The organism is Alteraurantiacibacter palmitatis, assembly GCF_037154115.1.
Taxonomy (GTDB): Bacteria; Pseudomonadota; Alphaproteobacteria; order Sphingomonadales; family Sphingomonadaceae; genus Alteraurantiacibacter; species Alteraurantiacibacter palmitatis.
In genome coordinates, this window is the sequence record NZ_JBANRO010000007.1 from 112,892 (window position 1) to 168,147 (window position 55,256).

Annotated in this window: 55 protein-coding genes and 1 tRNA gene (2 of these 56 running past the window's edge); 32 read left to right on the forward strand and 24 right to left on the reverse strand. The window is 64.3% G+C overall.

Annotated elements, in window-relative coordinates; genetic code table 11:
• Together WFP44_RS10070 and WFP44_RS10075 are read left to right on the forward strand one after the other, a co-directional pair.
• Nucleotides 1–744: the 3' portion of a CaiB/BaiF CoA transferase family protein gene (locus WFP44_RS10070; RefSeq protein WP_336926433.1), read on the forward strand. Its footprint begins 369 nt before the window's first position; the window shows 744 of its 1,113 coding nt (coding positions 370–1,113); the start codon falls outside the window, past its left edge; the stop codon is at nt 742–744.
• A gap of 75 nt (nt 745–819) precedes the next feature.
• On the forward strand, nt 820–1,365 hold the full coding sequence (locus WFP44_RS10075) for a cytochrome b (protein WP_336926434.1): 546 nt from the start codon (nt 820–822) through the stop codon (nt 1,363–1,365).
• A 3-nt stretch (nt 1,366–1,368) separates the two neighbouring features.
• Here WFP44_RS10075 and WFP44_RS10080 read toward each other — a convergent pair whose 3' ends face one another.
• From WFP44_RS10080 to WFP44_RS10110, 7 genes are all read right to left on the reverse strand, one after another.
• Nucleotides 1,369–2,211, reverse strand: coding sequence for a class III extradiol dioxygenase subunit beta (locus tag WFP44_RS10080; RefSeq protein ID WP_336926435.1), 843 nt, complete (start codon nt 2,209–2,211; stop codon nt 1,369–1,371).
• 4 nt (nt 2,212–2,215) lie between these two features.
• Complete coding sequence (gene ligA / locus WFP44_RS10085) at nt 2,216–2,620, reverse strand: protocatechuate 4,5-dioxygenase subunit alpha (protein WP_336926436.1); 405 nt, start codon at nt 2,618–2,620, stop codon at nt 2,216–2,218.
• A gap of 128 nt (nt 2,621–2,748) precedes the next feature.
• Entirely contained in the window at nt 2,749–3,126 is a 378-nt protein-coding gene (locus WFP44_RS10090; RefSeq protein ID WP_336926437.1) for a PilZ domain-containing protein, read from the reverse strand.
• 74 nt (nt 3,127–3,200) lie between these two features.
• Nucleotides 3,201–4,280, reverse strand: a complete 1,080-nt coding sequence (locus WFP44_RS10095) for a DUF8021 domain-containing protein (protein WP_336926438.1) — start codon at nt 4,278–4,280, stop codon at nt 3,201–3,203.
• 86 nt (nt 4,281–4,366) lie between these two features.
• Nucleotides 4,367–4,999: a glutathione S-transferase family protein gene (locus WFP44_RS10100; protein WP_336926439.1), complete on the reverse strand. Its 633-nt coding sequence runs from the start codon at nt 4,997–4,999 to the stop codon at nt 4,367–4,369.
• A 33-nt stretch (nt 5,000–5,032) separates the two neighbouring features.
• A complete protein-coding gene (gene acs / locus WFP44_RS10105) occupies nt 5,033–6,997 on the reverse strand; it encodes an acetate--CoA ligase (RefSeq protein WP_336926440.1) in 1,965 nt (654 codons plus the stop codon).
• Between the two features lie 49 nt (nt 6,998–7,046).
• The gene (locus WFP44_RS10110) at nt 7,047–7,490 is read right to left on the reverse strand and encodes a MarR family winged helix-turn-helix transcriptional regulator (protein ID WP_336926441.1); all 444 of its coding nucleotides are present in this window, start codon (nt 7,488–7,490) and stop codon (nt 7,047–7,049) included.
• A 95-nt stretch (nt 7,491–7,585) separates the two neighbouring features.
• Between WFP44_RS10110 and WFP44_RS10115 the strand changes: the two genes are divergently transcribed.
• Genes WFP44_RS10115 through WFP44_RS10125 form a run of 3 tightly spaced genes read left to right on the forward strand, consistent with a single transcriptional unit; the run spans nt 7,586 to nt 11,156 of the window.
• Complete coding sequence (locus WFP44_RS10115) at nt 7,586–8,446, forward strand: p-hydroxycinnamoyl CoA hydratase/lyase (RefSeq protein ID WP_336926442.1); 861 nt, start codon at nt 7,586–7,588, stop codon at nt 8,444–8,446.
• Between the two features lie 59 nt (nt 8,447–8,505).
• Nucleotides 8,506–10,629, forward strand: coding sequence for an acetate--CoA ligase family protein (locus tag WFP44_RS10120; protein ID WP_336926443.1), 2,124 nt, complete (start codon nt 8,506–8,508; stop codon nt 10,627–10,629).
• A 53-nt stretch (nt 10,630–10,682) separates the two neighbouring features.
• Nucleotides 10,683–11,156: a hypothetical protein gene (locus tag WFP44_RS10125; RefSeq protein WP_336926444.1), complete on the forward strand. Its 474-nt coding sequence runs from the start codon at nt 10,683–10,685 to the stop codon at nt 11,154–11,156.
• Between the two features lie 2 nt (nt 11,157–11,158).
• Here WFP44_RS10125 and WFP44_RS10130 read toward each other — a convergent pair whose 3' ends face one another.
• A complete protein-coding gene (locus WFP44_RS10130) occupies nt 11,159–11,995 on the reverse strand; it encodes a hypothetical protein (RefSeq protein WP_336926445.1) in 837 nt (278 codons plus the stop codon).
• Between the two features lie 167 nt (nt 11,996–12,162).
• Between WFP44_RS10130 and WFP44_RS10135 the strand changes: the two genes are divergently transcribed.
• Nucleotides 12,163–12,366 (forward strand): hypothetical protein, encoded by a 204-nt coding sequence (locus WFP44_RS10135; RefSeq protein ID WP_336926446.1) that lies wholly within the window; start codon nt 12,163–12,165, stop codon nt 12,364–12,366.
• A gap of 9 nt (nt 12,367–12,375) precedes the next feature.
• Here WFP44_RS10135 and WFP44_RS10140 read toward each other — a convergent pair whose 3' ends face one another.
• From WFP44_RS10140 to tsaD, 5 genes are all read right to left on the reverse strand, one after another.
• The gene (locus WFP44_RS10140) at nt 12,376–13,551 is read right to left on the reverse strand and encodes an acyl-CoA dehydrogenase (RefSeq protein WP_336926551.1); all 1,176 of its coding nucleotides are present in this window, start codon (nt 13,549–13,551) and stop codon (nt 12,376–12,378) included.
• A gap of 106 nt (nt 13,552–13,657) precedes the next feature.
• On the reverse strand, nt 13,658–14,167 hold the full coding sequence (locus WFP44_RS10145; protein WP_336926447.1) for a hypothetical protein: 510 nt from the start codon (nt 14,165–14,167) through the stop codon (nt 13,658–13,660).
• Between the two features lie 29 nt (nt 14,168–14,196).
• The gene (locus WFP44_RS10150) at nt 14,197–15,654 is read right to left on the reverse strand and encodes a lipopolysaccharide biosynthesis protein (RefSeq protein WP_336926552.1); all 1,458 of its coding nucleotides are present in this window, start codon (nt 15,652–15,654) and stop codon (nt 14,197–14,199) included.
• 59 nt (nt 15,655–15,713) lie between these two features.
• Nucleotides 15,714–16,724 (reverse strand): NAD(P)H-dependent glycerol-3-phosphate dehydrogenase, encoded by a 1,011-nt coding sequence (locus WFP44_RS10155; RefSeq protein WP_336926448.1) that lies wholly within the window; start codon nt 16,722–16,724, stop codon nt 15,714–15,716.
• The gene (gene tsaD / locus WFP44_RS10160) at nt 16,721–17,758 is read right to left on the reverse strand and encodes a tRNA (adenosine(37)-N6)-threonylcarbamoyltransferase complex transferase subunit TsaD (RefSeq protein ID WP_336926449.1); all 1,038 of its coding nucleotides are present in this window, start codon (nt 17,756–17,758) and stop codon (nt 16,721–16,723) included. Before tsaD ends, WFP44_RS10155 begins: the two co-directional genes overlap by 4 nt.
• Before the next feature lie 50 nt (nt 17,759–17,808).
• Here tsaD and hemC point away from each other — a divergent pair, with 50 nt between their 5' ends.
• Genes hemC through WFP44_RS10175 form a run of 3 tightly spaced genes read left to right on the forward strand, consistent with a single transcriptional unit; the run spans nt 17,809 to nt 20,371 of the window.
• On the forward strand, nt 17,809–18,738 hold the full coding sequence (hemC, locus tag WFP44_RS10165; protein WP_336926450.1) for a hydroxymethylbilane synthase: 930 nt from the start codon (nt 17,809–17,811) through the stop codon (nt 18,736–18,738).
• Nucleotides 18,735–19,421 (forward strand): uroporphyrinogen-III synthase, encoded by a 687-nt coding sequence (locus tag WFP44_RS10170; RefSeq protein ID WP_336926451.1) that lies wholly within the window; start codon nt 18,735–18,737, stop codon nt 19,419–19,421. The genes hemC and WFP44_RS10170 overlap by 4 nt, the downstream gene beginning before the upstream one ends.
• 8 nt (nt 19,422–19,429) lie before the next feature.
• The gene (locus tag WFP44_RS10175; protein ID WP_336926452.1) at nt 19,430–20,371 is read left to right on the forward strand and encodes a hypothetical protein; all 942 of its coding nucleotides are present in this window, start codon (nt 19,430–19,432) and stop codon (nt 20,369–20,371) included.
• Between the two features lie 3 nt (nt 20,372–20,374).
• Here WFP44_RS10175 and WFP44_RS10180 read toward each other — a convergent pair whose 3' ends face one another.
• A complete protein-coding gene (locus tag WFP44_RS10180) occupies nt 20,375–21,589 on the reverse strand; it encodes an FAD-dependent monooxygenase (RefSeq protein WP_336926453.1) in 1,215 nt (404 codons plus the stop codon).
• 79 nt (nt 21,590–21,668) lie between these two features.
• Here WFP44_RS10180 and WFP44_RS10185 point away from each other — a divergent pair, with 79 nt between their 5' ends.
• Nucleotides 21,669–23,744, forward strand: coding sequence for a protein-disulfide reductase DsbD family protein (locus tag WFP44_RS10185; RefSeq protein ID WP_336926454.1), 2,076 nt, complete (start codon nt 21,669–21,671; stop codon nt 23,742–23,744).
• Between the two features lie 6 nt (nt 23,745–23,750).
• Here WFP44_RS10185 and WFP44_RS10190 read toward each other — a convergent pair whose 3' ends face one another.
• The 4 genes from WFP44_RS10190 to uvrB form a co-directional block, all read right to left on the reverse strand.
• A complete protein-coding gene (locus WFP44_RS10190) occupies nt 23,751–24,245 on the reverse strand; it encodes a hypothetical protein (protein ID WP_336926455.1) in 495 nt (164 codons plus the stop codon).
• Nucleotides 24,246–24,328: 83 nt separating this feature from the next.
• Nucleotides 24,329–24,646 carry a HigA family addiction module antitoxin gene (locus WFP44_RS10195; protein WP_336926456.1) on the reverse strand — a complete coding sequence of 106 codons (318 nt, stop codon included), beginning with the start codon at nt 24,644–24,646 and terminating at the stop codon, nt 24,329–24,331.
• Complete coding sequence (locus tag WFP44_RS10200; protein ID WP_336926457.1) at nt 24,621–24,902, reverse strand: type II toxin-antitoxin system RelE/ParE family toxin; 282 nt, start codon at nt 24,900–24,902, stop codon at nt 24,621–24,623. Before WFP44_RS10200 ends, WFP44_RS10195 begins: the two co-directional genes overlap by 26 nt.
• Nucleotides 24,903–25,030: 128 nt before the next feature.
• Nucleotides 25,031–27,217, reverse strand: coding sequence for an excinuclease ABC subunit UvrB (gene uvrB, locus WFP44_RS10205; RefSeq protein ID WP_336926458.1), 2,187 nt, complete (start codon nt 27,215–27,217; stop codon nt 25,031–25,033).
• Between the two features lie 119 nt (nt 27,218–27,336).
• Here uvrB and WFP44_RS10210 point away from each other — a divergent pair, with 119 nt between their 5' ends.
• From WFP44_RS10210 to WFP44_RS10240, 7 genes are all read left to right on the forward strand, one after another.
• The gene (locus tag WFP44_RS10210) at nt 27,337–27,867 is read left to right on the forward strand and encodes a DUF3617 domain-containing protein (RefSeq protein WP_336926459.1); all 531 of its coding nucleotides are present in this window, start codon (nt 27,337–27,339) and stop codon (nt 27,865–27,867) included.
• A 130-nt stretch (nt 27,868–27,997) separates the two neighbouring features.
• Nucleotides 27,998–28,855: an esterase/lipase family protein gene (locus WFP44_RS10215; protein ID WP_336926460.1), complete on the forward strand. Its 858-nt coding sequence runs from the start codon at nt 27,998–28,000 to the stop codon at nt 28,853–28,855.
• Between the two features lie 94 nt (nt 28,856–28,949).
• Nucleotides 28,950–30,380, forward strand: coding sequence for a circularly permuted type 2 ATP-grasp protein (locus tag WFP44_RS10220; protein ID WP_336926461.1), 1,431 nt, complete (start codon nt 28,950–28,952; stop codon nt 30,378–30,380).
• A 31-nt stretch (nt 30,381–30,411) separates the two neighbouring features.
• Nucleotides 30,412–31,356: an alpha-E domain-containing protein gene (locus WFP44_RS10225; RefSeq protein ID WP_336926553.1), complete on the forward strand. Its 945-nt coding sequence runs from the start codon at nt 30,412–30,414 to the stop codon at nt 31,354–31,356.
• A 21-nt stretch (nt 31,357–31,377) separates the two neighbouring features.
• On the forward strand, nt 31,378–32,190 hold the full coding sequence (locus WFP44_RS10230; protein WP_336926462.1) for a transglutaminase family protein: 813 nt from the start codon (nt 31,378–31,380) through the stop codon (nt 32,188–32,190).
• An 84-nt stretch (nt 32,191–32,274) separates the two neighbouring features.
• Nucleotides 32,275–33,027 carry a proteasome-type protease gene (locus tag WFP44_RS10235; protein ID WP_336926463.1) on the forward strand — a complete coding sequence of 251 codons (753 nt, stop codon included), beginning with the start codon at nt 32,275–32,277 and terminating at the stop codon, nt 33,025–33,027.
• Between the two features lie 240 nt (nt 33,028–33,267).
• Complete coding sequence (locus WFP44_RS10240; RefSeq protein ID WP_336926464.1) at nt 33,268–33,942, forward strand: response regulator transcription factor; 675 nt, start codon at nt 33,268–33,270, stop codon at nt 33,940–33,942.
• A 2-nt stretch (nt 33,943–33,944) separates the two neighbouring features.
• Here the strand turns inward: WFP44_RS10240 and WFP44_RS10245 are convergent, their stop codons facing one another.
• Nucleotides 33,945–34,646, reverse strand: a complete 702-nt coding sequence (locus WFP44_RS10245; RefSeq protein ID WP_336926465.1) for an extensin family protein — start codon at nt 34,644–34,646, stop codon at nt 33,945–33,947.
• Nucleotides 34,647–34,874: 228 nt separating this feature from the next.
• Here WFP44_RS10245 and WFP44_RS10250 point away from each other — a divergent pair, with 228 nt between their 5' ends.
• From WFP44_RS10250 to WFP44_RS10260, 3 genes are all read left to right on the forward strand, one after another.
• Nucleotides 34,875–36,035, forward strand: coding sequence for a phosphoserine transaminase (locus WFP44_RS10250; protein WP_336926466.1), 1,161 nt, complete (start codon nt 34,875–34,877; stop codon nt 36,033–36,035).
• Between the two features lie 99 nt (nt 36,036–36,134).
• Nucleotides 36,135–37,721 carry a phosphoglycerate dehydrogenase gene (gene serA / locus WFP44_RS10255; protein ID WP_336926467.1) on the forward strand — a complete coding sequence of 529 codons (1,587 nt, stop codon included), beginning with the start codon at nt 36,135–36,137 and terminating at the stop codon, nt 37,719–37,721.
• 65 nt (nt 37,722–37,786) lie between these two features.
• Entirely contained in the window at nt 37,787–38,899 is a 1,113-nt protein-coding gene (locus WFP44_RS10260; RefSeq protein ID WP_377923103.1) for an ATP phosphoribosyltransferase regulatory subunit, read from the forward strand.
• On the opposite strand, the gene trhO is transcribed toward WFP44_RS10260, so the two are convergent.
• Nucleotides 38,896–39,663 (reverse strand): oxygen-dependent tRNA uridine(34) hydroxylase TrhO, encoded by a 768-nt coding sequence (trhO, locus tag WFP44_RS10265; RefSeq protein WP_377923104.1) that lies wholly within the window; start codon nt 39,661–39,663, stop codon nt 38,896–38,898. The genes WFP44_RS10260 and trhO overlap by 4 nt on opposite strands.
• A gap of 30 nt (nt 39,664–39,693) precedes the next feature.
• Nucleotides 39,694–40,548 carry an alpha/beta hydrolase gene (locus WFP44_RS10270; RefSeq protein ID WP_336926468.1) on the reverse strand — a complete coding sequence of 285 codons (855 nt, stop codon included), beginning with the start codon at nt 40,546–40,548 and terminating at the stop codon, nt 39,694–39,696.
• A 161-nt stretch (nt 40,549–40,709) separates the two neighbouring features.
• Between WFP44_RS10270 and WFP44_RS10275 the strand changes: the two genes are divergently transcribed.
• The 4 genes from WFP44_RS10275 (at nt 40,710) to WFP44_RS10290 (ending at nt 44,084) form a co-directional block, all read left to right on the forward strand.
• Nucleotides 40,710–41,999, forward strand: a complete 1,290-nt coding sequence (locus tag WFP44_RS10275) for an adenylosuccinate synthase (RefSeq protein ID WP_336926469.1) — start codon at nt 40,710–40,712, stop codon at nt 41,997–41,999.
• Between the two features lie 107 nt (nt 42,000–42,106).
• Nucleotides 42,107–42,844: a class I SAM-dependent methyltransferase gene (locus tag WFP44_RS10280; RefSeq protein WP_336926470.1), complete on the forward strand. Its 738-nt coding sequence runs from the start codon at nt 42,107–42,109 to the stop codon at nt 42,842–42,844.
• Nucleotides 42,845–42,907: 63 nt separating this feature from the next.
• On the forward strand, nt 42,908–43,918 hold the full coding sequence (locus WFP44_RS10285; RefSeq protein WP_336926471.1) for a MarR family transcriptional regulator: 1,011 nt from the start codon (nt 42,908–42,910) through the stop codon (nt 43,916–43,918).
• Between the two features lie 90 nt (nt 43,919–44,008).
• A tRNA-Val gene (locus tag WFP44_RS10290) sits at nt 44,009–44,084 on the forward strand.
• A gap of 158 nt (nt 44,085–44,242) precedes the next feature.
• Here WFP44_RS10290 and WFP44_RS10295 read toward each other — a convergent pair.
• Complete coding sequence (locus WFP44_RS10295) at nt 44,243–44,671, reverse strand: MarR family winged helix-turn-helix transcriptional regulator (RefSeq protein WP_336926472.1); 429 nt, start codon at nt 44,669–44,671, stop codon at nt 44,243–44,245.
• 96 nt (nt 44,672–44,767) lie between these two features.
• Between WFP44_RS10295 and WFP44_RS10300 the strand changes: the two genes are divergently transcribed.
• The 6 genes from WFP44_RS10300 (at nt 44,768) to WFP44_RS10325 (ending at nt 50,940) form a co-directional block, all read left to right on the forward strand.
• Nucleotides 44,768–45,280 (forward strand): hypothetical protein, encoded by a 513-nt coding sequence (locus tag WFP44_RS10300; RefSeq protein WP_336926473.1) that lies wholly within the window; start codon nt 44,768–44,770, stop codon nt 45,278–45,280.
• A gap of 219 nt (nt 45,281–45,499) precedes the next feature.
• The gene (locus WFP44_RS10305; RefSeq protein ID WP_336926474.1) at nt 45,500–46,012 is read left to right on the forward strand and encodes a hypothetical protein; all 513 of its coding nucleotides are present in this window, start codon (nt 45,500–45,502) and stop codon (nt 46,010–46,012) included.
• 196 nt (nt 46,013–46,208) lie between these two features.
• Nucleotides 46,209–47,429 (forward strand): FAD-dependent oxidoreductase, encoded by a 1,221-nt coding sequence (locus WFP44_RS10310; RefSeq protein ID WP_336926475.1) that lies wholly within the window; start codon nt 46,209–46,211, stop codon nt 47,427–47,429.
• Nucleotides 47,426–47,869, forward strand: a complete 444-nt coding sequence (locus WFP44_RS10315; protein ID WP_336926476.1) for a c-type cytochrome — start codon at nt 47,426–47,428, stop codon at nt 47,867–47,869. Before WFP44_RS10310 ends, WFP44_RS10315 begins: the two co-directional genes overlap by 4 nt.
• A 519-nt stretch (nt 47,870–48,388) precedes the next feature.
• Complete coding sequence (locus WFP44_RS10320) at nt 48,389–50,008, forward strand: ATP-binding response regulator (protein ID WP_336926477.1); 1,620 nt, start codon at nt 48,389–48,391, stop codon at nt 50,006–50,008.
• On the forward strand, nt 50,005–50,940 hold the full coding sequence (locus WFP44_RS10325) for a response regulator (RefSeq protein WP_336926478.1): 936 nt from the start codon (nt 50,005–50,007) through the stop codon (nt 50,938–50,940). The genes WFP44_RS10320 and WFP44_RS10325 overlap by 4 nt, the downstream gene beginning before the upstream one ends.
• Nucleotides 50,941–51,010: 70 nt before the next feature.
• Here WFP44_RS10325 and WFP44_RS10330 read toward each other — a convergent pair whose 3' ends face one another.
• The gene (locus WFP44_RS10330) at nt 51,011–51,346 is read right to left on the reverse strand and encodes a UrcA family protein (RefSeq protein ID WP_336926479.1); all 336 of its coding nucleotides are present in this window, start codon (nt 51,344–51,346) and stop codon (nt 51,011–51,013) included.
• A 119-nt stretch (nt 51,347–51,465) separates the two neighbouring features.
• On the opposite strand from WFP44_RS10330, the gene WFP44_RS10335 reads away from it, so the two are divergent.
• On the forward strand, nt 51,466–51,693 hold the full coding sequence (locus WFP44_RS10335) for a hypothetical protein (protein WP_336926480.1): 228 nt from the start codon (nt 51,466–51,468) through the stop codon (nt 51,691–51,693).
• A 192-nt stretch (nt 51,694–51,885) separates the two neighbouring features.
• On the opposite strand, the gene WFP44_RS10340 is transcribed toward WFP44_RS10335, so the two are convergent.
• Nucleotides 51,886–52,386: a Rid family hydrolase gene (locus WFP44_RS10340; protein WP_336926481.1), complete on the reverse strand. Its 501-nt coding sequence runs from the start codon at nt 52,384–52,386 to the stop codon at nt 51,886–51,888.
• 356 nt (nt 52,387–52,742) lie between these two features.
• Here WFP44_RS10340 and WFP44_RS10345 point away from each other — a divergent pair, with 356 nt between their 5' ends.
• Nucleotides 52,743–55,256: the 5' portion of a TonB-dependent receptor plug domain-containing protein gene (locus WFP44_RS10345; RefSeq protein WP_336926482.1), read on the forward strand. It continues 144 nt past the right edge of the window; only the first 2,514 of its 2,658 coding nucleotides appear in the window; its start codon is at nt 52,743–52,745; its stop codon lies beyond the right edge, outside the window.

Below are 55,256 nucleotides of genomic sequence, written 5' to 3' on the forward strand. Positions count from 1 at the left end.
GTCGTCTATTGCTCGATCACCGGATTCGGGCAGGACGGCCCCTATGCCGCGCGGCCCGGTTACGATTTCATCGTGCAGGGGATGAGCGGGATCATGGACCTGACCGGCGCGCCCGATGGCCCGCCGATGAAGATCGGTGTCGCCTATGCCGATATATTGACCGGACTTTACGCGGTGATCGGCATTCAGGCCGCGCTGCATATGCGGCAGCAGACGGGGCAGGGGCAGATGGTCGACATGGCGCTGCTCGATGTGATGGTGGGCACGCTGGCCAATCAGGCGATGAATTATCTGGCAAGCGGGCACTGTCCCACGCGGCTGGGCAATGCGCATCCCAATATCGTGCCCTACGAGGCGTTCGCCTGCGCCGATGGCTGGGCGATCATCGCGGTGGGTAATGACAGCCAGTTTGCGCGGCTGGCCGATCTGCTCGACCTGAACCCGCCTGAGAATTGGGCAACCAATGCAGGCCGCGTGGCCGACCGGGCGGCAGTGTCAGCTGCTGTTGCCGGCCGCACACAGGATTGGGAGCGCGACGCCCTGCTCGCCGCGCTGGAGGGGGAGGGCATCCCCGCCGGGCCGATCAACACGGTGGAGCAGGCGCTGGCCGATCCGCAGATTGCGGCGCGCGGCATGGTGCTGAGCATGGCGGAAGGCATTCGCGGCCTGCGCACCCCCATCCGCTTTTCCGATGCCGATCTGGCGGCACCGCGCCCGTCGCCCATGCTGGGCGAGGAAGGATAGGGCGGCACGTCTTGACGCCCGTCAATGCATGGCTGCCCCTGCCGTAGGAGAAGGGCACGGAAAGGCGGCTTCTCCATGACTCATCGAGCGGCAGTTTCGCGTTACAGCACGGTGTCCATCGCTCTGCACTGGTTGATGCTGGCGCTGTTCATCGGCGTTTATGCGGCCATCGAACTGCGCGAATTCTATCCCCGCGGGAGCGATGCGGGTGAGGCGATGAAGGCATGGCATTTCACGCTGGGCCTCTCGGTCTTTGCGCTGGTTTGGCTGCGGATCGTGGCGCGGCTGCTTATGCCCACGCCGGCTCCGCTGAATGAACCGGCATGGCGCAGTCTGGCGGCAAAGGGTGTGCATCTGGCGCTGTATGCGCTGATGATAGGGATGCCGCTGGCGGGCTGGGTGATCCTGAGCGCGGAGGGTAACGCGATCCCCTTTTGGGGCTTCAGCCTGCCGGCTATTGCCCCGGTTGACCGCAATCTGGCGCACAATGTGGAAGAACTGCACGAACTGGGCGGCACGCTGGGATACTGGCTGATCGGCCTGCACGCCGCCGCATCGCTGTTCCACCATTATGTGCTGAAGGACGGGCTGATGCGGCGGATGATGCCCGGCCCGGTCTGACGCCTAGCTGCGCGTTTCGTACACCACATGGCCCACCGCCGTATTGCTGGCAGGCACACGGTAGAAGCGGTGCTTTTCCTCCACGCCGTAACCCAGCGCGGCGCGCATGATCAGCCACATGATCAGTTCGATCCCCTCAGTGCCCGCCTCGCGCAGATATTCAAGGCGCGTCATCGGCACCAGTTCCTCCGGCTCATGCGCCAGCAGATCGATAAAGCGCTGGTCGAACTCGGCATTGATGAGGCCCGCGCGCGTGCCCTGCAACTGGTGGCTCATTCCGCCTGTGCCCCAGACCTGCACCTTCAGGTCTTCCGGAAAGGTCTTGACCGCGTTGCGGATCGCCTCGCCCAGCTTCCAGCAGCGTTCGCCCGACGGAGTGGGAAACTGGGTAACATTGACGGCCAGCGGGATGACCTTGCACGGCCATTCTTCGGGCTGGCCGAACACGAGGCTGAGCGGCACGGTCAGGCCGTGATCGACATCCATCTCGTTGATCAGCGTGATGTCGAATTCGTCGATCACCAATTGTTCGGCAATATGCGCGGCCAGATCCAGATGGTTGTGCACCACGGGCACGGGGCGGCGGCCCCAGCCTTCATCGGCGGGCAGGAACTCCTCCGCAAAGCCGATGGCGAAAGTGGGCACGATGTCGAGCATCAGGGCCGATGCGTGATCGTTGTAGCACAGGATCACCACGTCGGGCGTGTTGTCCTTCACCCATTCCTTGACGAATTCGTAGCCTTCGAAAACCGGCTTCCAGTATTCGTCGCCCGTGCGGCCATTGTCGATTGCGGCGCCGATGGCGGGGACGTGGCTGGTGGCGATGCCGGCGGTGATGCGGGCCATGGTATCAGTTTCCTTCGCGCTTGGAACGCAGGCCTTCGGGCGAACGGCCGCCTTCCAGCATCATCCTGGCGTAATCCTCCGCGCTCATTCCGCTCATCGAGGAGACAGCTTTCTGCGCGCTCCACCCGTCGGTGCTGGCAATCTTGACGAGGAAATACATATTGCCGCCCAGCTCAATGAGGCGGGTGAGGTCGCGCGCCAGCACGGCCTGCTTCTGCTCCTCGGTCATCTTGAACCGGTCGAGATAGGCGCGCTCGTCCGCGCGGAAGGCGGTGCGGTTGTCCTCCTGCATCAGGCTCATGCAGAATTTGTGCAGGTGATAGGCCTGGCGGCTGCGGCGGGCGTTGAAAACCAGCGTGCCGGGAATGTCTTCCAATTCGTCGAGCGAATAAAGGCGGGTGCGCGGCATTGGTGTGGCCCTTTTCGGTTGGCCCTAGCGGATGGACAGGCAGCGCGCCCTATCAGCGCGATTTGCGCGCGACCATACACCACACCTTGCGATTTTTGCACCACCTCTTGCGCGAAACGCGGCGATGGTCAGGTGTTCCTGTAATTGAGATACCAGCTTCGCGCACCTTCGTAGAGCTCTTCCTCGAAACTGCGCACCTTGCCGCTGTCCACCTGCTGGCGGGTCTGAAGCAATACGGCTTCCGGCAGCAATTCGTCGAATTCGATCCCCGCCTCGCTGCCGCGGTGCCAGACGACGCGGCCGAACGCTTCGAATCCCATCCAGCTGAGCACGGCATCGCGGCTGACTTCGAATGGCTGGCGCGCCGCGACGTGCGCGCCCGATTGCGACAGATCCGCAAGGCAAACCGTATATTGCCCCGCCAGCGTGATCAGCTGCGCGGGCACGCCAAGCCGCAACCGCGCATCGCGCCGGCGGCCGATCGGGACAGCAGGTTTGCGGGCCATTTCCATGGCGCAAACCATGCCCCGAAAGATGCTGAAAGCGCTCCAGCGCGCACCTAGGGATGGTTACCTAAGCCTCAGCGCACATCCATCACTTCCTCGCTGCGGCATTGTTCATAGGTGCTCCAGCCCGAACAGATGCCATAGGGGCCGCGGATGAAGATTGCCTCGATCCGGGTGATGAGGCCGCCTTCAACCTTGAACAATTCGCCCAGTTGCCATGTCCAGTTGATCGGCCGGTGATCGAAAAAGGCGAAGGCGAAAACGACACCGCGTTCCTGATCGACCGCCACCACGCGCCGGTCGCGCACGCTGGTGACGGTGCCGACAAGGCTGGTCTCGAACTGGCCCCGGCAGGTCTGCACGCTGCCGAAAGCCGGACGGTCGGGCAAAGCGGCGCGCTCGGCATCGGAGGCCGCGGCAATCATGCCGTTTTCCAGCCGCAGGCAATCCTCGCTGAAGGGGTAGAAATCGCGCGTGGTGTTGCGCTCCACCGCTTCGAAATAGGCGTTGGCATATTCGACAAGCTCGGCGCGCGAATGGCGCTCGCCTTCGGGCACGGCTCGCAAATATCCAGGCCAGGGCGATCCGATGGCTTCCACCGCGGCTCCGGTGGCGGGGAAGGGGTCGCTCGACGGGCCGCTTGCCGCGCCCAGCGGCCGGTCGGGCCGGGCGACGACCTGTTCGGCTTCGGAAATCCGTCCCTCGCGGTCGATCCGCAGGCGCAGCGAAATGCCCACGGCTTCCGGATCGCGCATTGCGCCGGTGGCCGATGTGCCCGCCTGCTCCTTCACGGTGACAAGCGCGGCAACCTGACCCGTCACCACATCGGGCACGATCAGCCGATAACCCTGCGGCGAAACCGTTGTGGCCCACAGCCCTTCATTGCCCAGCGGCAATTGCACGCCGTTTTCGGTGAAGCGGACATTGCGGGCAAACAGATCGTCCGCCACCACCCCGTCGCTCATCGCTTGCAGATAGCGTTCGACATAGCTTTCCAGACAAGCCCGGTCGCAGCTGCGCGGCTCCATCTCCAGCGGAACGCCGGCGACCGCGTGCACCGATTGCGCAGCTGATTGCGCGGCGGTGGGCGCGGCCATGCCGGCCATGGACAAGGCGGTGGCCGCCGCAAGACCTGCGCGGATTGCGTGCTTCATAACTCTCTCCCCCGTTATGGTGTGGGGGGAGAGTGTATCGGCAATGCGCGTGCAGGAAAGCGGCAAATTGTAACAGGCCCGGCGCGCTATTCCGCCACTGATCTCTTGTAGCCGGGCCGCGCCTGCAACCGCTGCCAATAGGCGGCAACGTGCAGCGGCAGGGTGATCTCGCACCGGGTAAACTCGGCCAGAAGGAAGGCGTAGCCGATGGAGATATCCGCGATGGTAAAGCGTTCCCCGGTCACAAAGCTGCGCCCGTCCGCCAGATGGTTGTCGAGAAAGGCGAGCCGCTTTTCCAGTTGCGAAAGCTGGTCGGCAATCGTCGCATTGGTCTGTTCGCCGGTGAACACGCGGGTGCGGAAAATGGTGCCGATGGGTGTTGCCAGATCGGCCTCGCCAAAATGCAGGAATTGCAGATGCGCGGCGTAATGCGCCGGATCGGGGCGCGGGCCGACGGCAAGCGCGGTTGCCGCCTCGTTCCCCGCCACCAGCCGCCGCCCGGTGATGTAAAGCAAGATGGCGATGCTTTCGAACATGGTGATGGGCGTTTCCGCATCATCATCGGTGATCGTGGGCACAGCGCCCAGCGGGTTCACCGCCAGGAAATCGTCAGGCACCGGGATGCCGAAGGTTTCGAGGTGGTACGGCTCCTGCATCTCTTCCATCAGCCAGACGATGCGCTGGCTGCGCGAATTGGGCACGTGGTAGATGGTGATCATGGCGCTGGCTCTCCCTCCTTTGCCGCAATGGAATCAGGTCTTTGCGTGGGGGCTGTTTCGCAGCAGATCGTCCACCACCGATGGATCGGCCAGCGTGCTGGTATCGCCCAGATTGCCCACATCGTTTTCCGCGATTTTGCGCAGGATGCGGCGCATGATCTTGCCGCTCCGCGTCTTGGGCAGGGCGGGGGCGAACTGCACCACATCCGGGGTTGCGATGGGGCCGATCTCCTTGCGCACCCAGGCGATCAGCTCACGGCGCAGATCGTCGGTATCCTCCACTCCGTCCATCGTGGTGACATAGGCGTAGATGCCCTGTCCCTTGATGTCGTGCGGCATTCCCACCACCGCAGCTTCAGCCACCTTGTCATGCTCCACCAGCGCGCTTTCGATTTCCGCGGTGCCCATGCGGTGGCCGGAGACATTGATCACATCGTCGATGCGCCCGGTGATCCAGTAATAGCCGTCCGCGTCCCGGCGGCAGCCATCGCCGGTGAAATACTTGCCCGGATACTGGGTGAAATAGGTCTGGATGAAACGCGCGTGATCGCCGTAGACGGTGCGCATCTGCCCCGGCCAGCTGTCGGTGAGGACCAGAGCGCCTTCGTTTGCGCCTTCCAGCACATGGCCGTTGGCCGGATCTACCAATTGCGGCTGCACCCCGAACAGCGGGAAGCTGGCGCTGCCGGGTTTGAGCGCGTGTGCGCCGGGCAGGGGCGTGATCATGTGCCCGCCGGTCTCGGTCTGCCACCATGTGTCGGCAATCGGGCAGCGGCCATCGCCCACGACATTGTAATACCATTCCCAGGCTTCGGGATTGATCGGTTCGCCCACACTGCCCAGCAGGCGCAAGGATTTGCGGCTGGTGCGCGCCACCCATTCATCCCCTTCGCGCATCAGCGCGCGCAGGGCCGTGGGGGCGGCGTAGAAGATCTCCACGCCGTATTTGTCCACCACCTGCCAGAAGCGGCTGAAATCAGGGTAATTGGGCACGCCTTCGAACATCAGCGTGATCCCGCCGTTCATCAGCGGGCCGTAAACGACATAGGAATGGCCCGTGACCCAGCCGATATCCGCCGCGCACCAGTAGACCGGGCGCGATCCGTCGGGATTGGGCTGGTAATCGAAGGTGTATTGGTGCGTCATGCTGGCCCACACGCCATAACCGCCTGTGGTGTGCAGCACGCCCTTGGGCTTGCCGGTCGAGCCGCTGGTGTAGAGGATGAAGAGCGGGTCTTCCGCGTTCATTTCCTCGGCCGGGCAATCCGTGCTGTGGGCGGCAACGGCGGTTGCCCAATCCACATCGCGCCCTTCGATGAACGGCACATCGGCGCCTGTGTGGCGCAGCAGGATGACGGTATCGACGCGCACCTTGGCGCAAGCGGCATCGACATTGGCTTTCAGCGGCACCTTCTTGCCGCCGCGCAGCCCTTCATCGGCGGTAATCACCACGGTGCTGGCGCAATCCGCGATGCGTCCGGCCAGCGCATCGGGCGAGAAGCCGGCAAAGACGATCGAATGCACCGCGCCAATACGCGCGCAGGCGAGCATGGCAACGGCAGCTTCGGGCACCATCGGCAGATAAATCGTCACCCGGTCGCCGCGCTTCACGCCGTGGCTTTTCAGGAGGTTGGCAAAGCGGCAGGTCGCCTCATGCAACTCGCGGTAAGTCAGAGAGCGGGCGGGTGTATCGGGATGGTCCGGTTCCCACAGGATCGCCACCTCGTCGCCCAGCGTGTCCAGATGGCGGTCAAGGCAATTGGCCGACAGGTTCAGCGTGCCGTCGGCAAACCAGTTGATGCGGAAATCGTCCGCCGCAAAGCTGGTATCCTTGATCTGTGTGGGCACGCGCATCCAGTCCAGCCGGTGCATTTCCTTCGCCCAGAAGCCAGCGGGATCGTTGACCGATTGCGCATACATCTGCGCATAGCGTTCCGCGTTGATCAGTGCGCGCGCCGCCCATTCGGCGGGCACCGGATGGCTCTTGTGTTCGTGCATTGCGTGGCTCCGGTTGGACTTGGGCCGAACTGGTAGGAAATTGCGCGGCCTAGCGCCAGAGGGCATCCAGCGCGGGCAACAGATGGTCGCGGTGCTGCGCGGGGATGCGGGCCAGCAAAGAAGCCTCGAATGCCTCGATAACGCCGCGTGCCTGTTCCATGGTCGCGCGGCCCGCATCGGTCAGCACCAGACCTTGCGATTTGCCGTCCAAGGGGTTGCGCGCGATCAGGCCGGCATCCTCCAGCCGTTTCAGCAGCGGCACCATATTGGCGCGCTGAATATCCAGCTGCCGCCCAATCGCGCTGGCCGTGACATCGGGATTGGCGTCCACCAGCAGCAGAATGGTGGCGTCCACCTGCTTCAACCCAAGCAAAGCCAGCCGCGCGGCGAGGTCTGCCGCGGTGGCATTGGCGGCGCGGCGCAGGGCATAGCCGGGATAGCGGGTGAGAGGATCGCGCATCGTGGGTGGAGCATAGCGATTGTTGTTGCTCATAACAATCCCCGCCGCTAAATGCGCGGTCAGCCCCATGCGAAGCGGCGCCTGAGTCGAGGATTCGGTCGCGGTTTCGCCAGCAAGGAGAGAATGTCATGGCGCAGCCTTCACAACCCGATCCCCGCCCGCAGGAAGAAACCGTCCGCTACGAAATCATCGACAATGTCGCGTGGGTCTATTTCAACCGCCCCGACAAGCGCAATTGCCAGAGCCCCAAGCTCAACCGGCAGATGAAGATCGTTCTGGAAGAGCTGGAATTCCGCGACGATGTGCTGGTCCTCGTGCTGACCGGTGAAGGCACCGCCTGGTCGGCGGGCATGGACTTGCTCGAATATTTCCGCATGACCGAAGCCGAAGGGCTGGGCGCGATCCGCCGCTCGCAGCGCGAGGCCTACAGCTGGTGGGAACGCCTGCGCTGGTATGAAAAGCCGACCATCGGCATGATCAACGGCTGGTGCTTTGGCGGTGCCTATGGCCCGCTGTTCGCCTGCGACATTGCGATTGCTTCTGACGATGCGCAGTTCGGCCTGTCCGAAATCAACTGGGGCATCCTGCCCGGCGGCGGCGCGTCCAAGGTGGCGGCGGAACTGATGCCGCTGCGCAAGGCGATGTATCACGCCATGATGGGCGAAAACCTCACCGGCAAGCAGGCCGAAGCGCAGGGTCTGGTGACCGAAAGCGTGCCTGCCGACCAACTGAAAGCCCGCGTGCAGGAAATCGCCGACAAGCTGAAGGCCAAGGACACGCACGCCGTGCGCGCCACCAAGTGGGCCATGCGCCGCGTGGTCGACATGAGCTATGAAGATGCGGAAGATTACCTGATCCGCGCGCAGGAAGCGCTGCACAGCTTTGGCGGCGTCGCCGCGCGCAAGGAAGCGACCCGTCAGTTCCTTGACGAGAAGAGCTTCAAGCCGGGCCTTGGCACGTTCGACAAGAGCAAGCTGAAGAACGACTGATGCTTATCCCCCTCCCGCTTGCGGGAGGGGGCATTTGACCGAGACAGGAGAGAGTTTCGATGACCACCCGCCGCTTTACCAACGAACAGATCGACCGCCTGCTGCGCCCCAAATCGGTGGCGGTGATCGGCGCGTCGGACCGGCATGGCGCGCTGGGGGCAACGCTGCTCAACAACCTGGTTCAGTATGAATTTGCGGGCGACATCTACCCGGTGAACCCCAAGCGCGACGAACTGCTGGGCCTGAAAGTCTATCATACCGTGGCCGACCTGCCGCATGGCGTCGATTGCGCGGTGCTGGCGATCCCGCGCCCCTTCGTGCTCGATACGGTGCGCCAATTGGCAGAGCGTGGCTGCGGCGCGGCGGTGATCTATTCGGCCGGCTTCTCCGAAGCGGGCGAGGAAGGGATGCGCGACCAGCTGGAACTGGGCCGCATCGCCGCCGAATACGGCATGGTGATCGAAGGGCCGAACTGCCTTGGCTGCACCAATTACGTCGCGCGCGTGCCGCTGACTTTCGTCGAAACCAACATGAAATCGCCCCCGAAGGGCACGCGCGCTGTCGGCATTGCCAGCCAGTCGGGCGCGCTCGCCGCCGTGCTTGCCACCGCGCTGCATCCGCGCGGCCTTTATGTCTCGACCTCGGTCTCCACCGGCAACGAAGCGGCGGCCGGCGTCGAAGATTTCGTCGAATGGCTGGTGGATGACCCGGACACCCACGTCATCGCCATGTATGTGGAAAGCCTGCGCCGTCCGCGCGCCTTCATCGCCGCTGCGCGCCGCGCCCGTGCGGCGGGCAAGCCCATCGTGATGCTGCACCCCGGCAAAAGCTCCAAGGCGCAAGAAAGCGCCGCCACGCATACCGGCGCGATGGCGGGCGATTACGCACTGATGAAGGCCAAGCTGGGCCGCGAAGGCGTGATCTTTGCCGACACGCTGGAAGAGCTGGCCGACATCACCGAGATCGCACTGCGCTGCAAGAGCCTGCCCGGCGCGGCGATGGCGGTGCTGGGCGAAAGCGGCGCGCTGCGCGGCCTCGCCTTCGACATTGCCGAGGATATCGGTCTTGATCTGGTGCATCTGGACGATGATAACTCGCCCGAACTGCGCGCGATCCTGCCCGATTTCGTGCCCGTGTCGAATCCCACCGACATTACCGCGGTGGGCCTGTCGGAACCTGAAATCTACACCAAGGTGCTGACCGCCCTGCTGGCGGATGACCGCATCGGATCGGTGGTGGCCTCCATCATCCAGTCCGATCCGATCACCAGCAAGATCAAGTTCCCCGCCATCATCAAGGTGCTGGAGGGCGGCACCTTTGCCAAGCCGCTGGTCTTTGCCGGGGTGGATGAAGGCGCAAATGTGCCGGAAGAATATATCGAGGGCCTGCGCAAGGTGGGCATTCCCTGGTTCCCCAGCACCGAACGCGCCTATCGCGCGATTGCGCGGCTGGCCGACCTTTCCAAGCGTGACCTTTCCGACCAGTCGCTTGCCCCGCTTGCCGTCGATGGCCTTGATGCCGTCAGCGGCGTGGTGCCCGAATACAAGGCGAAGGAATTGCTGCGCCCGCTGGGCATCAGCTTCCCCGAAAGCCGCTTTGCCGCCACCGCGGATGATGCGGTCGCTGCTGCCGAAGCCATCGGATATCCGGTGGTGATGAAGGGGCAGGCCGCCGCGCTGGGGCACAAGAGCGATGCGGGCGCGGTGCTGCTGAACCTCAAGAATGCGGACGAAGTGCGCGCCGCGTTTGACCGTATGTTCACCAATGTCGCGGCCTATGATGCATCCATCGCGCTCGATGGCGTGCTGGTGGAAAAGATGGGCCGCATGGGCACCGAGATGATCGTGGGTGCCAAGTCCGATCCCGAATGGGGGCCGGTGGTGCTGGCGGGCTTTGGCGGGGTGACGGCCGAAATCCTCAAGGACGTGAAGCTGTTCACCCCCGATATGGGCAAGGAACAGGTGGTCGCGGGCCTGCTGGGCCTGAAGCAGGCGGCGATTCTGAAGGGCTGGCGCGGCGCGCCTGCGCTGGATGTGGACGCGCTGGCTGACCTGATCGTCCAGATGGGCCGGGTGATGGCCGGCAATCCGCGCATCCGCGAAATCGACCTCAACCCCGTGATCATCCATCCCAAGGGTGAAGGCGTGGTCGCGCTCGACGCGCTGATGCTGGTTGAGGGCTGAGCCGGGCTTGACCCCGGCTGCCATGTCCGCTTTCCTTGGCACAAGGAGGGCGGATGATGCGCAAGCAGAATATTCTGGCAATGCTGGCGGCGGCCCCGCTGGCCGCGTGCGGCAGCGGGGAAGCGGCTGAAGCGCAGCCGGAGGCGGCCGTGGTAGAGGCGCTGCCGCTGCCGCTGGGTTTCTATATCAGCGATGGGGAAAGCTGCGGCTCGGCATCCAACGCCACGCTGATCCTGCTGCACCGGACAGGCATTAACTCCTCGCGCGAGCCGTGCGAATTCAGCCGGATAGAGCAAGTGGCGCCCAGCACATTCCAGGTTGCGCAAAGCTGTTCGGACAATGGTGAGGCCTGGGGGGGCGAGACCACGATTTACGAAGTCGTGGCCCAGGTTGAGGTGACGGGCGAGCATTCGTTTCGGATGACGTATGATGCGGACAGCAAGCCGGTTGACTGGACCCATTGCCCGCAATCCAGCCTGCCCGATCCGTGGCGGGACAACGACATTAGCGATTTGATCGGCGGCTGATCCTAGCCCCGCCGCCGCGTGCTGTAATCGATGCGGATGCGCACCCAGCTGCCCACCAGCGAATCGTCGCCCCGACGCGGTGGGCGCACCTGGAATTGCCACGCCATTGCCAGCACGGCGCGCATCATGTTGGAACCGGCGGGATATTCCTCCAGCCCCACGCAATCCTCCACCCGCCAGCCGGGTGCGGTGCGGCACGCGATCAGGGCCATTCCGGGCTGGGCGGTGGAGAGGTATCCGGCCATTTCCTGATCGGTCGGCTCCTTGTACCAGCGCGCGGCGTAGAGCGGCGAGCCATCGGGCGCGGTGCCCACCACCGCGCTGTCATTGGCGGTTGACCGTGCGGGCGCGGCGGGGCCGGAGGCTTCCTCGCGCAGGCGCACGCCGATCGTGGAGCCGCTGGGCGCGTCCGGGCGGCGGCGTTCTTCCTGCGGCGTGGGCACCGGTTGGGTAAGCGGTGTGGGGGTTGACTGGGGGCGCGGCAGGGGCAGGGCCGAGGGGAGCGGCGGGGCAGCCTGTTCCACCGGCGCGGCGGGAAGCGGCACAGGCGGCGCGGCCTGCGGTGCCTCCTCTGCCGCCGGCTGCTCCTCGGCAGGGGTGTCGGCGTCCTCCGCGCGGTCGAATTGCACGCTGACCAATGCCTCCTCCGCCGATCCCGGCCCGATGATGCCCGTGCCCAGTGACAGCAGCATCAGCAGCAGCAGCGCTTCGAGCAGCAGCGCAAGGGCAAGGCCCATGCCCTTGGCACCAAGCCGCTGGCGCAGTTCCCTGAGGCTGGCGGGGAGAGTGACGGAACCGGGGAAGATGGCAATCAACCTTTGCGCATATGCTGCCTGCACCCCATCGCCTTGCCCGGCCTGCGATGCAAGGGCTGCGTTTCTTGATTCGTCGCAAAGACATCAGCGGCGGCCGCTGCGACAGATGCGCACGTGTCACGAAACTGTAATGCCCTCTGCCCAAGACCTGCGGCGCAGGGGCAAGCGTTGGAGGGGCGACTCAGCACATCATGGTGCATCTGGCGAACAGCGAACCGGACTGGGTGACCTTTGCGCGCGACCTTGGCGACGATGTGTCGACCGAGGAATGGGTTCTGCTGGCCGAACTGTCGGGCGTGCTTGGCGCATGGCCCGCCCGCAGCGCGGTGGCGCGGCGGGCACTGGATGAAGCGGCGCGGCAATTGCAGCGGATGGCGGTGCAACAGGCGGACTGACCGGCAGGGTCAGAACGCCGAAATCCCGGTGATCGCGCGGCCCAGGATCAGCGCGTGGACATCGTGCGTGCCTTCATAGGTGTTGACCGTTTCGAGGTTCAGCATATGGCGCATCACCTGATATTCCTCGGAAATGCCGTTGCCGCCGTGCATATCGCGCGCCGCCCGTGCCACATCCAGCGCCTTGCCCACATTGTTGCGCTTGACGATGGAAATCATGTCGGGCGCGAAGCGGCCTTCGTCCATCAGCCGGCCCACGCGCAAGCTGGCTTGCAGGCCCAGCGCAATTTCGGTGAGCATATCGGCCAGCTTTTTCTGGAACAGCTGGTTGGCGGCCAGCGGGCGGCCAAACTGCTTGCGGTCAAGGCCGTATTGCCGCGCGGCAGCGAGGCAGAATTCGGCCGCGCCCATCGCGCCCCACGAAATGCCGTAACGCGCGCGGTTGAGGCAGCCGAACGGCCCCTTCATCCCCTCCACGCCCGGCAGCAGCGCGCCGGCGGGCAGGCGCACATCGTCCATCATGATCATGCCGGTGGTGCTGGCGCGAAGGGACAGCTTGCCCGCGATCTTGGGTGCCTCCAGCCCGGCCATGCCCTTTTCCAGCACGAAGCCGCGCACCTTGCCGCCATGCGCTTCGGACTTGGCCCAGACCACGAAGACATCGGCAAAGGGGGAATTGGAAATCCAGGTCTTGGCGCCTGAAATGCGGTAACCGTCCCCATCGGCCTTCGCCACGGTGCGCATTCCGGCGGGGTCGGACCCGGCATCGGGTTCGGTCAGGCCGAAGCAGCCGATCAATTGCCCGCTGGCAAGGCCCGGCAGATATTTCTGCCGCTGCTCTTCCGAGCCATAGGCATGGATCGGATACATCACGAGGCTGGACTGCACGCTCGCCATGCTGCGATAGCCCGAATCCACCCGCTCGATCTCGCGCGCGACGAGGCCATAGGCGACATAGCTGGCGCCCGCGCCGCCATATTCGGGCGGGATGGTCACGCCCAGCAGGCCCGCTTCGCCCATTTGCGGGAACAGCTCGCGCGCGTCGGCTTCGTGCGCGAAATCCGCGATCACACGCGGTTGCAGCACATCTTGCGCAAAGCCGTGCGCGGCATCGCGGATCATCCGCTCCTCGTCGGTCAACTGATCGTCGAGATTGAGCGGATCGGCCCAGTCAAAAGGCACCATCTGGGTCATTGGGGGGCGGCCATCAAACAAGTCTCCTTTGAAACCGCCTTAGCTGCCTTGCCTGATGAAGCCAATGCCTGCTTTCGGGAGCCTGCTTATGGCGTCCTTACCGGTTGCCGAATTGCGCGGCAAAGCCCGCGCTGTCACCTGCGGCCAACAGGCGCGCCTGGGCGACCCACTGGTCGCGCCTTATGCGTCCGGCAAAGCGGCCCATCTGCGCGTCCACCCGGTCAATCGCGGCATCGTCCCATGCGGCAATCTGGGCGAAAGTGGTCACGCCCATGCCGTTCAGCTGCGCGGCGATCTTGGGGCCAAGGCCCTTGATCAGGGTCAGGTCATCCGCGGCTGCGCTCGCGGCAACTGGCGCGCCATCCTCGGCAGAGGCCACCGCCGCATCGGGCGCGGCTTCGGGAACGGGCGGGGGAATCGTCTCCTTCACCACCGCGGGCGGAGCGTCGATCAGCGCCTGGTTGCGCTTCGCCTGCTCCTCGCCTGCGTCGCCGTCGCGCTGGATGCGCGCCTTGCGGTTGGCGGCGATCACGAACCACATCACCAGCAGCAGCACGAACAGCGCCGCCACCAGAAGCGCTGCATTCGCCTGAATCATTTCCGCCATGTCAGACCCCTCAAACCTGTGTCCGCAGCTTATGCAGGCTTGTCGTCATCCTGCAAGCGGCGGCGGAACAGCACGCGGTCTTCCGGGCCAAAGCCGCGCGTCCAGATGACCCAGCCATAGGCCGCCAGAATGGCCGGGATGCCAAAGGCCAGTTCCATCCATTCGGGCAGCAGGATCGCAATCTGCCCCACCACCACCGCTGCGGCGCAGGCCCACAGCAGCGGCCATCGCCAATTGTTGATCGGATGGCCCAGAATGCGCCCCAGCATTGTGGCCTTGACCAGCGAAGCCACGCCGAGCGCCAGCATGAGCGCCCCCGCTGCTGCGGCGGCGCGGTAGTAATCGGCGCTTTCGGGCTGTGCGAAATCCACCCGGCCGATGATGACCATCAACACCACGGTGAGCAGGCCTTGCAGCACGATGGTGCCGATCGACACCCACAGATTGCGCAGGCGGGCGACATAGACCAGCGCGGCTTCGGCCACCACGGCAGTTGCCGCCACCACTTCGGCCATCAGCAGGAAGGCCAGCGCGCCCGTGCCCGGCACGAATTCCCCACCCTTGCCGAACAGGCCCATCAGCGCCTCGCCCGGAATGCCCAGCGCCAGCGCGATGCCCGCCTGCGCCGCCACGATCCAGAACCCCACCTGGCACACCTGCCGCGCGATGGCGGCATAGTCCTTCTCCTTCAGGCGCGCGGTGATGACCGGGCCAAGGATCGGCTCGAAACTGGTTTTCAGCTTCTGCGGCAGGCTGGCCACCTGCTGCGCCATGTAATAGATGCCCACCGCCACCGGCCCGGCAAACAGGCCCAGGATGAAGATGTCGAGCCGCCGCGTGCCCCATTCGATTGCATCGGCCACGGCCAGCGGGATGGCGCGCGCGGTCATCCGCCACAGCCGCACCGGATGTGGTGACCATTGGCGCGGCAGGCCATAGCTGCGGATATAAGACCACAGCGCGGTGGCAAGGCCGGCATAGATCGAGGCGAGGTAGGCCATGGCCAGCCCCGATTCGCGCAAGGGGCCGACATAAAAGAACACGCCCGCCAGGAGAGAGATCGTCCACGGCTCCACCACGGCGCGCGCACGCACGGTGGTGGCGATGTCGTAGCGATAGGCTTGCGCCGCCAGCACGATCTCGGTCAGGGCATAGCCGGGTATGGCCAGCACGATCCACACGTCGAGATCGGAATAGATGCCCGAAGGGAACAGCGGCGCGGGCACGAAATAAAGCGCCGCCGCCGCCACACCTGACAAGACCAGTGCCACCAGCATGGCATCGGCAATCAGGCCCGCCGGGTCGGCTTCCTTGCCATCGGCAAGCCGCTGCGCCAGCCCGCGCTTTTCCCCGATCGAACAGACGAGCGCGAGCAATTCCACGATGACGAGAGCGGAGGCAAAGCGTCCCACCGCCGCCGCGCCATACAGCTGGCCTGCGATGAACAGGAACGGCAGCCGCGCCAGCAGGCGAAGCAGGAACCCCATGAAATTGGTGCGCCCGCCTTTGGCGAGCCTGGCGATATCGCCGGTTTCCACGCTGCTGCTCAACTTGGCAGGCTTTCAGTGGCAGACAATTCGGCCTTGAGCGGGCGGGTGAGCATATCCTGTGCCACTTGCGCGGCATTGGCCCCCTCCAGCAAGGCGCAGACGGCCTCGACAATAGGCATGGAGACGCCATGCCGCGCCGCCAGATCGCGCAGAACCGGCGCGGTGTGCGCGCCTTCGGCCACGGTGCGCCGCTCAGCCATCAGATCGCCTGCGCTCTGCCCTTCGCCCAGCGCCTTGCCCAGGCTGAAATTGCGGCTGGAGGTGGAGGAGCACGTGAGCACCAGATCGCCAAGGCCGCACAATCCCGCCAGCGTCGCAGCCCGTGCGCCCATGGCCTCGCCAAAGCGGAGCATTTCGGCATAGCCGCGGCTGATCAGGGCTGCGCGCGCATTCTGGCCCAGCTTCAATCCATCCACCACACCGCAGGCAATGGCGAGGACGTTCTTGACCGAACCGCCCACTTCCGCGCCGGCCAGATCATCGGAGAAATAGGGGCGGAAGGCAGGGCGGGCGAGTGCGGGTGCCAGCCTTTCCCATTGCGCCTCGCCTCCGCCGCAGGCCAGCGTCACCGCGGTGGGAAGGCCAGCGGCCACTTCGTGCGCGAATGTGGGGCCGGACAGAACGGCAATGTCGCTGGCGGGCGCGACGGCGTGCGCCACGTCATGCATCATGCGGCCTGTCCCCGCCTCGATCCCCTTCGAACACAGCACCAGATCGCGCGGGCAGGCGGGCAGGCGCGCCAATACGCTGCCCAGATGCTGTGCCGGGGTGACGATCAGCAGGATGTCGCACGCGGCCAGATCGGCCAGATTGCCGGTGGCGCGGATCGCAGGGGAAAGTGCGGCAGAAGGAAGATAAAGGGCGTTGCGGTGATCGCGGTTGATCGCTTCGGCAAGGCCATCCTCCAGCGCCCACAGCAAGACGGGCGTGCCGTCTGCGGCCAGCATCTGCGCCAGAGCGGTGCCCCATGCGCCAGCGCCAACCACGCCGGTTGTCAAACCCGTCATGCCTTTACCCCCGCGCCGCGTGCCGGTTCTGCTGTGGGGTCGAGCGGCCAGCGCGGGCGCGCTGCCACATCCAGTGGATCGGCCGGGAAACCGGCGGCCATGCGTTCCACCCCGGCCCACGCGATCATCGCGGCATTATCGGTGCACAGCGCCAGCGGCGGGGCAATAAAGGGCAGGCCGTGGTTCGCCGCAAGGCCTTCCAGCGCGGCACGGATCGTCTGATTCGCCGCCACACCGCCTGCAACGACCAGCGCGCTGACCGGCCCCATGCCTTTCAGCGCAAGCGAGGTGCGGTCGATAATGCAATCAACCGCCGCCGCCTGAAAACTGGCGGCGATATCGGCCGGCTCATGCGCGCCGCTCTCCGCCGCGCGCAGCACCGCGCTTTTGAGGCCGGCAAAGCTGAAATGCACCTCGCCGCTGCCGACAAGCGGGCGGGGCAGGGGAACGGCGCGCGGATTGCCCGCCAGCGCCAGCCTTTCCACCGCCGGGCCGCCGGGATAGCCCAGCCCGAGAATCTTGGCGGTCTTGTCGAACGCCTCGCCCAGTGCATCGTCGATCGTGGTCGCAAGGCGACGGTACCGACCGGGGCCGTCGACCCGCAAAATCTGGCAATGCCCGCCCGATACCAGCAGCAGGGCATAGGGGAATTGCAGCGAGGGATCGGCCAGCCGCGGGCTGAGCGCATGGCCTTCCAGATGGTTGATCGCCAGCAGCGGCAGATCGCCCGCCATGGCCAGCGCCTTGGCCGTGACAAGACCCACCATCACCCCGCCGATGAGCCCCGGCCCGGCGGTGGCGGCAATGGCGTCGAGATCGCTGAGCGTCCTGTTCGCCTCTTTCAGCACGCGTTCGATCAGCGGCACCAGCCGCATCGCATGGGCACGGGCGGCGATTTCGGGCACCACGCCGCCATAGGGCGCGTGTTCCGCCTCCTGGCTGGCAATGGCCTGCGCCAGAATGCGCCGATCCGAATCCACCAGCGCGGCCGCCGTTTCATCGCACGAGCTTTCTATGCCAAGTATCAGCGCCATCCTGCGGCTTCCACTGAACGCAAATGCCATCTAGGGCAAGCGCCACGCTTATGACCATACAACCAATACTCAAGCTGGGAACCCGCGCTTCGCCGCTTGCCATGGCGCAGGCGCACGAAACACGCGCCCGCCTGTGCGCCGCCCATGGCTGGGACGAGGACGCCGTGCAGTTGTTTCCCGTGACCGCCAGCGGGGACAAGGTGCTCGACCGGCCCCTTGCGGAAATCGGCGGCAAGGCGCTGTGGACCAAGGAACTGGACCAGTGGCTGGGCGAAGGCGTGATCGACGCAAGCGTCCATTCGCTCAAGGACGTGGAGACGATCCGCCCGGACGCTTTCACGCTGGGCGCAATTCTGCCGCGCGCGGACAAGCGCGACCGGCTGGTGGGCGCGGTCAGCATTGCCGACCTGCCACTCGGCGCGGTGGTGGGCACCAGCGCCCCGCGCCGCGCGGCGCAATTGCTGAACCAGCGGCCCGATTGCCGCGTGGTGATGTTCCGCGGCAATGTCGCCACGCGGCTGGGCAAGCTGGCTGCGGGGGAGGCGGATGCGACTTTCCTTGCTGCTGCCGGGCTGGAGCGGTTGGGGCAGGGCGCTGTCGGCCATGCGCTCGACCCGCGTGAATGGCTGCCCGCGCCTTCGCAAGGGGCGATTGCGGTGGAATGCCGGGCGCAAGATGCCCGCACAAGCGACCTTCTCGCCGCCATCGACCACGCGCCCAGCCGGGCCGAGGTGGAGGCCGAGCGCGCGCTGCTGGCGGCGCTGGGCGGCGGGTGCCAGTCAGCCATTGCCGTGCTGTGCGAAATTGCGGGGAATGAGATGACCTTGCGCGCGGCCTTGTTCAGCCCGGATGGTGCCGAACGGGTGGAGCGCGAGATCCGTTTTGCCGCAGGTGATCTGGGCGCGGTGGAGGGGCTGGCGCGCGACCTGTTGTCCAGCTCCAGCCCGGCCATCCGCGCGCTTTTCGAGGGCCAGAAGTGACCCAGTCCACCATTATCACCATCCGTCCGGAGCCGCATGGCAGCCAGATGTGCGCGCTGGCGCAGAAGCAGGGTCTGGCCGTGCAGGCCTTCCCCTTGTCCGAGGTGCGTCCGCTGCCCTGGGAAGGCCCTGATCCCGCCAGTTTCGATGCCATTCTGGCAGGCAGTGCCAACGCCTTTCGCCATGCCGGCGAGGGATTGGCCCGGTATCGCGGCAAGCCTGTCTTTGCGGTCGGGCCGGCCACGGGCAGAGCTGCCTTCGAGGCGGGCTTTACCGTTGGTATGGCGGGCACGGGCGGGCTGCAACAATTGCTCCCGCTGATCCCCGAACGCCCCATCCGCCTGCTGCGGCTGGCGGGCGCACGCCATGTCCCGATCGATCCGCCCGAAGGGATCAGTGTGACGGTGCGCGAGGTTTACGAGGTTGTGCATTTGCCGTTACCAGATGAAATGGCGGCCTTGCTGAAAGCGGGCGGCGCGCTGGTTCTGCTGCATTCGGCCGGCGCGGCGGAACACTTTGCCGCCGAATGTGACCGGCTGGGCATTGACCGGGCGGACGTGCGGCTGGCGGCGCTGGGGCCGCGCATTGCCGCGGCCGCGGGTGATGGGTGGGGCCAAGTCCAGTCGGCGCCCAAACCCGCCAACGGCGCATTGTTGGCCTTGGCGCAAAAGATGTGCCAATAGGATCGCCAATGGACGAGAACGTGTCGCCCCCACTGGATCACCGCGCCGCGCCCGGCCGGGCCGGCCTGCCCATCTGGCCGATTCTGGCCGCCGTGTTCCTGGCATTCCTGCTGGGCGCAAGCGCCATGTTCTACCTATCGCGCCAGAACGGCTGGATCGGGCAAAGCCTGTTTTCGGTCCGGCAGGAAAGCCCGCCGCCTGCCACCTTGCCGATGGCTGCGCTCAGCCGCCGCGGTCTGGTGCCCCTGCCTCCCGCTGCCGCCACGCCGGTTTCCGCCGAAGTGCGCGCCACGGTGGAGCGAGTCGAACAGGTGGAGGTGCAGACCGGCGGCATCGACCAGCGCGTCGCCGCGCTGGAACAGCGTCTCACCCGGCTTGATCTGCAATCACAGGCAGCGGCCGGCAATGCCGCGCGTGCGGAAAGTATGCTGATCGCCTTTGCCGCGCGGCGCGCGATCGACCGGGGGCAAAGGCTGGGCTTTCTGGAAGATCAGCTTCGCCTGCGTTTTGGGGAGGCCCGTCCCAATGCGGTGCAGACCGTGATCGATGCATCGCGCGACCCCGTTACGCTCGATCAGTTGCTGGTGCAGCTTGACGGGTTGAGCGCCAGCCTGGTGCAGACCCCACCCAGCGCGGGCCTGTTAACCCGCCTGCGCTACCAGCTGTCGCAGCTTTTCTCGGTGCGGACCGATGACACGCCGTCGCCCGTGGCCGAACAGCGGCTGGCGCGCGCGCGCACCAATCTGGAAAACGGCCGCATCGAACGGGCGATTGCCGAAGTGCGCGCCATGCCCAATGCCGAGACCGCGCAGGATTGGCTCGACCGGGCGGAGCGATACGCCGCGGCGCAACGGGCGCTGGAAGCGCTGGAAGCGGCGGCGGTGTATGAATCGCGCTCCTTGCGCGACGGCGACGGGCAGCGGGTGGAGCAGCCGGGGCTGGCCGAATAAGGCCTAGCCCTTCAGCAATTCGGGTATATCCCCGCTCACCCCGCGCGCTTCGTCCATGAAGAAGCGCTTCAAGGGCGGGGTGCGTTGCACCAGTCCCATGCCCAGCCGCCGGATCGCACTGGGCAGGCGGCCAGGAATGCCGAACAGGCGGTTCAGACCATCGGTTGCGGACATCACCATCAGCGAATCGAGCGCCCGCCAATCCTCGTACCGCTTGAGCAATTGCGCATCGGCCGGGTCGAGGCCCAGCCGCGCGCCTTCTACCAGCACTTCCACCAGTGCCCCTACATCGCGCAGGCCCAGATTGAGGCCTTGCCCGGCAATCGGATGCATACCGTGCGCCGCATCGCCCACCAGCGCGAGGCGCGGTGCGGTGATGCGCGCGGTGTGCTGGAAAGACAGCGGATAGGAACTGACCGCCCCCACCAGATCGATATCGCCCAGCACGCCGTGCATACGCTTGGCCACTTCGCCGCGCAGCATGGCGCGGTTCATGGCCAGAACGCCGGTCGCATCCCGCTCCGCGACAGTCCAGACCAGCGCGCTGCGGTGGCGGCCCTGTTCGTCATCCAGCAGGGGAAGCAGCGCGAAAGGGCCGGCGGGGTAGAAGATTTCCCACGCCACATTGCCGTGCGGCTTTTCATGCGTCAGCCCGGCAATGATCGCGCGGTGCGAATAATCCCAATGCGCCATGGCGATGCCCGCTTCCTCGCGCGTGGGGGACAGCCGCCCTTCGGCGCCGACCATCAGCGCAGCGGAAAGCTCCTGCCCGTTGGCGAGGGTGGCTGTAGCGGCGTATTCGCCGCGCTGGCGGCGCAGCACATCGGCCTTCTGGTGCCAGGTAATAAGCGGTTCCGCCTTCGCCGCCTCGAACAGCGCCAGGCGCAATTGCCGGTTGGCGAACATCCGCCCCAGCGAGCCTTCCTCCGGCTCCGGACGGAAATCGATGCGGCCCGGCTTCATCCCGTCAGTCACCGCGATGGATTCAATGGGGCAGCCGAAAGGCTCTAATGCATCGGCAAGGCCAATATTGCTAAACAGGTTCCAGCTTGCGGTGGAAATGGCGGAGGCGCGCCCGTCAAACCCTTCCGCCGTCAGTTCTGCCGGGTCGGCCCGGTCAACCACATGGCTGGAAAAGCCCTTGCGGGCTGCGGCAAGGGCCAGGGTCATTCCCACCAGCCCGCCGCCAAGGATCAGGAGATCGCGCTTGTCGCTCATGACCGATAGCCCTAGATCGTGCGCCATGCACCGCGCAAGTGTTCCCAAAGGCCAGTGGTCCCTTTTCCGGGATGTGCCGATGCTTTTCGCGGCGCTGCTTGCGCTGATGCTGGCGGCAGTTCCGCTTGGCGCACAGCCTGTGCGCGAAAACAACATTGCCGCCGATCTGGTTGCCGAAAGCGTGCCTGTTGCCGGGCAGACGATGACTGTGGCGCTGCATTTCCGGCCCAAGGAAGGCTGGCACGGCTATTGGTCGAACCCCGGCGATGCGGGGCTGGGGATGCAGCTCGACTGGCGCCTGCCGCCCGGCTGGCAAGCGGGAGAACCGCAATATCCGGTGCCGTCGAAACTGGTGCTGGCGGGGCTGATGAACCATGTGTTCAAGGGCGAATATGCGGTGTTGGTTCCCATCACCGTGCCCGCCGATGCGCAAGTTGCCGGCGTGCCGCCGATCAGCCTGGCGGCACAATGGCTGGCCTGCACCGATCAGATCTGTGTGCCCGAACAGGCGGAACTGGCGCTGCGGGTGCAGCAGATTGGCAGCGGCCCGAACCCGTTCGATGCATGGCGTGCCGCCTTGCCCCCGCCGCTCGACACGACCGCGCGCTTTGCCATTGCTGGAAATGCCCTGCGCATTGCCATTCCGCTGCCCGCGAGCATGGATCTGGCCAGCCCCCATGTGTTCTTGGCGCAGGACAGGATCGCGGCGGGCAAGCGCACCGCCTATGCCGCGCCGCAGGCCTTCTACCGTCTGGGCGATCTGGTGGTGGCCGAAGTGCCGCTGGCCGATCTGGTGCTGCCGGCCTCCTCTCCCCCCTTCGCCCCGCTGGGGCAGGTGAGCGGGATTCTGGCCTTTGGCGAGGCGGGTAACGGCATTGGCTTTACCGCCGTGCCGGGCGATGTGCCCACGGGCGGGGAGCCGATTGCGGGTGGCGGCGCTGCGGTCAGCAATGCCCCGTTGTGGACGCTGATCCTTGCCGCGCTGGCGGGCGGGCTGCTGCTCAACCTGATGCCGTGCGTCTTTCCGATCCTGAGCCTCAAGGCGATGACTCTGGCGCGCGCGGGTGAAAGCGAGCGGCAGGCGCGGGCCGAAGGGCTCGCCTATACGGCGGGCGTGGTGCTGGCCTGCATGGCGATTGGCGCGCTGCTGCTGGTGCTGCGCGCTGCGGGGCAGGAAGTGGGCTGGGCGTTCCAGTTGCAGGAACCGGGTGTGGTCGTCGCGCTGCTGGTGCTGGCGGTGCTGATCACCGCCAATTTTGCGGGCGTGTTCGAAGTGCCGAGCTTCTCCTTTGCTGGCACGGGCGGACTGGGCAAGGGCGCAGGGTCTTCCTTTGCCACCGGGCTTTTGGCCGCATTCGTCGCCACGCCGTGCACAGGGCCGTTCATGGCCGCTGCATTGGGAGCGGCGCTGCTGCTGCCACCTGCCTCTGCAATGCTGCTATTTGCGATGCTGGGGCTGGGGCTGGCGCTGCCGTTCCTGGCGTTGGGTTTTGTGCCCGCCTTGCGCAGCCGTTTGCCAAGGCCGGGGCCGTGGATGAACACCTTCCGCCGCGTGATGGCGATCCCGATGGGGCTGACCGCGCTGGCGCTGCTCTGGCTGCTCACCCGGCTGGGCGGACGCGAATTTGCGGCTGTAGCGCTGGTGGTCACGCTGGGCGTGTTGATCGCGCTGGCGGTGACGGGGCGTTTGCAGCAGCGCGGGAAGCTGGCCTGGCCCGCCTTTGCCCTGATCGCTGCGCCCTTTGTGCTGTTCGGTGCCTTTGCGCTCCCTTCAAGCTATTCGGCCGTGCAGCCGGGCGGAGGCGCGTCGCTGCTTGATCCGGTCGATTACAGCGAGGCCAATCTGGCTGCGGCACGCGCCAGCGGGCAGCCGGTATTCGTCTGGTTCACCGCCGATTGGTGCGTCACCTGCAAGGTGAATGAAAGCGTAGCGATCGAGCGGGAAAGCACCAAGGCGGCGTTCGCAAAGGCTGGCGTGATCGCCATGCGCGGCGACTGGACGCTGCGCAACGAGGAGATCACGCGCTTCTTGACCGCGCAAGGCGCGGCGGGCGTGCCGCTGTATATGTGGTATCCCGCGGGCGGGGCGGGCGAGCAATTGCCGCAGGTGCTGACCCCGGCGATGTTGGAGGAGCTGGCGGCGTCTGCCAGCTAAAGACGTTTAGCGGCCAGCTTTCTCTGCCACTTCGCTGCCCGGCGCTTCCATATGGCCGTTCTCACGGCACCAGCCCACAAATTCGCCGGGAACACGGCTGCCTTCTATCTTGAGCATTCCCCCTCCGGGCAAGGTTGCCTGCAATTCGCGCGGGCCGGTAAAGACATCCCACATCGGATCGTTGGCGGCCAGCACGCCTTCCCACCGCCATTCGCCATCGGTCAGCCGCGCATCCACGAAAAAGCGGCTGCGCATCCCGTTGCCGATTACCGGGAACAGCGCGGTCTGCCGGGGCAGGGCAGGGGCATGGCGCACGATCAGCATTTGCGGCGGTGCACCGGCATCACCCAGCAGGCAGGCCAAGGTGAGGAGCGCCGCTTCGCCGGGCTTCCCAAATTCGATGGCCCGCCCGTTCTCCGCCACGCGCCACGCAGCGTCGGTTGTGTCGGGCGATTGGCGCATGACCTGCACCGGCGCATCGCCGCTTTCAGCCAATTCCACCCGCGCCACAGGCTCCCCCCGCTCACACGCGGCGAGGAGGAGGGGGAGGAGGAGTGAGGTTGCGAGGAGGCGCAAGCGGGGTTTCAGGCGGCGCGAGGGACGATCCTGTCCAGATCGCTGCTCATCTTCCGTTTGGCTTCGCGGATTTCGTGATCGTCCTGCAGCCCGAGAAAAAACCCCTCGGACATCCGGAAATACCGGGCAAGGCGCAGATCGGTTTCCGCATCAATGCGGTCTGTGCCGTCCAGAACGGCCTGAAGGCGGGATGGATCGACTGCAATTGCCTTCGCAAGATCAGCGCAGCTCAGCTTCAACGGTTCCATGAACTCGGACATCAGCAAATCCCCTGCATGAGGATTGTGCAGCCATTCGTCATCAGTGGTAATCGACGATTTCGACATCGTATGCGCTTCCGTTCTCGAAACGAAAACATATACGCCATTGCATGGTAATGGAAAGCGAATGCTGCCCTTTCAGGTCGCCGTGCAATTGATGCAGGCGGTTGGATGGCGGATTGACCAGATCGTCCAGCGATTTTGCCCGATTCAAAAGCGCCAGCTTGGCCAAGGCGCGCTGCTGGATATCGGCGGGCAGCTTGCGGCTGCGCCTGCCGTTCCAGATCAGTTCGGTTTCCTTGTCGGCAAAAGAATGGATCATGAGGCACTCCGCGGACGGATCTGTCCTTAAAGAAAACTGGGAGTGCCTCCCCCTTCCCCAGAACCATTCTTTAACATCTCGAAACTGTCAAGGTGGAGATACGATTTACTCCCCAAACCGGGGATAAATCACTTCCCCCACTTCTTCTGCACCTTCCCATACCGCGTCTTGCGCGTCCCCGGCCGCCCTTCATTGCTGCGCCCCACCAGCGGCGCTTTCTTCTGCTCGTCCGGCAGGCCCAGTTCCTCGTTTTCCAGCCGCCGGATTTCGTCGCGCAGGCGGCCGGCTTCCTCGAATTCGAGGTCTGCGGCGGCGGCGCGCATCTTCTTTTCCAGTTCCTCGATATAGGCGCGCAGATTGTGGCCGACCATGTGGTTGGCGCCTTCCGCGTCGATCTCCACCAGCACCCCGTCCTGCGCCGCGGTGTGCGCCACGATATCGGCAATGGCGCGCTTGATCGTCTGCGGGGTAATGCCGTGTTCCTCGTTATAGGCGCGCTGCTTCTCCCGCCTGCGGTCGGTTTCGGCGATGGCGCGTTCCATGCTGCCGGTCATCCGGTCGGCATAGAGGATCACGCGCCCATCCACATTGCGCGCCGCGCGGCCGATCGTCTGGATCAGCGAGGTTTCGGAACGCAGGAAGCCTTCCTTGTCGGCATCCAGAATGCAGACAAGGCCGCATTCGGGAATATCCAGCCCTTCGCGCAGCAGGTTGATGCCGATCAGCACATCATACACGCCCATGCGCAGATCGCGGATCAGTTCGATGCGTTCCAGCGTTTCGACGTCCGAGTGCATATAGCGCACGCGCACGCCCTGTTCGTGCATGAATTCGGTCAGATCCTCCGCCATGCGCTTGGTCAGCGTGGTGACAAGCGTGCGATATCCCTTGGCGGCGGTGGCCTTGGCTTCGGCAATGCAATCCTGCACCTGGTCTTCCACCGGGCGGATTTCCACCGGCGGATCGATCAGGCCGGTAGGGCGGATCACCTGTTCGGCAAAAGTGCCGCCGGTCTGCTCCATCTCCCAGTTGCCGGGCGTGGCAGACACGGCAAAGGTCTGCGGGCGCATCGCGTCCCATTCGTTGAAGCGCAGCGGGCGGTTGTCGATGCAGCTGGGCAGGCGAAAGCCGTATTCCGCCAGTGTCAGCTTGCGCCGGTGGTCCCCGCGCGCCATCGCGCCGATCTGCGGGATCGTCTGGTGGCTTTCATCGACGAACAGCAGCGCGTTTTCGGGCAGATATTCGAACAGGGTAGGCGGCGGTTCGCCCGGCATACGGCCCGTCAGGAAGCGCGAGTAGTTCTCGATCCCGTTGCAGCTGCCCGTGGCGGCGATCATCTCAAGGTCGAAATGGGTGCGCTGTTCCAGCCGCTGCGCTTCCAGCAGGCGGCCTTCGGCGTTGAGTTCCTTCAGGCGCTCCTCCAGTTCGAACCGGATCGCTTCTGTAGCCTGCTTCATCGTGGGGCCGGGGGTGACATAGTGGCTGTTGGCGTAAATGCGCACCTTGCCCAGCGACGCGCCCTTCTTGCCCGTCAGCGGGTCGAACTCGGATATCTCCTCGATTTCATCCCCGAAGAAACTGATGCGCCAGGCGGTGTCTTCCAGATGGCTGGGAAAGACTTCCAGACTGTCGCCGCGCACGCGGAAATTGCCGCGCGCAAAGGCCGCATCGTTGCGCTTGTATTGCAGCGCCACCAGCTTGCGGATGATTTCGCGCTGGTCGTGGCTTTCGCCAGCCTTGAGGTCAAAGATCATGGCGGAATAGGTTTCCACCGATCCGATCCCGTAAAGGCAGGATACCGAGGCAACGATGATCACATCGTCGCGTTCCAGCAGCGCGCGCGTGGCCGAATGGCGCATCCGGTCGATCGCCTCGTTCACGCTCGATTCCTTCTCGATATAGGTATCGGAGCGCGGGACATAGGCTTCGGGCTGGTAGTAATCGTAATAGGATACGAAATACTCGACCGCGTTTTCGGGAAAGAAGCTCTTGAATTCGCCGTATAATTGCGCCGCCAGAATCTTGTTGGGGGCAAGGATCAGCGCGGGGCGCTGCAACTCGGCAATCACCGATGCCATGGTGAAAGTCTTGCCGCTGCCGGTGACGCCGAGGAGCACCTGTGTCTTTTCGCCTGCCTTCGCGCCTTCCACCAGTTCGGCAATCGCGGTGGGCTGATCGCCCGATGGCTCATAATCGGACACAAGCTTGAACGGCTGGCCGCCCATGCTTTTTTCCGGGCGCGCGGGCTTGTGCGGGGTGAATGTGCCGGAAGTATCGGGTTCTTCCAGTCCGCGACGGATAACGAGTTCGGCCATATGCGAACATATGGGGAATACCCGGCGCGGACGCAATCGTGCTTACGCCGGCGGGTGGTGCGCATTGGCAGGGCGGGCCGGGGCTGATAGGGTGCGGCCCTGCCATATGGGGGGAAGTCATGCGTTTCATCAGCCTGTTGCCCGTTGCCGCCGTGCTCCTGCTTGCCGCTTGCGGGGACAGCGCCGAGGATTCGCCTGCGGGCGTGGAGGGGGCTGCCGAAGCGATGGCCGATGGCCCCACGCCGCAGCCGGGCCAGTATTCCACCACTACCGAGATCCTCGAACTGACCATTCCGGGCCTTGCCCCGGAAATGCGCGACATGATCCGGTCCGCCATGGCCGAAGGCGCGCGGGAGGGGTCAAGCTATTGCCTGACCGCCGAAGATGCCGCCAATTCGCGCGAGGAAATGATCCGCAACATGACCGAGAGCGATTGCACCGTGCAGCGCTTTGACATGGCGGGCGGCACAATCGATGCGTCCTTGTCCTGCCCGGCGGGCGGGGAGGGGTTGACCGGCGATGTCACGCTCAACGGCACCATGACCGAGACGGGCGCGGACATGACCATGTCGTTCAAGTCGCAGGTGCCTGATCTCGGCGAAGCGACGATCCGGATGCGCATGGTGTCAAGCCGCGTGGGCGATTGCTGAAGGCGGCTGGCCGGATGGCCTAAGCCCCTGTCCGCCTGTTGAAATGGCAGGCGCCTGACCCAGATGTGAGCGGAACCCGACACAAAGCTGCGTGCGGTTACCGCAGGCATGGTTCACCTTTGCGCAAGCCATGTGGCGAAGACGTGACCGCGTCACGCAGCGGGTGATTGTTCGCGACAGTTCTGTTACAGGGCAGGCCATGTTTGTCACGAAGCTGAAATATGGGGCAATGACGGCGCCGGGCCGTCGTGTCGGTTTGGGCGAGGCGCTGCTGCGGCGCATCCGTCTGCTGCGCAGCCAGCCGCCGGACAATGCCGCGCGGCCATCGCAGGCGCTGTTCCTGGCCGAAGCGCTGGCTTTTGCCGAGCCGGTTTTGCGCCGGTTCCGTCCCGCACTGGTCGTGCCCAAGGCGCGCGAACGGCAGATCGTGATCCTGATCCCCGGCTTTGCCACGCATCCCATGCGTATGCGCTACATGGCGGAAAAGCTGGAGGAAGCGGGCCATAAGGTGAAACGCTGGGGCCTTGGTTTCAATTTCGGCCCCACGGAAGAAAACTTTGCCTTCCTCTCGCAGCGCGTGCGCGATGTTCATGCCCGCTATGGGCGCAAGGTGGTGCTGGTGGGGTGGAGCCTGGGCGGCATCTTCGCGCGCGAAATGGCCAAGCTGCATCCGGAGTGCGTGTCCAAGGTCATCACCATGGGATCACCGTTCAGCCACACGCCCTATTCGAACAATGTCTGGCGGCTCTACCAGCTCATCACCGGCCATTCGGTGGAGCGTCCGCCGATCGCGGCTGATCTGGCGGCCAAGCCGCCGGTGGAAACGGTGGCATTGTGGAGCGCGCGTGACGGCGTGGTTTCGGTACGCAGCGCGCGCGGGCTGGCGGGCGAGCGTGACCGCGAACGCGCGCTCAAATGCAGCCATATGGGTTTCTCCAATTCCGCCGAAGCCATCCTTGCCGTGGCGCAGGAATTGGAAAGGCGTTGATTTCCCGGCGCTTTGCGTCTCAAGATCACCTCTCGCAAACGGCGCTTGGCGGCGCGGTTCTTTCGTGCAATGTTGCACTGCGACATAGGTGGATATGAGCACAGCCGAACCTTCCCGTTATGATGAAATGCTTGCGCCCGACGGGTCCGTCCGCGCGGCCTACAGGGACTATGAGCAGTGGCTGGAGCGGCAGGATCCGGCTGTTCTGCGCCGCAAAGGGGGCGAAGCGGAAAGCTTCTTTCGCCGCACCGGGATCACCTTCAATGTCTATGGCGAGGCGGATGCCGAGGAGCGGCTGATCCCGTTCGACATGGTGCCGCGCATCATCACCGGGCAGGAATGGCGCCGCCTGTCGCGCGGGATCGAACAGCGCGTGCGCGCGCTCAATGCCTTCATCCACGATCTGTATCACCGGCAGGAAATTATCCGTTCGGGCCGCTTGCCGGTGCGGCTGCTGCGGGAAAACAGCGCGTGGCTGCCGCAGATGGTGGGCTTCACGCCGCCGGGCGGGGTCTATACGCATATCGTGGGGATCGATCTGGTGCGCACCGGGCCGGATCAGTTCATGGTGCTGGAAGACAATGCCCGCACGCCCAGCGGCGTGTCCTATATGCTGGAAAACCGGGAAACCATGATGTCCATGTTCCCGGAACTGTTCACGCAGGTGAAGGTGCGTCCCGTATCGGGCTATCCGCGCAGTCTGGCGGCCAGTCTTGCCGCCTGCGCGCCGGATGGGGCAGGGCCGAAGCCGACAATTGCCGTGCTGACGCCGGGCATTTTCAATTCGGCCTATTTCGAGCACGCCTTTCTGGCGGATCAGATGGGCGCGGAACTGGTGGAAGGCAGCGATCTGCGCGTGTTTGACGGGCGCGTGCAGATGCGCACGACCGACGGCTTTCGCCCGATCGATGTGCTGTATCGCCGGGTGGACGACGAATATCTCGATCCGCTCACCTTCAATCCGGCATCGGTTCTGGGCGTGCCGGGCATCATGGATGTCTACCGCGCGGGGCGCATTACCATTGCCAATGCGCCGGGCACCGGGGTGGCGGATGACAAGGCGATCTATTCGTTCATGCCGGAGATCGTGAAATTCTACACCGGCGAAAATCCGATCCTTCCCAATGTGAAGACCTGGCGCTGTGCCGATGCCGACAGCCTGAAATATGTGCTGGAAAACCTATCCGAACTGGTGGTGAAGGAAGTGCACGGATCGGGCGGATACGGAATGCTGATTGGCCCCACTTCCTCCAAGAAGGAGATCGAGGCGTTTCGTGCCAAGCTGGTGGCCCGTCCGGAAAACTACATCGCGCAGCCCACGCTGGCGCTGTCGACCTGCCCCATTTTCACCGCCAAGGGGCTGGCCCCGCGCCATGTTGACCTGCGTCCGTTTGTTCTCGTCTCGCCTGAAGGGGTCGATATCACGCCGGGCGGGCTCACGCGGGTGGCGATGAAGAAGGGGTCGCTGGTGGTCAATTCCAGCCAAGGGGGCGGCACGAAAGACAGCTGGGTGCTCGATGACTGACGGCTACACCTGCGGGGCCATGGAAAAGCCGATGTTGGGCCGGGTGGCGGGTGGCATCTTCTGGATGTACCGCTATCTCGAACGGGCAGAGAACACCGCCCGCCTGCTTGCTGCGGGGCACCGCATGACGCTGACGCGGGGAGAGGACGAGGCGAGTCAGGAATGGCGATCCATCCTCACTACGCTGGGCCAGCTTGCCGATTACGATCGCCATAACGATGCCTATTCGGGCGCGCAGGTGTGCGATTTCGTGCTGCGTTCGCGCAACAACCCGCAAAGCGTGCTGTGGATGTTCGAACGCGCCCGCGCCAATGCCCGCGCCTGCCGGTCCGCGATCACGCGTGAAGTGTGGGAAGCGATCAATGAAGGCTGGATGACGCTGCGCGATCTTCTGGCCCGGCCGGTGCGCGTCACCAATCTGGATGCGGTGCTGGCCGCGATCCGGCGCGAATCGACACTGGCGCGCGGTGCCACACACGGATCGATGCTGCGCAACGAGACTTACAGTTTTGCCCGCGCGGGCACCTTTCTGGAACGGGCGGACAACACGGCGCGTATTCTGGATGTGAAATATTACCTGCTCCTGCCCAGCATCGCCTATGTCGGCACGGTGCTGGACACCGGGCAATGGGACAATGTGTTGCGATCTGTCTCGGCGGAACGGGCCTATAGCTGGCTCAATGCCGGCCGGATGGATGCCCGATCGATTGCCGAATTCCTGATTTTGGACGAACGCTTTCCGCGCAGCCTGATGTTCTGCCATCTCGCCATGCGCGAAAACCTTGCCGCGCTCGCCCGGTTCCACCGCCGCGAAGGCCTGCCGCACGAAGCACTGGCCCGCGCCGATGCCATGCTTTCGAACAAGCGGGTGGATGACATATTCGAACAGGGACTTCACCAGTTCATTCTGGAATTCATCGGCTGCAATGCAGCCATCGGCAACGCCATTTCGGAGGAGTACCGGTTCGTTTCGTAAGCGGGTCGGTCAAATACAGCCATGCGCCTCTCCATTCGCCACACGACCCGCTATGTCTTTACCGAACCGGTCGCACACGGGGTTCAGCGGCTGCGCCTGATGCCCAAGGAAACGCAGGGGCAGCGGATCCTGGACTGGGCCATGGAGCTGACGGGCGCGCGGGAAGAACTGTCGTATGATGACCAGAACCACAATCACGTAACGCTGGTCTCGGTGCTTCCGGGTGCAACCGAAGTGGAGATTTCATGCCGCGGGACGGTGGAGACCGAGGACCATGCCGGGGTAATCGGCCGCCATGCCGGGCATATGCCGCTGTGGGCGTTCCTGAGCCACACCCCGCTGACCAAGCCGGGGCCGCGCCTGCGCCAGCTTGTGAACGGCCTCGACAAGGGCGGCAGTTCGGTGGAAGTGCTGCACCGCCTCTCGGCCGCGGTGCTGGCGGCGGTGGCGTATGAAACCGGCGTCACCCATGTGGAAACCACGGCGGAAGAGGCGCTGGCGCATGGGCGGGGCGTCTGCCAGGATCATGCGCACGCCTTCATCGCCGCGGCCCGGATGCTCGACATACCGGCGCGCTATGTCAGCGGCTATCTGATGATGAACGACCGGGTTTACCAGGAAGCCACGCACGCCTGGGCGGAAGCCTTTGTGGAAGGGCTGGGCTGGGTCGGTTTCGACATTTCCAACCAGATCAGCCCCGATCCGCGCTATGTGCGCGTGGCTACCGGTCGCGATTACAGCGATGCGGCGCCGATCGTGGGCATCAGCTTTGGCGCGATGAGCGAGGATCTGCACGTCGAACTGGCGATCGAGCAGCAGATGGTGGAGCAATAGCGCCTTCGCGCTTGCGCTGGGCGGGGCCGGCACCCTATTCGCGCAGGCAGGTTGCCAGGGACAGGAAATGACGGGGCGTATGCGATGACCTATTGCGTGGGGATGGTGCTGGACAAGGGGCTGGTGCTGATGAGCGACACGCGCACCAATTCCGGCGTCGATAACATCTCGGTTTTCCGCAAGATGTACCGCTGGTCGGTGCCGGGGCAGCGCATCATCACCCTGATGACCGCGGGCAACCTTGCCACGACGCAGGCGGTGATCAGCAAGCTGGAGGAACGCAGCAAGGCGCCCGGAGAGCGGCAGAATTCGCTCCTCGAACTGCCGACCATGTTTCAGGTGGCGGTGGAAGTGGGCAAGCTGCTGCGCGAGACGGTGCAGCAGACGCAGGCCGAAAACGGCGGCGCGGCTGCATCCAGCCGCTTCACGGCCAGCATCATTCTGGCCGGCCAGATTGCCGGCATGGAACCGCGCCTGTTCATGATCTATCCCGAAGGCAATTTCATCGAGGCCAGCTTCGATACGCCATTCTTCCAGATTGGAGAGACCAAATACGGCCGCCCGATCCTGATCCGCGGATATGACCGGAACATGAGCTTCGAGGACGCGGTGAAACTGCTTATGGTCAGCTTCGATTCGACACTGAAAGCCAATCTTTCGGTGGGTATGCCGCTCGACCTGATGGTTATCGAGCGTGACAGGTTCGAACCGCTGCACGAACGGCGGATCGAAAGCGATGACCGCTACTATGTGGCGATTTCGACAAGCTGGTCCAATGCCTTGCGCAATGCCTTTCACTCCCTGCCCGATTACACTTTCTACCAACAGGCCGAGTGACCGCGCGCCCCTTTCTGCAAGCATCCTTGGCGTGTTCGGTTAACGGCATAAGCGATCATACCTAGGTATTGGTTGCGTAAGTATTCCCTGCATCAGGGCCATTGCGGATTTCCACTCCGTTTTGGAGGGAAGCTGGCGATGGATTTACGACTTATGCGTGCCGAAGGTGTGCCAAATTCGCTTGGATTCGGAGGTGATTTCCCATGCGTTAACGATGCCTCCGGGGCAAAACTGTTTCCCATGGAACAGCGCCTCAAACTTCACATCGTCGGTGGCGACAGCCGCCTCAGGGCCGAAGCTTCGCGCTTGGCCTTCAGCCTTGGACATCATGCGGAGGTCTATTCGGATCTCCCCGAATTGTTGGATCTCGCACCGCGCGACGGGGTGATTATCGCCTGTGAAACCGCCCTGTCGAGCGGGGTCGATCATCTTCTGGACCGGCTGGGCGAGCGCGGCATTTGGCTCCCGGTGATCGCCGCCAGCCACGCGCCCGATGTGGACGATGTGGTGCAGGCCATCCGTGCTGGCGCGCTCGATTATCTGCGCCTGCCGCTGACCGAGAGGGAGATCGCCCGCGTGGCCGCCCAGATCGCCGCCGATGGCGGGCGTCACGCCGAAAGCCGCCGCCGCACGATCGAGGCGCGCCAGCGGATCAGCCTGCTCAGTCGGCGCGAACGCGAAGTGCTCGAATGGCTGAGTGCAGGATGTTCGAACAAGGCGATTGCCCGCGCCTTGGATATCAGCCCGCGCACCGTCGAGATTCACCGCGCCAACATGATGGAAAAGCTGGGTGCTTCGCATTCGGCCGAAGCGGTGCGGTTGCAGTTGGAAGCGGGCTATGGCGACAGGCGCGGCCTGTCACCGGATGCGGATCGCGCGGAAGGCCCGAACTTTCGGATCGCTGCCAACGGCTGAAATCACCGGCAGAAGGAACTGTCGCCCATCACGCCCTCCAGATGGAAATGGTCACGGTGCGCGGCATTGTATTCCGGCCCCAGAACCGTGGCGAAACGGCGGCACGCGCTGCGCTGCACCGTGCGGAGGAATTCCTTTTCCGCCGCGCTGCCGCCATGCCAGTGCTGCAGCACGGATATGCGGCGCCCATCTTCCAGCACAAAGGCGGCGATGTCGATCGCGCCCGCGGTTGCATGGGCGCTGCGGCGGCTGCTTCCGGCGACATTGCGGCAGGCATAGCTGCCCATCGTTTCGATCCGTTGCAGCGGCGAGCCGAGGATCTGCTGCGCCGCGCGGTCCACGCCATAGCGCGCCCAGGCGGCAAAGGCTGCGCCCACGCCGCATTGCACCGGCCCCATATTGCTGAGCGAAAGGCGGGTCGCATCGCTGCGAAGCGCGGACAATTGCACCGTGCCCACCGTGCTGCACCCCTCGCCCAGATAGGCATCGGCCACCGGCACAAACTGCGCGCCGGTATCGGTGAGCTGCGCCAGGCATTGGCGGTCTTGCGGATGCGCAGCGACGGGGGCGGGCAGGCGCGTGGCGACAGCGCCCGACGAGGCAGGGGCGGTGCTGCGGGCGGTGCTTGCGCGATTCGATTCGGGAACCACGGTGCAGGCCGACAGCAGGGCTGACGCAATCAGAACGGAAATGATCTTCTTCATATCCGTGGTATTACCCCGTCGTGGTAAACCCTCCTGAAACACTTACGGTTAACGCGCGGCAACCTTTTGCCGGTTCGGCAGGGAATTGCCGCCCCTTTCCAGTTATTTACCGCTAATGTTCATGCATAACGCAGGAATGCGGCTTGACTATGGCGGCGATCCTTCTAGTGCCGCTGCCGGGCCACGCGGTCCCAACGCCGCGCGTGCTCTCTGCAAGGAGAGAATACCATGACTGACCAACCTGCCCTCCGTCCGGAGCGCCCCTTCTTTTCGTCCGGCCCCACTGCCAAGCCGGTAACCTGGGCACCCGAAAAGCTCGACATCAAAAGCCTCGGCCGTTCGCACCGCTCCTCCTATGCCAAGGGGCGGCTGAAATATGCCATCGACCTGACCAAGGAACTGCTCGGCATTCCTGACGATTATCTGGTCGGCATCATGCCGGGCTCGGATACGGGCGCGCTGGAATGTGCGATGTGGACGATGCTGGGCGCACGTCCCGCCACCGTCGCTGCGTGGGAAAGTTTCGGCAATGTCTGGATTCAGGACGCGGTAAAGCAGCTCAAGCTGCCCGATCTGCAGGTGCTCGAAGCCGGTTATGGCGAGATTCCGGACCTGTCGCAGGTTCCGCAGGACAACGACGTTGTCTTTACCTTCAACGGCACCACCAGCGGTGCGCGTATTCCCAACCTCGACTGGCTGGCGCCTGACCGCGCAGGCCTTGCGATCAACGATGCCACCAGCGCCGTTTTTGCGATGGAGATGGACTGGGCCAAGCTCGATGCCACCACCTATTCGTGGCAGAAGGTGCTGGGCGGCGAAGCGCAGCACGGGATGCTGATCCTGTCGCCCAAGGCGGTGGAGCGGATCAATTCCTATGATCCCGAATGGCCGCTGCCCAAGCTGTTCCGCATCAAGAAGAAGGGCAAGATCGACACCGCCATTTTCGAAGGCTCCACGATCAACACACCGTCCATGCTGGCGACCGAGGATTACATCTTCGCGCTGGAATGGGTGAAGGAGATGGGCGGTCTGTCCGCGATGATCGCGCGTGCCAACGCCAATGCGCAGGCCGTGTTCGATTTCATCGACAGCAAGGATTACCTGCGCAACATGGTGGCCGAGCCTTCGCAGCGCACCAATACCGGCGTGTGCATGGTATTCCAGGGCGAATGGTACGACAGCCTCTCGCCCGAAGAGCAGGCGGCCGTGCCCAAGAAGATCGCCAGCAAGCTGGAAAAGATGGACATCGGTTACGATTTCAACGGCTACCGCGATGCCCCACCGTCGCTGCGCATCTGGTGCGGCGGTTCGGTGGAGCTGGAGGATATCCAGCGCCTGCTGCCGTGGATCGACTGGGCCTATCACGAGCTGAAGGCCGGCAATCTCTGACGCGTGGTGTGCCCCTGCGAAGGCAGGGGCCCGCACTGCCTTTCCCCATTTCTGCCTGAAGTCCCGGCCTGCGCCGGGGCACGCACAGGAGCAATTCCCATGACGAAACCCCGCGTTCTCATTTCCGACAAGATGGATCCCAACGCTGCCCGCATCTTTGCCGAGCGCGGCTGCGATGTGGATGTGAAGCCCGGCATGACCAAGGACGAGCTGATCGCCTGCATTGGCGCGTATGATGGCCTTGCCATCCGTTCCGCCACCAAGGCGACCGCCGACGTGCTCGATGCCGCGACCAACCTCAAGGTGATCGGCCGCGCCGGCATTGGCGTGGACAATGTCGACATCCCGCACGCCTCGTCCAAGGGCATCGTGGTGATGAACACGCCTTTCGGCAATTCGATCACCACCGCCGAACACGCCATCGCCCTCATCATGGCGCTGGCCCGCCAGATTCCGGCGGCTGACCGCCGCACGCAGGCCGGCGAATGGCCCAAGAACGACTTCATGGGCGTGGAAGTCACCGGCAAGACGCTGGGCCTGATCGGCGCGGGCAATATCGGCTCGATCGTCGCCAGCCGCGCGCTGGGCCTCAAGATGAAGGTCATTGCCTATGACCCGTTCCTGACCCCGGAACGCGCGGTGGAAATGGGCGTGGAGAAGGTCGATCTGGGCGCTCTGGTCGAACGCGCCGATTTCATCACGCTGCACACGCCGCTGACCGACGAGACGCGCAACATCCTCAGCCGCGACCGGCTGGAAAAGTGCAAGAAGGGCGTGCGCATCGTCAACTGTGCGCGCGGCGGTCTTGTCGACGAAGTGGCGCTGAAGGATCTGCTCGATTCCGGCCACATTGCGGGCGCGGCGCTCGACGTGTTCGAAGTGGAACCGCCGGCGAAGGATCACCCGCTGTTCGGCACGCCGAATTTCATCTGCACCCCGCACCTTGGCGCATCGACCACCGAAGCGCAGGTCAATGTGGCAATGCAGGTGGCCGAACAGATGGCCGATTTCCTCGTCAATGGCGGCGTCACCAACGCCCTCAATATGCCCTCGCTCTCGGCCGAGGAAGCGCCCAAGCTCAAGCCGTATATGGCGCTGGCGGAAAAGCTGGGCAGCCTGGTGGGCCAGTTGGCGCACGGCGATCTGCCCAAGATCAGCATCGAGACCGAAGGCGCGGCAGCGCAGCTCAACCAGAAGCCTATCGTGGGCGCGGTGCTGGCAGGACTGATGCGCCGCTATTCGCAGAGCGTGAACATGGTCAACGCCCCGTTCCTCGCCCGCGAACGCGGCATGGAGGTGCGCGAAATCCGCAATGAGCGCGAAGGCATCTACCACACGCTGGTGCGTGTAACGGTGGAAACCAGCCAGGGTAGCCGCAGCGTTGCCGGCACGCTGTTCTCTAACGGCGCGCCGCGTCTGGTGGAAATGTTCGGCATCTCGATCGAGGCGGACATGGAAGGCGATATGCTTTACATTTCCAACATGGATATGCCCGGTTTCATCGGCTCGGTCGGTGCCATTCTGGGTGAGGCCGGTATCAATATCGGCACCTTCCACCTGGGCCGCCGCGAAGCGGGCGGCGAGGCGATCCTGCTGCTTTCGGTCGATAGCCCGGTCTCGGCCGATCTGATCGACAAGATCTGCAAGGTGCGCAATGTGAAGCGGGTGCAGCCGCTCAAGTTCTGACCATTGCGGCCCGGCGGATGCGCGCAAGCCTTCCGCCGGGCCGGTATTTCGCTATAGGGGCTGGCATGATGGATCCGACAACCGATCTCCTGCCCGAAGGCCTCGAAGACCGCCTGCCGCAAAGTGCTGCCGCCGCCGCGCGGATTGAGCGCGAGGCGATGGCGGTCATGCGCGCCCATGGGTTTGATCGGGTGCGCCCGCCGCTGATCGAATTCGAAAAGAGCATGGCTGCGCGCATGGACGGGCTGATGACGCGGGCGATGTTCCGCTTCGTCGATCCCAAGAGCTTGCGCACGCTCGCATTGCGCAGCGACATGACCGCGCAGGTGGGGCGCATTGCCGCCACCGGGCTGGGCGGCGCGGCGCGCCCCTTGCGGCTGTGCTATGCGGGGCAGGTGGTGAAGATCGCGGGCGACCAGCTGGAACCGCGCCGCGAGAACTTGCAGATCGGCGCCGAACTGATCGGCAGCGACAGCGCGGCAGCTGCGGGCGAAATGGTGGAACTGGCCATCGCCGCGCTGGAAGCGGCGGGCGCCACCGGCATTTCGGTTGATTTCACGCTGCCTGATCTGGTCGATACGCTGGCGGAAGAAGCCTTCCCGCTCGCCCCCGACCAGCGCGAGGCGGTGCGGCGCGAACTGGATGCAAAGGATGCCGGCGGGCTGAAGGAGGCGGGCGGCGAGGCCTATTTGCCGCTGCTCTTTGCCACCGGCCCGTTCGAGGCGGCGGCCATGAAGCTTGGTGCGCTGGATGCAGGCGGCGTCCTGACAAGCCGCATCGAGGCCCTGCGCCAGATCGCGGCGCGGGTGGAAGGCCGCGCGCGGCTGACGCTGGATCCCAGCGAGCGGCACGGCTTTGAATACCAGACCTGGTTCGGCTTTACCCTTTATGCGCAGGGTGTGCGCGGCGCATTGGGGCGCGGCGGCACCTATCGCATTGGCGGCACCGATGAAGCGGCGACGGGCTTCTCGCTCTATCCCGAAGAACTGATCGAGGCCGTAAAGGCGGACGAGGCTCTGGGCGACAAGGTCTTCCTGCCGCTGGGGCATGATCGCGTGGTTGCTGCGTCCTTGCGCGCGCAGGGATGGCGCACGGTAGAGGCCTTGTCCGACGCGGATGAGGCCGCGGCGCTGGGGTGCAGCCACGTTCTCGACGGCGGGGCGGCGCGCGCGCTTTAATCGGTTTTGACGGTGCCGTCGGGGTTCCGTTCCAGCCCGCCCGGCACAAGGCCGTGGCCCACGCTGACGCGTTCGTCAAACACGAAACACTGGCCGCGCCACAGGCTTTCCTCTGCCGGAATATCCTCCAGATATTTGAGGATGCCGCCTTTCAGGTGGAACACATCCTCCACCCCTTCGGCTTTCAGGAAAGCGGTGCTTTTCTCGCAGCGTATTCCGCCGGTGCAATACATGGCGATCTTGGGGGCAGGGCCGAACTTTTCGCGGTTTTCGCGGAACCACGCGGGGAAATCGCGGAATGTGGGCGTCTGGGGGTCCAACGCACCTTCAAAGGAACCTATCGCTACCTCGTAATCGTTGCGGGTGTCGATCACCACCACATCCGGGTCTGCGATCAGCGCGTTCCAGTCCGCCGGATCGACATAGGTGCCCACAATCTGCGTCGGGTCGGTTTCGGGCACGCCCATGGTCACGATCTCGCGCTTTACCTTCACCTTCATCCGGCCAAAGGGCATGGCCTCGCAGCGCGAAAACTTCACCTCGATATCGGCGCAGCCCGGCAGAGTGCGGATATGCGCCAGCACCTGCGCCACCGCGTTGTCGCTGCCGGCAATTGTGCCGTTGATCCCTTCGCCTGCCAGCAGCAGCGTGCCGGTAAGCCCCACTTCCTCGCACAGCGCAAGCAAGGGCGGGCGCAGTGCGGCGGGATCGGCAAAGCGGGTAAAGCGGTAGAGCGCGGCAACGAGGATCGGCGGGGTCGTCATGCGCCAGCCCCTAGCAGCAGCGCGGCCCGCTTATCGAGCGAAAATCCGCGTCAGGAAAGCGTCCACCACCGGGGTTGCGGGATAATCCGGTTCGCCCAGTCGGCGGTTGATCTGGGCATGGCCGCGCAGGCCGCGCCCGGCAAAGCCCTGCACATTTGCATCCGTTCCCGCGCGGCGCAATGCGGCGGCCAGTTCCTCGCTTTGCCGTCGGGCATCCTCGCGCTGGACATGGAGGATCAGGAAGGCGGGGGCATTGGGCGCGGCGGCGTGCAGGGTGGGAGACAGAGCGCGCTGACGCACCGGGTCGGTGCCAAAGGCCTGCCGATACGTATTGCCCATCAGGCGTTCGTTTTCGCCCATCTGGTCGGGCACGTTGTAACCGGCTCCATCCAGCGGCACGATCCCCGCCACATCGTTCATGGCAAGTCCGGCCGCGCGGAAATAGGTGGGATCGGTGCCGGCCAGCGCCACCAGATGCGCGCCCGCGCTGTGCCCGACCAGCGCAATGCGCCGCGCGTCAAAACCCAAGCCCCCGGCATTGGCTTTCAGATAGGCAACGGCGCTTGCCACATCGGCGGCCTGTTGCTCCACCGTGGCATCAGGCACCAGCCGGTAATTGAGCGAGGCGACCGCATAGCCCGCCGCCTGCCAGTGCCGCAGCTTGGCCGAACCCAGCATCATCCGCTTGTCACCGCGCTGCCATCCGCCGCCGTGAACGAAGATCACCAGCGGCGCATTGCGGCTGGCCCCGGCCCAGTAATCAAGTTGCTGCAAGCGGTCGGTGCCATAAGCCAGCGTTTGCATACCCGTCTCTGCCCGGCGGGTTTGCGCAGCGCTGGAAAGTGGGTGGGCGGCCACGGCCAGCGTGGCGGTGGCAACAGTCATGGCAACGGCAATGGCAATCCGGCGCATGGTATCCCTCCATCAATCCCCCGGAGCAAATCTATGCCGCGCCAATTCTTGCCGCGCGCTGAATTGCCCCGCACCTTGCCCTTCGCCTGCGCATTGCCTAGGGCCGCGCGGCAACTGCCGGGAAAGAATCAGCTATGGCCAATGTCACCGTGATCGGCGCCCAATGGGGCGATGAAGGCAAAGGCAAGATTGTCGATTGGCTGGCCGCGCGCGCCGATGTGGTCGTGCGCTTTCAAGGCGGGCATAATGCGGGGCATACGCTGGTTGTGGGCGATACCACCTACAAGCTCTCGCTGCTGCCCAGCGGTATCGTCACCGGCACGCTGTCGCTGATTGGCAATGGCGTGGTGCTGGATCCGTGGGCGCTGAGGAGCGAGATCGAGCGGCTGGAAGGGCAGGGCGTGGCGATCACGCCGGATAATTTCGGCATTGCCGACAATTGCCCGCTGATCCTGCCTGTCCATCGTGACCTTGACGGCCTGCGCGAAGCGGCGGCGGGCAAGGGCAAGATCGGCACCACCGGGCGCGGTATTGGCCCGGCTTACGAAGACAAGGTGGGCCGCCGCGCCATCCGCGTCTGCGATCTGGCGCATCTGGACGAGCTGGAGCCGCAGCTCGATCGGCTGTGTGCGCATCACGATGCGCTGCGCGCCGGCTTTGGCGAACCGCCGGTGGACCGCGCAGCCCTGCTGGCGGAATTGCGCGCCATCGCGCCATTCGTGTTGCAATATGCCCAACCCGTGTGGCGCCGCCTGAACGAGGCGAAGAAGGCCGGCAAGCGCATCCTTTTCGAAGGGGCGCAGGGCGTGCTGCTCGATGTCGATCACGGCACCTATCCCTTCGTCACCTCCTCCAACACCGTGTCGGGCACCGTTGCCAGCGGCAGCGGCATGGGGCCGGGCGCGGCGGGTTTCGTGCTCGGCATCGTGAAAGCCTATACCACCCGCGTGGGCAGCGGCCCGTTCCCCAGCGAGCTGGAGGACGAATTGGGCGAGACGCTGGGCCGCCGCGGTCACGAATTCGGCACCGTCACCGCGCGCAAGCGCCGCTGCGGCTGGTTCGATGCGGTGCTGGTGCGGCAGACCTGCGCGCTGTCGGGCGTAACCGGCATTGCGCTGACCAAGATCGACGTGCTCGACGGGTTCGAGAAGATCAGGATCTGCACCGGATACCGGCTGCGCGGCGAGATCATTGATTACCTGCCCGCCAATGCGCAGGACCAGGCCGCGTGCGAGCCGGTCTACGAGGAAATCGACGGCTGGGAAGGCACCACGGTGGGCGCCCGTTCATGGGCCGACCTGCCCGCGCAGGCGATCAAATATATCCGCCGAATCGAAGAATTGATCGAATGCCCGGTGGCATCGGTCTCCACCAGTCCGGAACGCGAAGACACTATTCTCGTGCGCGATCCCTTCGCGGATTGATTGCTGCCATCATTTCGCCGCATTTCGCCGCCGTTCCGGCGCTGTTTGGGCCAGCAGACCGGGGCGGCTGATTTACTTGCATCGGCGTCGCTCTAAGCCTGCGCGCCATGACATCGCGCGAACGCACCGGGCTGCTTCCCTTGCCCGGCTCCAGCCAGAAGCAACCGCTTTCGGAGCGGGCATTGGTATGGGCGTGGGGCGCGATTCAATGGCCGTGGCTGGCGCGCAGCCTGTGGGGTGGGCGCAAGGCGGAAAAGCGCCTGCTGCTCGGCCGCCTGGGCCTTGCACACGATGCGCTTCCAAATCTTGGTAGCTGGAAGGCTGACACCACCTTCCTGCTCCGCTTGGTCGATGTAATCGAAGCAACGCGCCCGCGTGTTGTGGTGGAATTGGGCTGCGGTGCGACCTCGCTGGTTATCGGCCGTGCGCTGCAATTGCACGGCGGTGGACAGCTGATCGGGTTTGATCAGCACGCCGCCTTTATCGAAGCGACCTCGCAATGGCTGGCGGGGCACGGGGTGAACGCGCAATTGTGGCCTGCGCCCATCGTGCCGCAGGACAGCCAATGGGCCTCGCGTTGGTATCAGCTGCCTGTTCTGCCTGATGAAATTGACCTGCTGGTTATCGATGGTCCCCCCTGGGTGATAAACCCCTTCGTGCGCGGCCACGCGGAGGTGCTGTTTGACCGCATATCACCGGGCGGTCTCGTGCTGCTCGACGATGCGGCGCGTCCGGGCGAGCGGGTGGTGGCGACGCGCTGGAAGAAGCGCTGGCCGGATTTTCGGTTCACCTATCTTGGCGGCGGCAAGGGCACTTTGGTGGGTCAACGGGGCATCTATTCTTGACACGATCTCCATTTGTTCTAACTCTGTTCACGCTTGGGGAAGCGCGAATCAGGAGCAGGTTCAATGGGGCAGGCCAATTTCGTTTACGACACCCTGGCAGATGCAGCAGGCATTGCGCCGTGCGTTTCGATCTATGCCGAATGCGCGACACGCCGCGCCGAACTGCGGGATGATGCGCAAGGTGCGGGGTTTGCTCTGCGCGAGGTGGGGGCTCTGGCTGATTTGAGCGAAGGCAGCGCACGCCCGTTGGGCGACGCGGTGCTGATCGATTGTCCCTTGCCCGATGGTGCGGCCCTGGCGGCCCTGTCGCGCATCGACAGCCGCGCGGCGCGTGCGGGCACGCATCTGGTGGTGTCCACCAGTATGGACGGGCTGGAGGATGTCTTTGCCTGCCTGTGGCAATCATCGCCTGAAATTCTCGTCAATCCCCGCCGGGCAGACCGGATCATCGCGCTGGGCCGGTTGCTGGCGCACGGCACCTCCGCGCGGATGCGCGAATTGTCCGAAGCCGACAGGATGGCGCTCCTCCGCCTGACCGAGCAGGTCAACCAGATCGCCCAGCAATTGGAGCGATTGGGCGATGATGAGGCTGAGGGCGGTACCTTGCGCAGCCCCGGCCAGACTTTCCGTTTTGGCGATGCGGCACAGGATGCGCGCCTTATGCCCGGAGCGCTGGCTGCGCGAACGCCGGGTTCGGGTGGGCAGGGCCGTGCGATCCGCCCCCCTCTGCCCGATCCGCGGCTGGTGCGCCGCCTCATCACATTGCGGCGGCTGCGCGGGCGGTTCCTTGATGGCGCGCTGTTTGCTGATCCGGCGTGGGATATGCTGCTCGATCTGACGGCGGCGCGGGTGGAGCATAACCGCGTATGCGTGACTTCGCTGTGCATCGCCTCTGGCGTGCCCCCGACCACGGCGCTGCGCTGGATCAGCCAGTTGACCGATGCAGGACTGTTCCAGCGGGTGGAGGACGATACTGATCGCCGCCGCGCTTTCATCCAGCTCAGCGACAAGGCGGCCGATGCCATGGCCCGCTATTTCGAAGAGGTGGCCCGGATTATGGCGGCGCGCGACTGATCGATCGGGCCGCGCGCGGCCTTTGCCGGTCTTTGGGGCTTTTCAGTGTGAGGTGCTTGGGCTATGGGCCGCGCTCTTGCGGCAACGCAGGGGCGATTAGCTCAGTTGGTAGAGCATCTCGTTTACACCGAGAGGGTCGGCAGTTCGAGCCTGTCATCGCCCACCACACATCCCTGTATCAATTCAAACAATTGCTTTTGCGGATGGGGGCGCCATTCCCCGGCCGATGGGGTCATGGGTGCAAATTGGCGAAACAGACCGCAAGCGGCCTCCGGCACAGCAAGCCGCTGGCTCAAAATCCGTTCGCCAGAACAGCAGGACTGATCAGCCTGGTTTGCCGATGGCTTCGAAAATCTTCACCAGCAGTCTCTCGGCCTGCTGCAGTTCCTCGTCGGACAGGTGCTGCAGAACGGCGGCGCGTTCGCCATCCTTTATCGGCTGGATCCTTCGCACCATTGCTTCCCCCGCATCGGTCAGGCTGATCAGCTTCGACCTGCCATCTGCGGGGTTGTCTTGCCGATCCAGAAGGCCTTCGCGCACCATTTCGTCCACCAGCTTCACCATCGAAGGCCATTTGAGATAGGCACGGCGAGCAACCTCGGTCAGCGTAGCGGGCTGAGGCGCGAAGGCGAGCGCGAACAGAATTTGCCAACGGACACGACTTTGCCCGGTCTTGCGGACAAGCAACTTGTCGATCCGGCTGACATAGGCCCGTCCAGCCAGGACAAGCAGGCGCGTTGTTCGGAACTCCACATCGCTTCGCGATCCTTCCTGACATGACCCCCTGATTTTCCTCCACGAGCGATTAGAGTCTGGCCTGAAGGAAGGACAGACGATGAAGCGTGTGAGGTGAGCCTCAATTCGGTCTTCAACTATCTGATCACCTTCAAGTCGGCGCCGTTGCCGCCTGAGGCAGGAGCTGCCGGTCAGTTGGTGGAATATGCCGGAACGCTGGGCCCGTCGGGCAATGCCGGTGTGGCGGAAAATGGGCTCAACCCCGGCGCTTTCCGCTGGAAGCTGTTCAGCACCCTTGGCTATTCCATTGGCCCGGCGGAACTGTCGCTCCAGTGGCAGCACCTGCCTTCGGCCAAGTCGATCAGCTTCCCGTCCACGCCCAACACGCCTTTCGTCGGCTCGCCCGCATACAATCTGTTCAATCTGAACGGGTCGTTCCGCGTGAACGATATGGTGACGATGCGGGCAGGCGTGGAGAACCTGTTCGACAAGGCACCGCCGCTGTCAGATTACAACGCGGTCACCACGACCGGTCTGGCGACGAATATCGGGACTTCACCGATCAACGCCTATTTCTTCGATGTGATTGGGCGGCGCTACTTTGTCGGGGCCAGTGTGCGGTTCTGATCTTGTCACCGGCGAGGTGATGGCCGGTTGATGAAACATGGCACGGCCTGCGGCGTGATTGTCGCAGGCCGTGCTCCCATTGGAGTGGAGAGGATGGGGATGATGATCGAGGGAGGAGAGGTTTCAGTCCGGGTCGGGCAAGACAGGCTGAGATATGGCCGCAGCGCCATTGCCGCCGGCCAGGCCGGCTGTCTGCTTGTGAGCACCCTTTTCCTCCCGATGACAGCGGCTGCACAGGAACCGGATCTGGCCCGCTGTCTTGCCATCGGCAATATCGAGGAACGCGTCCGTTGTTACGACGCCCTTGCCCAAGACCAGGTGCGAAGGGGGGCGAGCAACACGGCTGGCGAGGCACCGGCCACATCCATCCCGCCGGTATCCAGCCCCGCGCCCGTTGCCCCTGCAGGCACGGCCAGCGCAGCGGCGGCCTCCGCTCCTGCCGTGGCCGCTCCGACATTCGGGCTGAGCGCCGCCCAGCGCGAGGCGCGGCGTGATCCCGCCGCGCGTGAGGCGGACGAGCTTGCCGCCAATGTGGTGCGTGCACGGTCGGTGGGGCCAGGGTATTGGCGGTTTGAACTGTCCAATGGAACCGTCTGGCAGCTCACGGAAACGCGACGCAGTTTCCGCGTGCCGCGCCCCGGTGACAGCATCGCCATACGCCGCGGGGCACTGGGCGCCTTTTATCTTGATGCCGACAGGCAGCCCGTCATCGGCATCCGCCGCGTGGACTGACGGGAAGGGCAGCACCGGCGAAATACGCAGTTTGCGGCATTAGAGGTATGCCCCCCAGCGCGTAGCTTTCCTGCATTGTCCCGTTCATTTTGCGACGGGTGACGCAAAGGCAGGCACCACTTTGCCCCGTAACGACGTGATCCCCAACCAATTCGTCCATGCGAAAGCGCTTTATCCTGCAAACCGGCGCGGTTTCATGGGCGGGGCTTTGGGGCTGGCCGGCGCGATGACGCTCCCGCCTCTGCTGGCGCGGCCAGCGCGCGCGCAGGGTCTGCTCGCGCCCGCACTGGTGCCCATGCGGCTTTCACCCGATCAGCTGGTCGATATGAAGTGCTGCCTTCGCCCCCTGCGTGCAGCGGGGCCCAATCTTGCGACCGAGACGGTGGGCCGCAAGCTGGTGGTGCACAATTACGGCCACGGCGGCAGCGGCTGGTCGCTGTCCTGGGGATCGGCCGAAGTGGCGGTGGGCAAGGCGCTGTCGGTGCTGCCCAGCCGAATTGCGGTGATCGGCTGCGGCATTATCGGCCTGACCAGCGCCATCATGGCCCAGCGCGCCGGGCTGGAGGTGACGATCTATGCCCGCGAATTGCTGCCGCGCACGCGATCCTTCCGGGCGAGCGGATCGTTCACCCCCAGCGCGCGTGTGGCGCTGGAAGGGCCGGCCGGGCCGCAATTCGGCGATCAATGGGAACAGATGGCGCGCTTTTCATGGAAGATGTTTCGCACCATGCTGGGCCTGCCGGGCAATCCGGTGGAGTTCGGCGATTCCTATGCCGTGTCGGACGAGCCGATTACGCGCCGTGTCTGGCCGGTCGATCCTTCCATTACCGAAAGCTATGAAACATCGGGGCTGCCGCGCCAAAACTCGGAATTTGCCCGGCTGGATTCACGCATCCGCGACATCGTTCCGCAAGCCATGCCGTTGCCGCCCGAAGAAAATCCCTTTCCCACGCCCTTCGCCACGCGCACATCGCAGATGCATTTCAACTTTCCCGCTTATGCGCAGCTGCTGATGGATGAATTCTTCGCCCGCGGCGGGCGCTATGTCATGCGCAGTTTCCATGCCCCGTCTGCGCTGGCAGACCTGCCCGAGGATGTGATCATCCATGCAACGGGTTATGCCGCGCGCGATCTGTGGGGTGATCGCAGCGTGATTCCGGTGCGCGGGCAGACCGGTTGGCTGGTGCCCCAGCCAGGAGCGAACTATTCGCTGCGTTTCCGCAATATGTCTGCGCTGTCCAAGGCGGATGGCATCGTCATCATGAACAACAACCCCGATATCGGCGAAATGCTGGGGGTGGGCGACAGCATGGAACTGCCCGTGCGCGAACCCTTGCTGGAAGCGATGGCGACGCTGGCGGGCGTGTTTGCCGGGACTTATGCAAGCCCGGCCCCGGCGGCAGGAGCGGGCGCATGACGCGGTCTGGCGCACGCAAGGCCGCCATGATCCTTGGCGCAAGCCTTTTGGCGAGCGCCGCGGCAGGCAGAGTGGCGGCACAGGGGCGTGGTACGGGGGCGGGTCTTTATACCATCGCGCAGGCGGATGCGGGCGAGCGTCTCTACGCCATCCATTGCGCAATGTGCCACGGGTCGGGCCTGCAGGGCACCGTCGAAGTGCCGCCGCTGACGGGCCGCTTTGTCGCCAATTGGGGCGGACGGCCGCTGGGCGAACTGTTCGATTACCTGTCGCGCGCCATGCCGCAGCACGCACCTGGCGCCCTTTCTGCTGCCGATAACGCGAAAATTCTGGCCTATCTCCTGCGCGTCAACGGGGCTCCTGCGGGCGAAGGGGAACTTCCTTCCCAAGCCTCCCAGCTGGAGCGAATCCGGTTTGATGCGATCCAACCGGCACCCTGATCGGCTACTGGCATCAGACGGGGGCTGCCTGTGGCCCGGTGCGTGAGAAAATTCCTCTCTTGTTGCTGCAATGCAACACGATGCGTGCAGCCTGAAAGCTGGTTGCACCACGCTGCCCTGCCTTTGCGCCTTGCCAAGGCGTGACGCCAGTTGAAGATTTTACATATGTAAAACAGAGCTATAGAGGGCGCATCTGCGGGTTCCTGGGCCGCCCTTGCCGAACAGGCCGGGCATTGCGGGCCGTCCCGGTGCCGCGTCTGTAACAAGCTGTCGCATATTTTGCATTGCAGCACATATTTGCTAGCAATGGTGCAGTCGCACAATCGACATCGGAGTTTTCGGAGTGGAACCCTGTTCTGCGGTCCCTGCGCTGTATGCAATGCCACGCTTCGCGGTCGTCGGCAGGCCAGCTGACGCGACCAAGGGACAGGCATGGTGAGCCGCAGGGCGGTATCCCCTGCGCTTGCCTCCCAAGCCCCCTCTCCTTCCGGCGGGAACCATGCCGGGCCGACGATCCCCATGTTGACAACCGATCGGGCAGCGGCGCTTGCGCTCAGCCTGATCCTTCTGGCCACTCTGGTCGAGGCGGCCCTGCTGGCTTCCGACATTGCGACAGGTGGGGACCATCGGCCGTTCCACCTCGTCACGCTGGTTGTGCTGCTGGTGATCCTGCTGGCCGGGCTGGCCAGCTTCGCCCTTTTGCGCCGCCGCATTGCCGCGCTGGTCGACCTGTCCGCGCGGCTGGAGGCGGCCCTGCGCGCACGCCAGACGGCGGAAGCGGCGAACAGGGCCAAGGTGCGCTATCTTGCCAATGTCAGCCACGAGATCCGTTCGCCGCTCAACGCGATTTACGGCTATGCCCAATTGCTGGAGAGTCAGGGCGATGTTGATCCGGTGCAGGCCGCGCGTGTGATCCGCCGCTGCACCGAACATATCACCAGCCTGACCGAGAGCCTGCTGGACATTACCCAGCTGGAAAACGGGATGCTGCGCTTGCGGCACGAGCCGGTGAATCTGCCCGATTTCCTCGACCAGATCGGCTGGATGATGCGCCCTGCCGCGCAGGCCAAGGGGATAGCCTTTGCGATCGAGGTGGACTCACGCCTGCCCGAAACGGTGCGCACCGACCCCGGACGGCTGCGGCAGGCGCTGCTCAACATCATCGGCAATGCGATCAAATACACCGATACCGGTTCGGTCACGATGAAAATGACCTATCGCGGGCAAATCGCCACCTTTGAAATCCGCGATACCGGGCCGGGCATTTCGCAAGAGGATCAGCTGCGTATCTTCGATCCTTACGAACAGGTGGGCGAGTTATCCGGTTCCATGCTGGAAAGCGGGGTGGGGTTGGGATTGCCCATCACCAAAGCGATTATCGAGATCATGGGCGGCAAGCTGGAACTGGAAAGCGCGCCGGGCAAGGGCAGCGTTTTCCGGATCACGCTGATGCTGGCGGAACCGGCCAACGCGCTGGTGCCGGATGTGACAACGCGCCGCATCACCGGCTATCAGGGGCCGCGCAGACGCGTTCTGGTGGTCGATGACGAGGCGGATCAGCGCGCCATGCTGAAGCAGTTCCTGGGCGATTGCGGGTTCGACGTGATCACCGCTCCCAATGGCGAGGCGGCGATTGGCGAGGTGCAGGCGAAGGCGTTCGACCTGGTGCTGCTCGACATCACGATGCCCGGCCTTTCGGGATGGGAAACCGCGTCGCGCATCCGCGAGATTGCCGGGCGGCAGGTGCAGATATGCATGGCATCGGGCAATGTGCAGGAATTCCACCGCCCGCAGACCGACAGGCCCACGCACGATCACTTCTTCATCAAGCCCTACCGCCTCAGCGAGCTGGCCGAAACGATCGGCGCGCTGCTGGGCCTCTCGTGGAAGTGGGAGAGCACCGGGCCGGAAAGCGAAGAGGCCGCGCGGCAACGCGGCGGCGGTCTGCCCCGCAAGGCCATGCCGCACGTGGAGCGGCTGCGCGAACTGGTCCAGATCGGCCATGTGCGCGGCATTGAAACCGAAATCGGCCTGCTCGCGACGGCGGCCCCTCAACATGGAAAGCTGGTGACGGCGCTGTATGCCGCGCTCGATCAATTCGATCTCGCCGGCCTTCTGCGTCTGCTGGAGGAAGCATGAGCAAGACCCTGCCTGGACATGGCGAAACCGTTCTGGTGATCGATGACGAGCCCGGAACCCTCTCGGTCATCACCGCCAGCCTGGAGGCCGCCGGGATCAGCGTGCTGGTCGCCACATCGGGCGAGGACGGGCTGCGGCTGCTCGACCATATCCTGCCCGATCTGATCATTGTCGATGCCCGGATGCCCGGCATGGATGGCTTTGCCACCACAAGGCAGATCAAGCAGTCACCCACCCATGCGCAGGTGCCGGTCATCTTCATGACCGGCCTCACCGAAAGCGAGCACGTGGTGGAAGCCCTGCAGGCGGGCGGGGTGGATTATCTGCGCAAGCCGGTCAATCTCGATGAATTGCTGGCGCGGGTGCGCGTGCAGATCGCGCAAGGGCGCGCGGCGCAGGCAAGCCTGACCAGCCTTGATGCCACCGGGCGATTGATGCTGGCCACCGATGCGGCCGGCAAGATGCTGTGGTGCACCCCGCGGGCGGAGGAAGCGCTGGTGCAGGCCTTGCCGGGCTGGCAGCGCGGCACGCCGTTTCCCGATGTGCTGCGCGCCGCGATTGAGCGGCTGCTGGTGCGCGGCAGTGCGGGTGTAGGGGCCAGCGTGTCGCTGCGGCCGGCCGATACCGGCGGCACCGGCACGCTGGAACTGGTGCTGGTGGCACGTTGCCGGCGCGACGAGATGCTGATCCGCCTCAACGTGGTGGATGCCGCGCGCGACGCCGAAGTGCTGGCTGAACGCCTGGGCCTGACCGCGCGCGAGGCGCAGGTGCTGCTATGGGTCAGTTACGGCAAATCCAGCGCCGATATCAGCGAAGTGCTGGGGATTTCCCCGCGCACGGTGCAGAAGCACCTTGAACATCTTTACATCAAGCTGGGTGTGGAAACCCGTTCGGCCGCTGCGGCGGTGGCGGTGCGGGCGATGGAAGCCTGACACGAAAACGGCCGGCGCAGCGCGATGCTGCCCGGCCGTAATGCGTCTCCCATCCGGAAGGAGGGTGGTCTTATTCCACGCCCACGAAGCGACGGTCGTTCTGCGTGGCGCGTGCGGCCAGACGGGTCACCGTGGGTTCAAGCGTGGCAGCCATTTCGCGGCGGCACTTGAAATCGGGCTTCATGTCGGCACCAAGGCGGTCGCCCGGATTGCAGATGGCTTCGATCTGACGCTCAACCGAGCGGCGGAACTGGGCCACGGCGGCCGGATCTGCAAAATCGACACCAGCCGTATCGACCTGCACGCTCACCGCTTCGCGGTTGCCCTGGGTATTCTCGTTGGCGCTGGCGGTGCCGCTCAGGGCCAGGATGCCGGCAGCAGCAGCTGCAATGGCAATCTTCATCATGTCGTACTCTCCTGGAACATCGGTTCTGACTTTTTTAACGGAGTGTTTTCTTGGATCTGTCGGGCTCTTTTCGGCAGATGTGCCTGTTCCGGCCCGTCAAGCGTTCTCGCTGCGCTTGAGTGGCAGATATGTCTCGAAAAGGCGTTGCGCAAGCAGAAAAGGGCACGAAAACCGCAGAATACTGCGATTTTCATGCTGCAATTGCGATGCGGCATTGCCGCAATTTTCAGTCACATCCCGGTCAGATGTGCGATGATACTCAGTATCATCTAAAAGGAATGAAATACAAAATCAAAAATATTGCAACCAAAAAACCTGAATCGGGAAAATATCATACGATCTTGTAAAACAGAGTCAGAATAGAATAGCAATCTAGATTGCATTATACTGAGGTATATTTCTTTCTGCACCGGCCCTGTCTGCTGCCGCCGTCGGAATGTTTGTCAGCAATGTGATACTCACGCGGCGCATCGCTTTCTTGGCTGCCAGACTGCCGTGAGCAGCGCCGTGCTGCATTGCGACACGCGCCTGCATCAAGCTCATTCCGATCCCTGCGGCGCGCGTGCGGCAATGGCGTCAATTTCGATAAGGAAATACGGGCCGACCAGCCCCGCGACCTCGAAAGTCGAACGGGCGGTGGTGTTCGGATTCGCCTCGGTACCGAAGAATTCGCGGAAACCCGCATTCATGCCGGCAAAGTCCATTGCCCCGATGCGCGGATCGGCCATCACGAACACGTTCAGCTTGACCACATCGGCCATGGTGAAGCCTTCGGTGGCCAGCACATCCTGGATTCGGGCCAGCGTGCTGATCGTCTGCTGCCGCGTGTCGCCCATCTGATCCAGCGATGTCACTTCGCTCATCGGCATGGCCGGATCGAGCGGGGAGGGAAGTTGGCCTGAAACATACATCACATCCGCTCCGGCGTTCACGCGTGCGGCTTCCAGGATGATCGCGGCAGGATTGCGCTTGATGCGGGTAATCTCGCCCTGCGCCAGCGCGGAGGCGGGCAGGGCCGCCGCGATGGAAATCGCGGCCATGAAGGCACATTTACACAGGCGGACTGGTCCGGGCATCGCGCGAAATCTCCAACACGTGCCAGCCCACGCACGGATGTGCGCCGACGCCATTGGGCGCCGGGCTGGCGATGGCTTGGCCTAGCATTGGAGGGCGGCGCACAAGGCTACGCACATCGGCGTATGTCACGATCCGTCACAAAACGGTCAATTGAACGGGCCGGGTCAACGAATCCGGTCCGACCGCCGACACGCATGAGGGGGGTCGTTTCGAACAGGCAGGCCGGTGCCGGTGTTCCGCCCGCGCGGACACCGGCTGCCCGGACCCGCACTGTCGGTAGGGAAAGCGGAGAGGGCATAACAATTACGGGGGCCACTCCATGTCGCATGCTTTGAAAACGTCTGCCATCTTCCTTCTCGCCTCGACCGCCCTTTCGGCGCCGGTCATGGCGCAAACCTCCACCGATGATACGGCTTCGGCTCCTGTCAGCAGCGAAGTGATCATCGTAACTGGCACGCGCGCCTCGGGTCAGGTGGCTGCGCAGTCCGCCGCACCGATCCAGCTTCTGTCGGAAGATGCGCTGACCCGCGTGGGGCAGCCCAACCTCAATCAGGCGCTGACGCAGCTTGTGCCGTCCTTCCAGGCGCAGACGCAGGGCACCGACATGGCGAGCTTCTCGCTCTCGGCCCGCCTGCGCGGTCTCAGCCCCAACCACACGCTGGTGATGGTGAACGGCAAGCGCCGCCACGGCAATTCCATCCTGCAGGTGATCAACGGCGCATTTGGCGGTTCGGCCGCGCCCAGCATTGACCTGATCCCGCCGGACATCGTGGAGCGTATCGAAATCCTGCAGGACGGCGCTGCCGCCGTTTACGGGTCTGACGCGATCGCGGGCGTTATCAACATCATCCTGAAGAGCGATACGTCCGGCGGCACCATTCGCGCCACCACCGGCCAATATTACGACGGCGAAGGCACCACCTACAGCGCCAGCGGCAATATCGGCATGGAAGTGGGCGATTCCGGTTTCCTCGACATCTCGCTGTTCCATCGCCGCAACGACTGGACGACCATCGGCGATGGCCAGATTTCGGTGGTGAACCTGAACGGCACAATCAATTCGGCCGTGTCACCCGCCTTCCGCCCGATCTACCAGGCGCTGGCCGACAGCCGCGGCACCGCCGGGATCAACGGGGGCCAGCCGGCGTCCAAGCTGCACATCGGCTTTTACAACTTCGGCTACGAATTCGAGGATTTCGAAGTCTATTCGTTCGGTAACGTGTCCTACCGTGCCGGCGATGCCTTGCAGGGTTATCGCGTGCCGACCCGCCTGTGCCGCAACCCGGTGACCGCGCGGCCGCAAACCACCGATCCGACCAATTGCTTCGGCAATACCGCGCAAACCGGCATGGTGCCGCATATCGAGGTGTTCCAGAACGAATTTTCCTTCACCGGCGGTGTGCGCGGGCAGACGGGTGATGGATGGAATTGGGATCTCTCAGGCACCTATGCCGAGGATATCGCGCAGGTCTACACCACCAATTCGGCCAACGCCTCGCTGTTCGTGGCGACCGGCTTCTCCCCCACCGATTTCTACGATGGCGGGTTCCAGTTCAACCAGTTCGTCGGCACGGTCGATATCGACAAGGAGTTCGACATTGGTCTGGCCGAGCCGATGACCTTTGCGTTCGGCGGCGAATACCGCAACGAATCCTATGAAATCTTCCAGGGTGACGCGGCTTCGCTGTATGTCGAAGGCGGGCAATCCTTCCCCGGCTATTCAGCCACAGACGCGGGCAAGATCGACCGCAGCGCCTGGGCGCTTTACACCAACTTCATCTTCTACCCGGTGGAAGAATGGACGGTGGACGTTGCGGGCCGTTATGAAAAATACAGCGACTTTGGCGATGCGCTGATCGGCAAGCTGACGACGCGTTACGATTTCAGCGATGCCTTTGCGCTGCGCGCCACGGTCAGCACGGGCTTCCGCGCGCCGACGCTGGCGGAATCGGGCTATTCGGCCACAAACGTTGGCCCGACCAGCGCCGTGCTGCAATTGGCCCCCAGTTCGCCGGGATCGGCCAGCGCCGGGTTCGGTGCCTTGGGTCCGGAAAAGTCGTTCAACCTGTCGGCCGGCGCTGTTATCCGCGCCATCCCCCGCCTGACCGTAACGTTGGATGGCTATTTCATCCGCATCAAGGACCGTATCGTGTCCTCGGGTGAAATCCGGGGTCAGTCTGCGGTGCCGGTGGGTTCCGACAACATCAATTCAGTTACTCAATTACCGGGCGGCGTGGCTGTTGTCTCGCCTCTGATTAACGGACTTACGCCTTATCAGCTGGTGATCAACGCGATCGCTGCCAGCGGGAAGGCGCTTGATCCCACGGTTCTTGAATGGGGCCAGCTCGGCATCCAGACCTTCACCAACGGTATCGATACCGAGACTTACGGTGCTGAATTTGCCGCTCGTTACCCGGTTGACCTGTCGTTCGGCTCGCTCGACCTGAGCCTGGGCGCCAACTACAACATCACCAAGGTGACCAATTCCGCCCGCCTTGGCAGCCTGTTCACGCAGACGGCTGAGGACATCATCGAAAACGCCAGCCTCGACTACAAGATCAATGTCGGCGCGCTGTTCGAAACCGGTGGGTTCAGCGCCAATTTGCGCATGAACTACTATGGCAAGGTCACGCAGCTCGTGCGCCCGAACGTCAACTCCACCGCGCCGCGCCCGATCCTGAACGCAGCGGGTGTGGGTGAGTTCTACAAGGCTGTGGTGGAAGCCACGCCCATTTTCGACCTCGAACTGGGTTACGATGTGACCGAGTGGCTGAACCTGGCGGTGGGTGCCAACAACCTGCTCGACAAGCGTCCGGAAATCCCTGGCCTTGTG

Bases quoted from the DNA above. Each gene is read 5' to 3' on its own strand.
- WFP44_RS10075 (WP_336926434.1), top strand. From the start codon at position 820: ATGACTCATCGAGCGGCAGTTTCGCGTTACAGCACGGTGTCCATCGCT.
- WFP44_RS10080 (WP_336926435.1), bottom strand. From the start codon at position 2,211: ATGGCCCGCATCACCGCCGGCATCGCCACCAGCCACGTCCCCGCCATC.
- ligA (WP_336926436.1), bottom strand. From the start codon at position 2,620: ATGCCGCGCACCCGCCTTTATTCGCTCGACGAATTGGAAGACATTCCC.
- WFP44_RS10090 (WP_336926437.1), bottom strand. From the start codon at position 3,126: ATGGCCCGCAAACCTGCTGTCCCGATCGGCCGCCGGCGCGATGCGCGG.
- WFP44_RS10095 (WP_336926438.1), bottom strand. From the start codon at position 4,280: ATGAAGCACGCAATCCGCGCAGGTCTTGCGGCGGCCACCGCCTTGTCC.
- WFP44_RS10100 (WP_336926439.1), bottom strand. From the start codon at position 4,999: ATGATCACCATCTACCACGTGCCCAATTCGCGCAGCCAGCGCATCGTC.
- acs (WP_336926440.1), bottom strand. From the start codon at position 6,997: ATGCACGAACACAAGAGCCATCCGGTGCCCGCCGAATGGGCGGCGCGC.
- WFP44_RS10110 (WP_336926441.1), bottom strand. From the start codon at position 7,490: ATGAGCAACAACAATCGCTATGCTCCACCCACGATGCGCGATCCTCTC.
- WFP44_RS10115 (WP_336926442.1), top strand. From the start codon at position 7,586: ATGGCGCAGCCTTCACAACCCGATCCCCGCCCGCAGGAAGAAACCGTC.
- WFP44_RS10120 (WP_336926443.1), top strand. From the start codon at position 8,506: ATGACCACCCGCCGCTTTACCAACGAACAGATCGACCGCCTGCTGCGC.
- WFP44_RS10125 (WP_336926444.1), top strand. From the start codon at position 10,683: ATGATGCGCAAGCAGAATATTCTGGCAATGCTGGCGGCGGCCCCGCTG.
- WFP44_RS10135 (WP_336926446.1), top strand. From the start codon at position 12,163: ATGGTGCATCTGGCGAACAGCGAACCGGACTGGGTGACCTTTGCGCGC.
- WFP44_RS10140 (WP_336926551.1), bottom strand. From the start codon at position 13,551: ATGGTGCCTTTTGACTGGGCCGATCCGCTCAATCTCGACGATCAGTTG.
- WFP44_RS10145 (WP_336926447.1), bottom strand. From the start codon at position 14,167: ATGGCGGAAATGATTCAGGCGAATGCAGCGCTTCTGGTGGCGGCGCTG.
- WFP44_RS10150 (WP_336926552.1), bottom strand. From the start codon at position 15,654: ATGGGGTTCCTGCTTCGCCTGCTGGCGCGGCTGCCGTTCCTGTTCATC.
- WFP44_RS10155 (WP_336926448.1), bottom strand. From the start codon at position 16,724: ATGACGGGTTTGACAACCGGCGTGGTTGGCGCTGGCGCATGGGGCACC.
- tsaD (WP_336926449.1), bottom strand. From the start codon at position 17,758: ATGGCGCTGATACTTGGCATAGAAAGCTCGTGCGATGAAACGGCGGCC.
- hemC (WP_336926450.1), top strand. From the start codon at position 17,809: ATGACCATACAACCAATACTCAAGCTGGGAACCCGCGCTTCGCCGCTT.
- WFP44_RS10175 (WP_336926452.1), top strand. From the start codon at position 19,430: ATGGACGAGAACGTGTCGCCCCCACTGGATCACCGCGCCGCGCCCGGC.
- WFP44_RS10180 (WP_336926453.1), bottom strand. From the start codon at position 21,589: ATGAGCGACAAGCGCGATCTCCTGATCCTTGGCGGCGGGCTGGTGGGA.
- WFP44_RS10185 (WP_336926454.1), top strand. From the start codon at position 21,669: ATGCTTTTCGCGGCGCTGCTTGCGCTGATGCTGGCGGCAGTTCCGCTT.
- WFP44_RS10195 (WP_336926456.1), bottom strand. From the start codon at position 24,646: ATGTCGAAATCGTCGATTACCACTGATGACGAATGGCTGCACAATCCT.
- WFP44_RS10200 (WP_336926457.1), bottom strand. From the start codon at position 24,902: ATGATCCATTCTTTTGCCGACAAGGAAACCGAACTGATCTGGAACGGC.
- uvrB (WP_336926458.1), bottom strand. From the start codon at position 27,217: ATGGCCGAACTCGTTATCCGTCGCGGACTGGAAGAACCCGATACTTCC.
- WFP44_RS10210 (WP_336926459.1), top strand. From the start codon at position 27,337: ATGCGTTTCATCAGCCTGTTGCCCGTTGCCGCCGTGCTCCTGCTTGCC.
- WFP44_RS10215 (WP_336926460.1), top strand. From the start codon at position 27,998: ATGTGGCGAAGACGTGACCGCGTCACGCAGCGGGTGATTGTTCGCGAC.
- WFP44_RS10220 (WP_336926461.1), top strand. From the start codon at position 28,950: ATGAGCACAGCCGAACCTTCCCGTTATGATGAAATGCTTGCGCCCGAC.
- WFP44_RS10225 (WP_336926553.1), top strand. From the start codon at position 30,412: ATGTTGGGCCGGGTGGCGGGTGGCATCTTCTGGATGTACCGCTATCTC.
- WFP44_RS10230 (WP_336926462.1), top strand. From the start codon at position 31,378: ATGCGCCTCTCCATTCGCCACACGACCCGCTATGTCTTTACCGAACCG.
- WFP44_RS10235 (WP_336926463.1), top strand. From the start codon at position 32,275: ATGACCTATTGCGTGGGGATGGTGCTGGACAAGGGGCTGGTGCTGATG.
- WFP44_RS10240 (WP_336926464.1), top strand. From the start codon at position 33,268: ATGGAACAGCGCCTCAAACTTCACATCGTCGGTGGCGACAGCCGCCTC.
- WFP44_RS10245 (WP_336926465.1), bottom strand. From the start codon at position 34,646: ATGAAGAAGATCATTTCCGTTCTGATTGCGTCAGCCCTGCTGTCGGCC.
- WFP44_RS10250 (WP_336926466.1), top strand. From the start codon at position 34,875: ATGACTGACCAACCTGCCCTCCGTCCGGAGCGCCCCTTCTTTTCGTCC.
- serA (WP_336926467.1), top strand. From the start codon at position 36,135: ATGACGAAACCCCGCGTTCTCATTTCCGACAAGATGGATCCCAACGCT.
- WFP44_RS10260 (WP_377923103.1), top strand. From the start codon at position 37,787: ATGATGGATCCGACAACCGATCTCCTGCCCGAAGGCCTCGAAGACCGC.
- trhO (WP_377923104.1), bottom strand. From the start codon at position 39,663: ATGACGACCCCGCCGATCCTCGTTGCCGCGCTCTACCGCTTTACCCGC.
- WFP44_RS10270 (WP_336926468.1), bottom strand. From the start codon at position 40,548: ATGACTGTTGCCACCGCCACGCTGGCCGTGGCCGCCCACCCACTTTCC.
- WFP44_RS10275 (WP_336926469.1), top strand. From the start codon at position 40,710: ATGGCCAATGTCACCGTGATCGGCGCCCAATGGGGCGATGAAGGCAAA.
- WFP44_RS10280 (WP_336926470.1), top strand. From the start codon at position 42,107: ATGACATCGCGCGAACGCACCGGGCTGCTTCCCTTGCCCGGCTCCAGC.
- WFP44_RS10285 (WP_336926471.1), top strand. From the start codon at position 42,908: ATGGGGCAGGCCAATTTCGTTTACGACACCCTGGCAGATGCAGCAGGC.
- WFP44_RS10305 (WP_336926474.1), top strand. From the start codon at position 45,500: ATGACAGCGGCTGCACAGGAACCGGATCTGGCCCGCTGTCTTGCCATC.
- WFP44_RS10310 (WP_336926475.1), top strand. From the start codon at position 46,209: ATGGGCGGGGCTTTGGGGCTGGCCGGCGCGATGACGCTCCCGCCTCTG.
- WFP44_RS10315 (WP_336926476.1), top strand. From the start codon at position 47,426: ATGACGCGGTCTGGCGCACGCAAGGCCGCCATGATCCTTGGCGCAAGC.
- WFP44_RS10320 (WP_336926477.1), top strand. From the start codon at position 48,389: ATGTTGACAACCGATCGGGCAGCGGCGCTTGCGCTCAGCCTGATCCTT.
- WFP44_RS10325 (WP_336926478.1), top strand. From the start codon at position 50,005: ATGAGCAAGACCCTGCCTGGACATGGCGAAACCGTTCTGGTGATCGAT.
- WFP44_RS10330 (WP_336926479.1), bottom strand. From the start codon at position 51,346: ATGATGAAGATTGCCATTGCAGCTGCTGCTGCCGGCATCCTGGCCCTG.
- WFP44_RS10340 (WP_336926481.1), bottom strand. From the start codon at position 52,386: ATGGCCGCGATTTCCATCGCGGCGGCCCTGCCCGCCTCCGCGCTGGCG.